The organism is Microcoleus sp. Pol12B5, from assembly GCF_036701335.1.
Taxonomy (GTDB): domain Bacteria; phylum Cyanobacteriota; class Cyanobacteriia; order Cyanobacteriales; family Microcoleaceae; genus Microcoleus.
This window is the reverse complement of sequence record NZ_JAUBQQ010000039.1, coordinates 1-52,015: the sequence shown is the minus strand read 5'-3', so window position 1 is coordinate 52,015 and position 52,015 is coordinate 1. Positions and strand designations below refer to the sequence as shown.

The following is a 52,015-nucleotide window of genomic DNA, read 5'->3' as shown; positions in this document are numbered from 1 at the left end:
AAGTTAGAGCGGCGGATTGAATTTTCTAAAGTTATGTCATTTTCTTCTTAACAAAAATAGTTTTCTGCACCACTAAGGTGACCTACTTATCTTTAGCGACTCCTGCTACTGCTAGCAAATCAGAAAGGTCTTGGAATTCTGGTTTGACTAAGCCTAATTGCTCCCGCAAATAGACAATTAATTGATTCGGAGGAATTTCTTTAAGATATTGTTCTAAAAGGTCAGCTAATTCTTTTGGTAGCTCAATAGTTTGTTTCATCAGTGAGCTTTGGCTGTCAACAGCAGACAAAATATCTTGATAACAAGCACGCGCAGACTCATCATTTAGGATGCGATCGTGGATAATTTTCGTCCATTCCGGTGCGGAAACGATTAATTGCGGAACCGCATTAATAAATGCTTGAAGTTGCTTTTTTACGTCAAAAGACTCTAGAAAATGGATGAGACTAAACATGACTTCCGGGTGCTGACATTTGTCATCTAAGACTAGATGCAGTTCTCGCAGATTTTCTATTGGTGAGTTTTTGGCAAGTTCGGCTAGAGCATTCTCAAATGCAGCGACTTCTTCATCGGAACGCATCAATCTATTAGTTTCTAAAACGTTAATTAATGAATTATGGCTCATTCTCAAACCCTCCATTTCTCGAAAACACCTTGCCACGCTAACTTGTTTTGCTGAATGACTTGCTGTAAACCCCGCTTAATTTCTGGGGTGTAAAGTCCTTGACAGCGATAAATCGATCGCACATCCCAAACTTCACGAGCGAGAGAGTGTCTTGGTAATATATTTAAGTTAGGGGATTGTCCATAGGATAGCGTTTCTCTGTGGCGACCGCCCATTCCTGGTGACAAATGCTCCATCATCATTGCTATCCCTTTGTTTCTGGTGTAAGCAGGCACTTTTGCTTCCATAAACGCATTTGATGGTATGTGATGTGGCGTCAGGTTATCGCCTCTACATCCTGTTTTGAGTAATTCACTATAAGTACCGACAGCACCCTCACCCGAAAGTAATGAATTTGGCATAATTGGGGTTAATTCTGTAATAAGTTCGTAGTAAGGACTTTAGTCCTTAAATCCGAGTTTGAAAAGACTGAAGTCCTTACTACAAACCAATGCGTCAAGCCGATTGCTTTAAGGCAAATCAGTGCTCCCCATCAGATAAAGGTCGCACTCCCGGGCCACGCCGCGCCCTTCATTAATCGCCCAAACCACCAAACTTTGTCCCCGGCGACAGTCCCCAGCCGCGAAAACTCCCGGAATGCTGGTTGTATATTTTTCGTGCTCGGCTTTCACATTGCTGCGCGCGTCCCGTTCCAATCCCAGCGCATCCAGCAAGGGCTGTTCCGGGCCGAGGAAGCCCATCGCTAGCAACACAAGCTGTGTCGGCAACACTTTTTCGGTGCCGGGGATGTGGTTCGGAATAAACTGCCCTTTCTCGTTTTTCGCCCACTCCACCTCAACGGTGTGCACGGCTTTGACATTGCCGTTTTCGTCGCCCTCGAACTTTGTCGCCGTGGTGAGATAGCCACGGGGGTCGTCGCCGAATTTGGCTGCTGCTTCTTCTTGGCCGTAGTCGAGGCGGTAGACTTTCGGCCATTCGGGCCACGGATTGTTGGCGGCGCGTTCCGAGGGCGGTTTGGGCAGGATTTCTAGCTGTACGAGGCTTTTGCAGCCGTGGCGAATGGAGGTGCCCACGCAGTCGGTGCCGGTGTCGCCACCGCCGATAATCACAATATCTTTGCCTTCGGCGGAGATGAAGTTATCGTTGGTGCTCTTGTCTAAAACTGCTTTGGTGTTCGCCGTCAGGAAGTCCATTGCGAAGTGGATGCCTTTTAATTCGCGGCCGGGGATGCCCAAGTCGCGGGGTTTGGTGGCGCCGGTACAGAGCACAACGGAGTCGTATTCTTTTAGCAGTTGTTCTGCTGGTAAGTCTTTGCCGACTTCGGTGTTGCAGACGAATGTCACGCCTTCGTCTTCGAGGACTTTCAGGCGGCGCATGACGACTTGTTCTTTGTCTAGCTTCATGTTGGGGATGCCATACATTAGCAGGCCGCCTGGTCGATCGGCTCTTTCGTATACTGTTACCCAATGACCGGCTTTATTTAGTTGCGCGGCGGCGGACAAACCTGCGGGCCCGGAACCGATGACGGCGATTTTTTTGCCGGTGCGTTTGGCGGGTGGTTCGGCAGTAATCCAGCCTTCATCCCAGCCTTTGTCGATAATCGAGGCTTCGATGTTTTTAATCGTGACTGGCGGGTTGTTGATGCCGAGTACGCAAGCGCCTTCGCAGGGTGCGGGACAGACGCGGCCGGTGAATTCAGGGAAGTTGTTGGTTTTGTGGAGTCTGTCTAGGGCTTCTTTCCACAGTCCACGATATACGAGGTCGTTCCATTCGGGGATGAGGTTATTAATCGGGCAGCCGCTTGCCATGCCGCTGATGAGGGTACCCGTGTGGCAAAACGGAATGCCGCAATCCATGCAGCGCGCGCCTTGGGTGCGGAGTTTGTCCTCATCCATCGGCAGGTGAAATTCGTCCCAGTTGTGGACTCTCTCGACGGGTGAGAGTTCGGAGGGCAATTCGCGCAAGAATTCGATAAAGCCTGTTGGTTTTCCCATAGTGGTGTTCTGGTTAGAATTTACTATTCTGTCAGTTTTTCAAAGGTGAAGCTGGCTGGCTTCTGAATTAACTATTGTGATCTAAATTGTGTGCGATCGCACCTCAGATTGAGCAATTCCTACGTGAAATCTTCAATATCGCCGGGAGTCGGGGAATTGTCGGCAGCCGTAAAATATACAGCCACAGCAAAGAAACCGGGTTTTTTACGGGGGTTAAAGGTTTTAAAGGTTTTGATGCAGTATTTTCGTCCATCAAACCCGGTTTCTGCGTAATTTCAGCATTGCTTACTCTGGGACGATCGCATTTACCGCTACAGCCACATCTCGAAACGCTGACGGCTTAACTCGGACGGCCCGCCAGCCTCAACTTTGAAACGCAGTCCCCATCTGGAGAGCATCGAGATCCTATACAAAAAGTTACAGACCTTGCAAAATAATATTTTCAGGATATACTACTGTAAATCTGTCAGATAAGCGGAGTTTACTTTTTTAACTCCTAAAATAGGTAAATAAACTCATGAGCATTACAGTTCAGAACGTATCGAAACACTTCGGCTCCTTCCACGCAATTGACAACGTGAATTTGGAAATTAAAAGGGGTTCTTTAGTCGCGCTGTTGGGGCCTTCTGGTTCCGGGAAATCGACTCTGCTGAGGATGATCGCGGGGCTAGAACCGCCGGACAGCGGTCATATTTACCTGATCGGTGAAGATGCTACTCATCAGTCGGTGCAAGAACGGCATATCGGTTTTGTGTTTCAGCACTACGCTTTGTTCAAACACATGAGTATTCGGAAAAATATTGCTTTTGCGATGGAAATTCGCAAAGTTCCTAAAGGCTCAATTAGTAGGCGGGTTGATGAACTTTTGGATTTAGTGCAGTTGACAGGTTTGGGCGATCGCTATCCTTCACAACTTTCCGGGGGCCAGCGACAGCGGGTTGCTTTGGCCAGAGCTCTCGCAGTTCAACCGAAAGTGCTGCTGCTAGACGAACCTTTTGGAGCATTAGATGCTAAAGTCCGCAAAGAATTGCGATCGTGGCTGCACAACCTTCACAAAGAAGTTAACATCACCACAGTTTTTGTGACTCACGACCAAGAAGAAGCTATGGAAGTAGCCGATGAAATTGTGGTGATGAACAAAGGTAGAGTCGAACAAGTTGGCACTCCTGCTGAAATTTATGACAAACCTGCGTCAGCTTTTGTGATGAGTTTTATTGGGCCTGTCAATGTGCTGCCGAATGCTGCGGGTTTGTTCGCCAGCAACGGCACAACGGCTCACAATAACGGAGCAGCCCATTCTGATTTAGTGTTTTTGCGCCCCCACGATGTGGAAATTCAAACTAAGCCGCAGTCTGGTTTTGCATTAGCAACAGTCAGTCGCATCATTCATTTAGGGCGGGAAATTCAAACCGAGTTACTATTAGAATCGGAGCAGGTAGTAACAGCTTACGTGAGTCGCGAGCGTTTCGATTCTCTACAGTTAACGCGAGATCAGCAGGTTTACGTCAAACCCAAACACGCCATGACATTCCCCGCTTATTCAATTTAAATCAGCGACTGCATCTTACTCAAAATACTATCCGGGATCTTCTACAAAACACTGCTCCCACATCGTTACCAGGCTCGTGCCTGGTAATGCTGTCTCGTGGCTCTAAATCGGAGGCAGATCCTCCTGAAATTCATTCCCAGGCAGAGCCTGGGAACGAGAACTAGAAAAAAGATAGGTGAAGAATATGACTGCTAACAAATTCTTGAATTTAGCAACTAGCACTTTACTTAATTATCGCCGTTACATCCAGGCAGGATTAACACTTTGTGCAGGATTGGGACTGTCTGCGATCGCCTCTTCAGTTGCGTACAATTGGGAATACAAATCCATGCAAGCCGAACTGCAAGACCGGCTGGACAAAATAGCTACAGACATTCAGAGAGATGTTAGCGGAAATTTAGAAATAATTCGTGCTGCTGGAGCCTTTTACAGCGTATTTGACGGCGTTAAACAACCAGAAATGAAGACATTTGTTGGTCCTGCCCTCTACCGCCATCCGAGCCTGAAGGCGATCGCTTGGCTGCCTCGTGTTTCTGACTCTCCGCAATTCCTGACAGAGGAAATAGATTTAAGTTTAGATTTAACTGCCAATCTGGTAGCGTTAGAAAACGCCACAAAAAGACAAGAAATTATCGCGACTGACCGCCAAAAAATACCCTCACAAAATTCCCCAAGCTTCTTCGTTTTTCTGCCAATTTTTAGTCAAACGTCTCCTGGCGATACCGCAGCCTTGCCGCAAAATTTACCTGCAAGCAAACCAGAAAATTTGAAAGGCTTTACTATGGGAATTTTGCTCATTGATGCTATTGTTAAATCGGCGTTACAGGAAACTCAACTTAACTTTGTTAACGTGTATCTTCAAGATCCTATGGCTCCTGAATCCGAAAGATTTCTCGCTTTTTACGAAGCGAAGACTAAAAGAATAGTTACTGACGAAAACATTAAAAATAAACTCTATATTGGGGAAAGAGCTTACTGCCCGGACGGCAGCAGTTGCACCCGCATTCTCAATATTGAAAATCGCAGGTGGCTGCTGCAACTGCGACTAACGCCAGAGTACATTAATCCTCTAAGATTTTGGCGTTCTTTGACTGTTTTAATATTAGGGATTATCTTAAGCTTGGCTGTGACACTTTATCTAATGAGCTTGTTGAATTATACAGATAAACTTGAACAAGTAGCAGCAGAACGCACGGCTAAATCTCAACAGCTAGAGCAAACGTTGCAAGAGTTGCAGCAAACTCAAACTCAACTGATTCAGCAGGAAAAAATGTCTAGTTTGGGTTTATTAGTTGCTGGTGTTGCCCACGAAGTTAACAATCCTATTAGTTTTATTTACGGCAATATTCAACACGCCAGCGCATATAGCAGCGATTTGTTGGAGTTAGTAAAACTCTACCAAAAACACTATTTATACCCTTCCTCGGAAATTACCGAGCATTTACAAAATATTGACTTTGACTTTCTCAGCAAAGATTTGCCGCAACTGCTATCTTCGATGAAAATAGGAGCCGATCGCATTGTTCAAATTGTTCAATCTTTGCGGAATTTCTCTCGCTTAGACGAAAGCGAAATGAAACCTGTCAATATCCATGAAGGCATTGACAGCACTCTGCTAATTCTGCAAAGTCGCCTGAAAGCTACAGCCGATCGCCCGGCGATCGAGATTGTTAAAAATTACAGCCATTTACCTTTAGTAGAGTGCTATGCCGGACAATTAAATCAGGTGTTTATGAATATTCTGGCTAATGCGATCGACGCCCTTGAGAGTTACAACCTCGATCGCGGGCCCACAGCAGCGAAAGCCAATCCGATCGCGATCGCCATAACCACAGAATATTCAAGTCCCGATAAAATAATTGTGCGGATATCCGACAACGGCCCCGGTATGGCAGAAAATGTCAAAAAAAGGCTGTTTGACCCGTTCTTTACGACTAAACCTGTGGGAAAAGGGACAGGATTGGGACTGTCCATCAGCTATAAAATTATCGTAGAAAAGCACAAAGGTACGCTGCGCTGCGATTCGACACCGGGATTGGGGACGGAATTCTCGATCGAGATTCCGCTGCGACAAGAAGTCAGACAACCTGTACCGTTTGTTTCGCGGAAAATATCGGAGGCAGCATAGAAGGGGCTGGGAAAGGAAAATTTTTTTCTCATCAACTACTGTAATTTGGTCGGATTACAGTATTATGTGTAATAATGCCAAAACCAATACTGCTTTAAGCAGCTTAAACCGTCGGCATTGCCGATACTGTATAACCAAAACACGGCGAGAGTAAATATGTTCAGTGACTTGCAAATTATTTACGAACGCGACCCTGCGGCGCGTAACTGGCTGGAAGTATTATTTTGCTATCCCGGACTGCAAGCACTCTTTTTGCACCGGATAGCAAACTGGCTTTATTCCGCTGGCCTGCCGTTTGTACCCCGCTTGATTTCCCAACTGAGTCGCTTTTTAACAGGTATTGAGATTCACCCAGGAGCAAAAATTGGTAGGGGGGTGTTTATCGACCACGGTATGGGGGTGGTCATTGGCGAAACGGCGATCGTTGGAGATTATGCTGTAATTTATCAAGGAGCGACCATTGGCGGCACGGGTAAAGAAATAGGAAAACGGCATCCAACGCTGGGAGAAAATGTAGTGGTAGGAGCAGGTGCTAAAGTTTTAGGCAATATTCAAATTGGCAATAATGTTCGGATTGGTGCGGGTTCGGTAGTGCTGCGGGATGTCCCTAGCGATTGCACAGTTGTGGGAATCCCCGGCCGCATCATCTCTCGGAAAAAGCAGGTGGAAGATGCTCAAAATTCTCAAGGTCTACCGGATTTGGAAGCTCAAGCGATTCGAGCTTTGTTCGATAGAATTAAGAATTTAGAAGAGCAGGTTGCTTTTTTGAAATCTCAATTATCTCCGCTAACAACAACTGGATTAGAGCAAAAAGAGGCAGAAAAACATGAATTATTTATGTATTATAATTTGTTTATTACAGATTTTTTAGACGGTGCAGGAATCTAGTTAAATTTTAATTTATATAGATTTTTGCCGACAAGACTATCCTGCTACCCTGGTACAAACTAACTTTAATTTATTCAGTAACTGGCTATGACTATTGCTTCTCTTTCCACTAAAACATTTGATGAAACGAGCAGACATATATTCTCTCGCCGCTCGCAATTGCCGAACAGAAGCAATGCTTTGTGGCGAATTGAAACTGGAGTAGTGCGAACTGTAACGTGGCTTGAAGATGGCACAATTATCACCTTGGGATTGTGGGGGCCTGGTGATACGATCGGCAAACCGATATCAAAATGCGATCCTTTTCAAATTGAATGCCTCACTAAAGTCGAGGCAATTCTATTATCTGGTGATCGCTGGCTAAATAGAGATATTTTGCTCACTCACATTCAGCAGGCTGAAGCTTTTATGGTAATGCGAGGTTACAAAAGAGTTGATTTTATGCTCTATCAACTATTAACTTGGCTGGCTAAGAGGTTTGGTTCTGAGGTAGAGCAAGGACATCTGATAGATATGATTTTAACGCATCAGGACATTGCAGAAATCATCGGCACAAGTCGCGTAACAGTCACTCGCACCCTCGGTCATTTTGAGCAGCAAGGCTTGATAGATCGTCTGCCGCTCCACCGGATTATTCTGCAACCTTCCGAGGTGTGGCACTACGAAATCTAAGGGTAGAATCAATGTCTCGCCGCGTGCTCGCGAGCCCGTTGCTGACACGGGCAAATTCGCACGCGCGTGCGAAGCTATTCCGGAGGGAATCGCCCCAAAATTCCTGTATCCTTCGCTACTAAAAAAACTATTGACTTTCTGAGACTGTCTGTGCAACAATCAACAGCTATACCTATAATATACGGTAAATCAATCAATTTTAAGGTGATTACTGGAGGGAGTGATCGGCTCTCTAGCAGCGAGGAGCTTTTTGTGCTTTTCGACAGAGACAATACAAGAGGAAAGAAAATGAAAACTAAATCCCTGAAAGCTCGATTTAAAAGAAACAAAATAGGGGCATTAATTGCCGTCCTAGTGGTGCTGGCGATCGCAATTCCTCTGTTCCCATTTTTCCCAACCCAAGCAGCGGAATCAAAAAGTAAAATTCAATTCGTTTCCCCCGCGTGGGTTGCCCAAAACGCCAGCGACAAAAACCTGCGAATTCTCGATGTCCGTACCAATCCAATGGACTACTTTATCGGGCATCTTCCCAACGCAGTCAACATCGCCGACAACACCTTGCGCGGGCCGGACAGTGGTTTGCCAGTACAGTATCTAACGCCGGATAAACTGGGGCAATTACTGTCGCGGGCAGGAGTAACAGACAACAGCCGCGTCTTAGTTTATTCCGACGGCAGAGACATTCTCGGCGCGACAATGGTTGCTTACGTATTGGAGCGATTGGGACACTCGGACATCGCAGTTATCGACGGAGGTTATGCGGGTTACAAAGCAGCTCAAACTGTGACGAAAGAGTTTCCAACATACGCGGCTGGTACACTGACTGTGCGCGACAACAAATCAATTCGTGTTACCCTAGATGAAGTCAAAAATTTAATTGGCAAAGCAGGCGTCACATTCATCGATCCCAGACCGGAAAAACTATTTCAAGGGGAAGAAAAAATCTGGACGCGCAACGGACACATTCCCGGCGCTCGCAACCTTCCATGGCCGACTTTTACCGATGCTGAAAACCCGCACAAGTTGAAGTCTCTCGACGAAATCAAGCAGATTTTGGCAGCTAAAAAGATCGATCGCAACAGCGACATCATCGTTACTTGCAGTACGGGGCGGGAAGCAACGCTGCAATATGTAGTTTTGAAACACTTGCTGAACTATCCGAAAGTCAGAATCTACGAAGGTTCTTGGACTGAATACAGTCAGACTAATTTACCTGTAGAAACTGGTCCGGAACAAGCAGTGTAGGAAACAAATCTGTAGTTAACAGGAATTTTGGCTAAAAATTGACCGAATAGGTAGAATGAAAACAGCAATTATCTCGATATCAATGCTCGGAATAATCAGCGCGATTGGCTTTGGTTTATCAACAATAGCTGAGCACCGACAAGCAGATAATTCCGTTGCTTGCACTCCTAGTGAACAACCCGATGAAAAATCGGAGACTTCGCCGCGAAACACTTAGCGCTAAAATGGAGGCTCTGCCTCGCTTTACAGTTGTTTCTGGAGTCAAGTATTTTATTGTGAATAACACCGCAGAAATTGCTTTTTCACCGCTGGCAAAAACTTCGCCGCCCCGATCGCAGCGTCCGATTTTAGCTCTGATACTGACGCTATTTGCTGCTGGTGCGGCCGGTTTGAGCGCCTACGGCTGGCGGCAGAGCGTTTTATTTCTGATTGGAGGCTTGCTGGGCGCGAGTTTGTATCATGCAAGTTTTGGCTTTGCTTCTGCTTACCGCAAATTATTTGCCGATCGCGATATTACAGGTGTTTTAGCGCACTTGTTGATGTTAGGAATTGCTACTGTACTTTTTGCTCCCGTACTTGCATCAGGAGAGGTATTCGGACACAAAATAGCCGGGGCTGTTGCGCCTGTTGGCTGGCAAAATGCGATCGGCGCTTTTCTATTCGGAATTGGAATGCAATTGGGCAGTGGCTGCGCTTGCGGCACGCTTTGGACAATTGGCGGCGGCAGCACGTCAATGCTGTTAACGCTGCTGACTTTTTGCATCGGTTCTTTTGCAGGAAGTTTGACCAGACACCTGTGGAATTTACCATCGCTGCCACCGATATCTTTAGGAAAAACTTTGGGATGGATGCCCGCAGTCATCTTGCAGCTAAGCGTATTTCTGTTAATTGCGATCGCCCTCTGGCAGTGGAATCGCACCAATGGCAAGCAACCCTTAACAGCAGATTTTATCATTAAAACTCCTCAATCTCAAATCAAGAATCAATGGCTTTACGGGCCTTGGTCTCTCGCTGCCGGAGCCTTTTCCCTTGCCTTTCTCAACTGGGTAAAACTGTTAATTGACGGCAGGCCTTGGGGAGTGACTTGGGGGTTTACTTTGTGGGCCGCAGAACTTGCTACTGCTTTCGGCTGGAATCCCGCAAATAACCCGTTTTGGAATACTCCCGACAAGTTAGAATCCTTGCAAAAAGGCATTTTTGCTGATGTTACTTCCGTGATGAATTTTGGCATTGTTTTGGGAGCAGTTTTAGCGGCGGCTTTGGCTGGCAAATTCACCGTCAAAACAAACCTTTCGTTACCCAAAGTTACAGCCGTTTTGAGCGGCGGTTTCATGATGGGTTATGGATCGCTGCTGGCTTTTGGCTGCAATGTCGGCGCTTTTTTTAGCGGTATTGCTTCTACCAGTTTGCACGGTTGGCTGTGGATTGCGACTGCTTTGTTGGGCAGCGTTGCGGGAATTAAATTGCGATCGCTCTTGCGACTTGAGAATTAATTTCCAACATGAATAGGCGATCGACCTGCGGGTAGGGACAAAGGATTTGCCTTTGTCCCTATCAGATGTCGCGTTTTCCCGCCAAGCGCGCCTAAAACAATAAACTACTGTTTACGCATAAACATTTAGTATTTAATAGTGTAATGTATTAGATTAAGTAGAGAGAGGTGGCGAGCGCACTCAAATATCTATCGCCAAACTTCTAGCAAAACAGTCTCTCAATCTTGCCACTGTTGCCATTAATAAGAATTAGAATTGCCACATCAGCTAAATATTATAGATTATCCGGGCAAATCTCATCAGGCTGCATTTGCTCTATATCAAGCGCATTAAACTTAATTATGCGCTCAATCGACCTGAGAAAAACAAGAGGAACTAAGAAGCATTAATGCGGAATCATCATCTCGCAGATAGTGTCTTGCAGCCATTTAAGAAAAAAACTGGTTGGCCAGTATTTTCTCTTAAATCAGCCGCTCTGTTAAAATCGTCCCTATTCAAAGGTGACGGTGCAATCTTCGCTCAAATTCAGAATAATCTGGGCAACAGATAATTTGTATCGAATGTGCGTTTATTAAATTTTCTCATCGACTCGTCAATAAGTTCAAAAGCAAGGGCAACAATCCCACCTGCTTTTTTCTTTCTGTTGATTTCTTTATTCTCACTGCCAACAGATGCGATATATCGCACCTGTTGACGGCAGCTAAGTAGGTCAGCATCAATAAACTTAACGATGACACAGCATATATCCGCCTACCTACTTAGCCCTTACTTCAAGGCGGCGGTATTGCCTCTAAAATACTCGCTCCCTGCAACATTTGAGACTTTCGGGATCTACCCGCTTCTGGGTGTTCCCAAGACGGTGCAAAGGGCGGAACTAAAAACGGACAAGCTTTCCACCCACCCTGTACCCCCACGCCTAGCATTAGGCAGTTTCCGCCCCTGTGCCCATGCTGCTCGTAATACCGACAGTGCCGACAGCTTAAACCTACATTTACGTTGCTCACGGGATTTCTCCAACCGTTTTTGTAATAAAAATATACTAACACCTGTATGCCTACCGGAATTATGTACTATTATATAATGTACAATTTAAACTCGATCGCCAGTGGGGAATGTGGAACTATCTTCTAGAGTAGAATACGCCCTGTTAGCCCTCTTGGAACTGGCGAGCCACCATCCGAAGGATTCGCCCCTAACAGTAAACGAACTTACTGCTTCTCAAGAGATACCGGAACGTTATTTAGACCAAATTCTTGCCGTGCTGCGGCGTGCAAGTATTGTCCAGAGTTTGCGGGGTGCTAAAGGCGGTTATTTGCTGGCGAAAGATCCTTGGGAAATTACTTTGCTAGATGTGTTTTCGACACTAGAAGGCGACGGCAGCGGCCAGACCCAAAAAGTTTCGGAATCTGTAACAATAGAAAAAACTGCGGTGCTAGAAATATGGCAGGAAGCTCAACAGGCATCTTGGGCTGTTTTGGGGAAATACACATTACAAGATTTGTGCGAACAGCGGGATGTTCGCAAACAAGCACATCCCATGTACTACATTTAAATGGAGAGAAATTAAGCCATGAGAATTGCTAAGGATGTTACAGGAATAATTGGCAGAACTCCTTTAGTTCAGCTCAATAAAATTCCCCAATCCGAAGGAGTAGTTGCTCGAATTGTGGCCAAATTGGAAGGGATGAATCCGGCTGCTTCGGTGAAAGATCGGATTGCCGCGAGCATGATTCAGGCTGCAGAAGATGCGGGGTTAATTCAACCGGGGAAAACTATTTTAGTTGAACCGACTTCAGGCAATACTGGAATTGCTTTGGCAATGATCGCGGCGGCGAAAGGGTACAGTCTGATTTTAACGATGCCGGATACGATGAGTTTAGAGCGCCGATCGATGCTGAAAGCTTACGGAGCTCAGTTGGAATTAACTCCGGGACATGAAGGGATGTTAAGCGCGATCGCCCGTGCGGAAGAAATTGTAGAAGAAACCCCCGACGCTTTCATGCTGCAACAGTTTCGCAACCCCGCTAATCCGAAAATTCACCGGGAAACCACGGCTGAGGAAATTTGGGAAGATACAGAGGGTAAAGTAGATTTTTTAGTGGCTGGAGTTGGCACCGGCGGTACGATTACGGGAGTGGCTGAGGTAATTAAACAGCGGAAACCGAGTTTTAGGGCGATCGCAGTTGAGCCCGCCACCAGCCCCGTGCTTTCTGGAGGTAAATCTGGTGCTCACAAAATTCAAGGGATTGGCGCAGGATTCATCCCAGAAGTCTTGAAACCAGAGTTAATTGATGAGGTTATCGCAGTTAGCGACGCAGATGCGATCGCCTACAGTCGCCGACTTGCCAGAGAAGAAGGATTGTTGTCAGGAATTTCTGCCGGCGCCGCTTTGTGTGCTGCAATTCAAGTCGGCAAGCGTCCCGAAAATGCTGGAAAATTGATAGTTTTTGTGCAGCCTTCTTATGGCGAACGCTACCTCAGCACAGTCTTGTTCAAAGATTTAGAATTGCCTTCAGTCCGCGAACTCGAAGCATTAGTCAGCAATTATTAATACGTAGTAGGAGCAATCCCCGTGGTTGCCCTTGCAAATTAGGGGTAGGTATTCTTGGCACTACCCCTACTTTTCAGACTTGATACAACTTCCAACTCGCCATTGCCAACATTCCGTAAATCACAAACTTTAGCGGGCGTTGAGGCATAATTTGGCAGAATTTAGCCCCTACCAAAACTCCCGGCACCGAACCCAACCAAATTGGCAATACTAAACTCCAGTCTACTGTTCCGAGGCTGAGGTGTCCCAGAGATGTAAACATCAACAAAATTGCCGCCTGCGAAATATCTGTACCCACCAATTTAGAAGTATCCAGGCGGAAAAAAGCAATCAGCAACAATGCAAACATCGAACCGGAAGAAACGCTAGTGATTCCCACTATGCAGCCTAAAATTGCTGCTGCACCCACAGTACAAAAACGACCATAATTAGTATTTAAGTCCCATTTAGGAGGCGAAGGCAATTTAAACTTAGGGAAAAATGTTTTGACCACTAATTGGGTCAGGGATAAAGCGACAATTAGTGCGATAGCTACTCCGAGAAGGCGCAGCAATATGCTGTCTAAGTCCTGACTTCCGCTGGATTTGATGTAGTGTAAAACCCACACGCCAGTCAGGGAACCGGGTACGCTACCCAATGCCAGCCACTTAACTACTTGCAAGTCGAGGGTTTTTTGCTGCCAGTGTTTGAAGCCACCAACAACTTTCATCAGTGTAGCAGCTACGACATCCGAACTAATAGCAATTGAGGCTGGAATTTGGAAAACAAAAATTAACATTGGGGTGATGAGCGACGCTCCGCCAACTCCAGTCAAACCAACGATAATGCCAACAAAAAAGCTGAGAAATGATAGTAATAAGTAGTTCACTGTTATGCCCAAAAACTGTGTAATTAAGCGCTGCCAACCAACAAATAGATAACTGGCGCGGCTCCGGCAACACAGCTACACAGGCAAAATCTTACTCGCATTCCAATCTTTATAGCCAGGAATTTTGCTATTCAACGCTTGAGACTTACCGCGCGTTCAGCTACAAAATTTTTGGTAAAAGTAAGTAAATGCCAATAAACAAAACTACATAACTTGTAGTGTAAAAGCTCCCTGATTTTCTGATATCTACCTGTGTAACTGATTAAAAACCCTCGATTTATTTATGGGGTTTATATTCGACTTTCTACCTGGAAGTGACGAGCGTCACAGGTAAAGCAGAACTGAGGTTAACCGACTGTTGGCTGGAAAAGAAATCTGGAGTATCGAGAACATTAAAATGAATCAATGCCACAATGACAACTGTGAAGGCGGTTGATGATATTAAACCAGTCAATAACTCTTTTTTGAGGTTTTTTTCCTTGGGTTTGTCTGTAACAACATCTAAAGTTCCTAGCTGCATCAACAGAATTCCCACAATATTGGAAAGCCAGTAGCCGACAATTGTGCAAGGAAACAGTAAATCTGGGGAAAGCCAACTAAAGATATACCCAAAGGCGTAGGCAATTGGCAGATTGAAAAATATGTCGTTCCACCAACACAGCGGTGATAGCAAATATCCAATTGCCAGAAGCAACCCCCCTCTGATCTTTTTAAACCAGACTTCGTTAAAGCCCTTAGCTTGTGGCAACTGTTGGCTTAGTTGTCCTGCAAGCTGGTACTCTTCAATGACTTTTTTAGCGTTTTCCACGTTAATAGCTCATTACTCGATCGACTTACCGTAGTTTAACAGCAAAGCTGAGTTATGTCTAGTAAGTCAATCGAGTTACCGTATTTTCTTGGTGATCGGCTGAATATACTTTGTTTTCGGTAGAAAAATATCTATCCGGGAGAGGTTGTTGAGAATGCTGCCTGGTGCCGGTTTAGGCTGCGATCGAGAAATTGAAAGCTTCAGGCAAATGCTTGACAGTTTGCCAAAGATATGCAATATCGATACCCCAGTAAAATTGCAGGTAAACGAGCAAAAGCCCGATCACAACTGTCACGCCTAGCAATTTAGGGACTATTTTCGCGACAGTCTCCAGCACTACGAATGCGGCCCAGATAGCAGCACCTAAGATGAGAATGGAAGCACTCGTGGCAACTATATCGCTATTCATGATTAACTCCTGTTGACAATCAATCGGGTATTACAAAACTACTTGGGCTCAGGGCAGTTGCCAAAATTGAATAAATTACTCCAATTCCCAATAAGCCCACAGCGGAACTGAAAAATAAAACCATGGCGTCTGGGGGATTGTAGGTATCGTGGTCAATTTGGTGGCGAACGGTGAAGTAGTGCTTAGTTGAGATTAAGACTGTCACCCAACCTATTAGAGAGAAGATTAAACCCAACTTCCACCCCATCGCCTGACGGTAATGTACGGGCATTTGCACGACGCGAAGTCGGATGATGACGACGCCAAAAGCCATAAGGGCGATCGCGGCCCGCATCCATGCTAAGAAGGTGCGCTCATTTGCCGATCGATCGATCACCCGCGACAGATTGGGCTGCTTTGGTTTCTCATCATCTACTTGCATCGGTTGGAACGATAATTGCACGCGATCGAACTCTTTAATATTCATATTAAACGGCCACCATTATTCAGGTGCCATCAAACCTTCTAAGCTAGAAGGAATGGTGAACATATAATAAATTACCCCAGCGCCTAAAATGGCGATCGCCAGACTGAAAAGAATTACCCAGCGATCCGTAGGTTCATAAGTATCGTAATCGATATCGTGGCGGACGCCGAAGTAGTGCTTAGTTGAGAATAACACCGTCAGCAAACCCACTGCTGAAAAAAGCAAACCCAACTTCCAACCATTGCCGGGAGTTGGCAGCAGAGGGGCATGGAAGGTGCGAAGGCGGACGATAACTACGCCAAAACCCATCAGCGATATTGCTGTCCGCATCCATGCTAAATAGGTGCGCTCGTTTGCCAAGTGATCCCGCACCCGCGACGGATTTGGTCGCCTAATCTTTTCTGTATTTACTTTCGTGGATTTCCAATTTAATAGCATAGATTAGCCTTTTAATATTAACTCCAAATATGAAGGTAAACTGATAGATTTTCGCTGGGACGATTATCCGCCGGGGAGCTATCCCCGGCGGGTTGTTGCGTTGGAACAGGCTTTACACAGTCGATCGCATTACAACTTCACCAAAACTAATCATTTTCCTCAGTTGGTGCGTTGGGAACTTGCGTATCTATGTAAGCCTGAGTCACATCAGGAACAAACCAATTCGCATCCCCAGGCTGGAAAACCTTAGCAGTAGGAACGTTGAATTCTACAGCCCCCGTATCGGGATTAGCTCTGGCTAAAACTTGAGTTCCGTCAACTATCTTAACAGCTATACCGCCCGTCAATTCTTCTGAAGGTTGATCGGTAGTTCTTAAATCGGTTGCTTTGATATCGCTGGGTAGATAAATTCCATCGCAATCCCATTTATGTTCAGTTGTTTGGCCGTCAGCTAGAAAATAAAGGGCATTCTCGTAAGTAGAAGAAGCGGCTTTTTTGCCTTTCGGGCCGTAGACAGCCAGGGTTTTTCCTGTCTCGTTGCGGCACTGACCCCAAGGCTTTCCCGTTTCTAAAGTGTATTTTTGAAACTCCAATTGAGCGATTTTTTGCTGAAGTTGCTCAGGGGTATAAGTTTGGGCGGTATCGGGTGCATCTTTCGCTGTCCTGAGAGTGTTCAGAGCTTGAGTCACCTCTATGTAGTCGGGATTGCTCGCATATTTCGGCGTTTTTGGAGCGTCGGCCCAGGAGGGGGGAACGAATACTAAATTGGCGGTCATTACCAAGAGCACTAAAACAAATTTGAAGATTTTCACAATTTTTGTCCTTTTCTAGATTGTCAGGTTTTTTTCAACTTTCTGTTTGCTTGCTATCTTAAGACTTAGGCAAAAACGAACTATCTTTAACTGGTTGGCCTGAAAAACCAAATTTGGCAGAATCCAAAATTCGGATTTTTTAGGATTAGACCTATTGTCAAAGTCGAGCGGTGTGGGGTAGTGGCAAAGTGTTCGGGCGATATTTTAATGATTCCTCCTCAAGTTTTTAGCTGATGAGTTGGATTCACCACTACAGGATTTAGTGAAATGACAGGTATATTCTTGCCTAAGTCTGGCAACTTGCTAGCTCACAAAATGGCTTGAACTTTCGTAAATATTCGAGGCTAAATTAGTTTGAAGCTGCTTTTAGCTCGGTTAATTAGTTCATTATTAACTTAGCATATTTGGTGATATATGGCAAGTAATTTAGACACCATTTTAAGAAAACAATTGGTAAGGTAAAAATGATGAGTTATAAATTATAAACATCGAAAAAATTATCTACCTAGAGAGGGATGTAAGTAGCGGAAGCGAAGCTAATTTTTAGTTAAATTGAAATGCCGGGAGCAGGCGATAAGTACCGCTTTCAATCAGAATGAATATTCCCAAGCCAATCAATACAAAAGGGACAACAGCCTTGGTATAGCGAGTCAAAATAGGGGCGATCGCCCTGTGACGAGTTAACCAGTAAGCGGCATAAGACCAAACACCTACCATCACCGAGAAAACCGCCAAAATCACCATCAAGCTCGGCAAATCGCTGCTAGCAAACAGTGGCAAATAAATGCCGATGTTGTCTCCCCCGTTCGCCACTGTTACCGCAGCCACATTCAAAGTTTGGGGATTGAAAAGATTGGCGAGTTTTGACAGCACAGATGAGTTAGATTGACGGTTAAATTCGCCAGATACGGCTTGTACGTCATTTTCCTCATTATCTCTCCTGACTAAGTGACTGATGCCGATCGCGATCGGAACCAAACCCAGCAAACCAATCCAAGCTTTCGGCACAATTAAACCACCAAAAAAACCGGGCAAACTAGCAGCGATGAGTGCTGCAAATCCGAGGTACTTACCGACAAAGATATGCCGGGGACGGAAAGTATCATTTACCTGGGCGAAGAACAGCATCGAAATCACCATATCGTCGATATTGGTTGCGGCAAAAGATGTCATCCCGGCAATAATCGCTGCTGCAATCCAATTCATGTGCTGTCCCTGCAATTTTTCTAAACTTCAGTTTCGCTGGTGTTACTTCTGCTCATAGTTATCAAACAGAAACAGCAACCAACTAAAGATATTATACTTAAAGTTGGACTAGCCAGAGTGCCACTTTTTACCAGAATCGCCATTCCCAATCCAATCAAAACAAAAGGCACAAGCTGATTGCCGTAGCGAGTCAAATTATCCGCAATCGCCCGCATCTGAATTAACCGATAAGCAGCGTAGCACCAAACGCCCACCATCCCGAAGAATACAGTGAGAACCACCGCCAAACCTTCTAGAGTATTGCTAGCAAAAAGCGGCATATATATCCCGATATTGTCGCCCCCATTTGCCACCGTCACCGCTGCTACGCTGTAAGTTTGAGGAGACAAAAAACTTCTAAAAAAAGATTTCTCAGATTGCTCTACTTCTGCCTCAACTTCGGAATCGTCGGTTTCTGGATTCAGCAAGCGGCTAAGCCCGATCGCAATTGGCAGCAAACCCAGCATTCCGATCCAATCTGGCGGAAATATTAAGCTGCCAAAAAAGCCGGGAAGGCTAACAAAAACCAGTGCAGTAAAGCCCAGAAACTGACCGAAGACGATATGCCTGCGCCGAAATACTGCATTCACCTGCGAGAAAAACAGCAGCAGAATCAGAATATCGTCTAGATTCGTAGCCGTAAAAGCTGTTATTGCCGTAGAAATTGCTGTTAGTAATTCATTCATTTCTGTGTCTCCTCAGATTTTTTATTGGTTGTACTTGCTGGGTTCGTATCTTCGGAACGGGCAAGATTCCCGTTCCACAAAAATTAAATTTTATTGTGAGCTGTTGATCGAAGCAACGCCTTTGAAATGCTGATTGACAATGCTGCAATATCTCAGTAAAAACCCAGTTGCTTAAAAACTATTTCTCCGAACAGCGCACTGGTAACTGCTAATCAAAAACGCTCACTGTCAAAGGGGACGGCTTTCAATCGAACACCGCCGTAAATTGCATTTTCTTCCTCGAACTTGGCATGAATTGCGTCAATACCCTGCTGCATCGATCCCGCGAGTTCAGGAGAACGCAGCCGTTGCCAGAAAAACCATCCGCAAGTAGCCGCCAAGTACATCAAGAACAAGTAAGGAAAGGCATTGTAAGGAGCTTCTGGAGGTGGGAACGTAGTGCTGCCGGGAATGCCAACGCTGCCCGCAATCGGAATCATCATAAATGCGATCGCCACCACGGAGAACAGCACATCTCGCAGGCGCAACTTACCAATTTTGTGCAGGTAAACCGGAGCCGCGATCGAAATTAAGACGTACACGGTTAAAAATCCGTAGCTGCAAATTGCCCCCAAATAACCCATACAATCGAACAGTTTGATGTTAAACATAGACATCACAGCAGGCACCAAAAATGTCATAAATGTACACAGGGTTACTGCAACGTGGGGAGTTTTATTAGACGAATGCGCTACACCTAATGAAGAGTGAAACAAACCGTGGCGCGCCATCATAAAAAACACTCTCGCCGCTGGATTGATGCTGCCGAGCACGCAAGCAAAAAAGCTAAATAAAGCGCCGAAAGCCACTAACTCTCCCAACCAACCCATGCCCACTTGTTGCGCCAGAAAAGTCAGAGGTTCTTCACTATTAGTAATAGAAACTCCAGTACCGCTAAAACCCAAAACCTCAATATAGGTCATCAGAATGAAGAATAAGCCTGCCATCACAGCGCTGCCCATGACAGCCCTGGGGATATTTTTTAAGGGTTTTTTCGCTTCGTCGCCCAGAGATGTCGCACTTTCAAAGCCAGAGAAACCAAACATTACTAAGACAAGTCCTGTCGCTATGTTCCCCGGAGTTACGCCTTCCAAAGTCAGTTGGGACATATCCAGGGCAAAACCTTTGTGCGCCCAGATGATCATTCCTAAAAGTGCGATGGCGGCCACTGATGCCCCCTCTAGCCACAGCATCGCCATAGCTGAGAGTTGGATATCTTTATAACCTGCATACCAAGCAACCCCGGCCCCGATCGCTAACAGCGTAATCGGCGAGGGATGGATGCCTAAATGACCGATGAAAGTACCCGTAAAGTTGGCAAAACCACACAAAACTGACATTGCAGTAAATAGATAAGCCAGTACCAAACTCCAGCCGCAAATTACGCCGGCAGTCGGGCCTAGTCCTTTAACAATATAAGAATAAAGAGAACCGGCAGAAGCCGATCGACTCGCAAATTGGTTGATATTGATGCTGACAAATACTAGGCCTATCAAGCCGATGAGAAAGCTCAGCCAAGCCCCGTTACCCGAAAGAGCGACAATTAACCCTAGATTAGATGCGGGTATAGTTGTAGGTGCAATGACAGCAAAGGATTGAGCTAAAACCTCCCCAAACGAGAGGCAGTCCGGCTTTAAGCCGTGGGGACTGTGATTTTTTGGCGTTTTCTTAGTCATTTATCTTCTCTCTTGTTGTCGATCGACTTTTGGCGATCGGCTTAAACTTGTGGGTGCTGCTTCAGCATCGGGCCCTGCGTTAGAAGCTTAAGTATCACCTTAAGGCTCTTGACAGGTAGAATCAAATGGTCTTGTTTATCGAATTAATAAATACAAGTGATGCAGTGCCGTGGCAAAAGAACTGTTGGAAGACGAGACCTATCTGTCGCCACCAGCCCAAACCCTTGATGTTAAAAGGAAAATTTAAATAGCGGCTAACAACCGTGCTTTTCTGGGAATTCCAGTCTGTACCAGATACTCGAAAAGTTCAGGTCAAAGTTTAGCCGCCAAAGATTTTTATTTCAAAAAAAAACTGTCTGTATTTAGTAAAAGGGTACTCAGCATGGCCGGAATGACGCTTGATCAACTGCGAGTTTTTCTAGCTGTCGCGGAACACCTGCACTTCAGCCGCGCAGCGGAAGAACTTTACATCACGCAACCCGCTGTCAGCGCGACAATCCAAAGCTTAGAGGCGCAATACGGAGTAAAACTATTTCACCGCATCGGCCGCCGCATCGAAATCACAGATGCGGGGAAGTTGCTGCAAGTTGAAACTCAGAAAATTCTCGACCAAGTTGCTTTGACTGAGAGAGGTTTGCGGGAGTTGAATGACTTGCAGCGAGGCGAATTAAACTTGGGTTGTAGTCTGACCATTGGCAATTATTGGTTGCCTGATAAACTTAGCAAGTTTAAACAGCAATATCCTGGTATTTCCGTGAATTGTACTCTGGCAAATGCCGAAGAAATTTGTGCAGGGACGGCGACGGGAACATTTGATTTAGGTTTAGTGACGGGAGACATCAAAGCTTCGCTTAAGAACACTCTGGAGGAAGAAGTTGTAGGCAGCGAACGCTTGCTGATTGTAGTTGGCCAATCTCACCCTTGGTTTGAACGTGCAGAAGTGAGTTTAACGGAAATTGCGAAAACGGATTGGGTGATGCGAGAAGCTGGTTCTGGAGTTCAGCAAATGTTGGAACAAGCTTTGCAAAGTTGGGGCGTTAATCCCGATGAATTGAATGTAACTTTAGTTTTGAACAGCAGTGAAATGGTAAAAGCAGTGGTGGAAAGTGGCACAGGTGCAGCGGCTATTCCTGAATTGATGGTAAAAAAAGAATTGCAGCTATCTACACTACGAGCGATTAAAATTATAGATAGCCAACCAAGTTCTAATGTATGTTTGGAAATAATTAAACCCGTTTTAAAACTGAAGCACCGACAGCGTTTTCAAACTGGAATTACTAAAGCTTTTGAACAGATATTAACTTAAGGTGCTGGTAATTGGTAATTCAGGACTTACGCACCAATACTCAAGAAAGCGGGTTTTTTACCCACATAAAAAGCTAAACCCCGTGTATTTTCGTAAAGAAACCCGGTTTCTGGCTACCCCTGCGTGCAGGATTATAATTATCTCTCAACCAATTTCCTCAAGTCCAATATATTTTTACCCCCATCACCAACAATCAGCGGCAATTTCCCATCCCATTTTTCTATAGCCTGCCTTTCCAAAAGTTCCGGAGTCAAATTGTCCCGCAGCAACCTTTGCACTTCGGCTTCTCCCTTGGCTAAATTCACCTTAGCGTCCGCCTGTTTTGCTGCTTTTAGCGCTAAAAACTCCCCTCTTTTTGCCTCCTGTTCGGCAATTTGTTTCGCCTCCACCGCCTCGCTAAACCGCTCAGAAAAGTGAACGTGTACTAAAGAAATATCGTCAACGGCAATGTGATATGTAACTAGCCTCAAGGTCAAAGAATCATCAACTGCGGCTTTAACTTCTCCCCGCTTAGTAATAATTTCTTCAGCCGTGTATTTAGCCATAACTGCTTTTAATACTTCTTCAACAGCCGGCTCGATAATGCGAGCCACGACTTCTTTCTCGTCACCTATTTGTTGAAAAATAGCATTGGCTTCTTCTGGGATAATATGCCAGTTGAGCGCTACATCCGTGAAAACATCTTGCAAATCTTTTGAGGAAGCTTCAGCGGAACTTTCCTGTTTTTGTACCCTGACGCTCAACTTTTTTACACTATAAACTGTGGGGACTATTACGTGAAGTCCTTCTCCGAGTACCTGTTCTTGCACTTTACCAAACTGCATCAGCACGCCCCGTTCTCCAGCGTTGACAATGATAAAAAATCTGGATAAAATAGCTAAAAACACTATCAATAGAGCTAGTTGAATAGCTAGGTAAAAATCCTTATTTTTTTTATTGCTTGATTTGAGTGAGTCAACGTTTTTGCTGGATTCTACAACCATATTCCACCCCGATCGCACTTAATTCTCTGCTCAATATTAACTTAATAGATATTCTATTTTCCTGCTATCAACAATTGTTCAAAATCCGCTGATGCCAAAGGAGGACTAAACAAATATCCTTGCATTATATCGCACTTATAGCGCCATAGAAAATCTTTTTCGGCTTCCGTTTCAACTCCTTCGGCAATTACCTCAAGACAGAGACTGTGCGCCATTTCAATAATAGCTTTCACAATCGCTGCATTTGTGCAACCATCGGTTATATTGCTGATAAAACAGCGGTCTATTTTTAAAGTATCGAAGGGGTATTGCGTCAGATAGCTTAAAGAAGAATACCCCGTTCCGAAATCGTCAAGAGATATACAAACTCCCAAATTTTTCAAGTGTTGCAAAGTGGCGATCGCACTTTCGGCATCTTCTACCATCAAACTTTCTGTCAGCTCTAATTCCAAACTGCTCGCTTGCAAACCAGTTTCTGCTAAAATTTGGGCAACTCTGCTGCTGAGATCCGGTTGGTGAAATTGGCGCGGCGACAGATTCACCGCTATCCGAAGCGAAAAACCAGCATTTTGCCAAACTTGCATTTGCTTGCAAGCTGTGTGCAAAACCCACTCCCCTAACTGTACAATAAAGCCAGTTTCTTCGGCATGGGGAATAAATTCTGCAGGCGAAATCAGCCCTTTTTCTGGATGTACCCAGCGCACTAAAGCTTCGGCGCTCATAATCTTACCTGTCTGGACATTGACTTGTGGCTGATAGTAAACTTGGAATTCTTCTCGTTCCAGTGCGTCGCGCAAACTTGTTTTTATCTGCTCTAATTTGTCGGTGGCATCTTGGTTGAATTCGCTGCTTGGCGATCGCAAAGTATTGTACTGTTCGGCGACAGCTTCTTGTTTTTTCAAGCGGCTCGATATCGCGCCCACAAGTTCAGCTTTACTAAAAGGTTTAGTCAGGTAATCATCTGCTCCCAATTCCATACCTTGCCGCATTTCAGAGCGATCGGCTTTACCGGTCAGAAAAACAAAAGGTACTGTAGCAGTAACCGGATTAGATCGCAAGGCCACCAGCACCCCATACCCGTCAAGTTCTGGCATCATCACGTCGCAAATAATCACGTCGGGAACATTTGACACCGCCGCATCTAAACCTTTTGCTCCATTTTCTGCACCCGTCACGTCGAAACCTTCAGCTTTGAGGAGTTTGAGAATATTTTCCCGAATTACTTGCTCGTCCTCAATCACTAGAATCTTTTTCATACGTCATTCCCTGAAAGCGGTATAATTGATAGGCGTTATTGAACGCGATAAGCGTGGCAATAACTGAGAACGCACAGCTCGATCGGCCCAACAGCCGAATATTTTCCGACACAAATAGCAAACACCTGAAAAACGCTAATTTTTCAAGCACAACTAGATTAATGTTTCTCTGCTTACTCAGTGCCGTCCGTATTATTATGAGGTTAATTAATAATCTCTCAACTAATTCTAGGCGATCGATAGTTAGCAGCGCCTTAAATAACTGCTAAACTAATTGTGCCACCTGAACGATTGTCTGCAAACAATCTCAGTCTATTTATACCAGTTGTCAAAAATAATGCAACTGCAAGCAAGTTCCAAACCCTTGCGGAGTCAGTATTCCCCCATTTTTCAATGTAAAATCTCAACTTTTAAATCTCAAATGGTATTACCTACTGGATTCCCTGAACCCGCACAGATTGGGGTCATAGAAGTTAAGCAATATCCTCACTACCGCGCTGTCACCTACACCCACGCGGGCGATTTGCGACAAGCAACTGGCATCGCCTTCAATCCCTTATTTCAACACATCAGCAACAACCAAATTGCGATGACAACGCCAGTAGAAGCGCGCTACACGAAAACTTCCGGGCAAATCGATGCAGTTCCTCAAGCTGAAGTTTCGTTCCTCTATCCCGCACCAAATATCGCCCCCAGCAGCGTTAACTCCGCTGTAGAAGTTACGGATACTTCGCCCATGATGGTTGTCAGCATCGGCGTGGGCGGGGCCTACACTTGGGAAAGCTACGAAAATAACCTCCAGAAACTCAAAGATTGGCTTCAAGAACATCCTGAATACGAAATAGTCGGGCCGCCGCGCCGCTTTTTTTACAATTCCCCGATGACGCCGGAAGCAACTAAAATCAGCGAGGTACAAATTCCGATCAAGTGCCGCTGACGTGAACAACTAATTCGCGAATATGACCCCGCTGACGATGTTCCCACAGGTAAATTCCCTGCCAAGTTCCTAACAGCAACCTGCCGCGGTCGATCGGGATTTGTTCAGAAGTATGAGTCAGCGCAGTGCGAATATGCGCCGGCATATCGTCTGGGCCTTCCGCATCGTGAATGTAGCGATCGTCCTCCGGTACCAGTTTAGCCAAAAAGTTAGCCAAATCCTTAAGTACATCCGGGTCAGCATTTTCTTGAATCACCAAACTAGCAGAAGTATGGCGCAAAAATAAACTACAAAGTCCCGTTTTAATACCTGAATTCGCCACCACATCTTCTATCTTAGGAGTGATTTTGGACAGAGATTTTCCTGTAGTTTGAATCTTGAGTATCTGTTGATAGTGATTCATTCGATTTTAGATTTTAGATTTTGGATGAGACTGATGCAAAAGTCTTCTGTCGGCGGAGGTAGACTTTGTTTGTGTAAGATCGATTTCTAATCGCACTTATGAAAAATAGTCTACAACAGCTTGGGCGAGATCCTCCGTACCATTTTTATCCAATTTACCCGACAAACGGGGCGGATGCAGCGGTTGCCGCAAAAACTCCCAATCCCCCTCAAAAAACTCCGTCGCCGTCAAGATTTGATGTTCCGCATAATTTTGAATCCCTTCCAGCAACACCCCAGCTTCTGCAAAACCTTCTCTCATTATAGAAACGACAGGTATTTCCAAGCGCAAAGCTTCCGCAAAAGTGCTGTATCCCGGTTTAGAAACTAAGCGCCCGCAGACAGGCATAATATCAACCGGACGGGGTAAAATCGGGAGAGATTTTGCAAACTCCTGATTTTTGACTTTAATCAAATTCGGCAAATCGGGAGCTCCCGCATCAAAAGTAATAAATTGCCAGTCGCTAAATAGCTGTAAATTTTGATAAGGAATTTCCTCTAAACCCAATCCGCCGAAAGTCAACAAAACAGTTTTTTCCAGGGGTGTTTCAATTCCGAATACTTCCCGAATTTTCTCGTTACTGTAGCGAGGATTGCCGCCAGTCAAGCCAACATCTTGAATATTGGGGAAAGCTGTCATCGGTTCGTGCAAAGGAAGACGAAAAAGCCGATCGCACATTCCGAAACATTCACCAATCCAATCTGCCATTTCTACAAATTCCCCGCCCCACTCGCGATAGATAAAATCCCACCCGAAATTGCTCATCATCCAGCAGGGAACCCCCGCCGCTGCCGCCATTCGCGTTGCCAAAGGAGGAATATCTGCCAGCACCAAACCCACCCGATTTTGCTTGATAAAATTAACTTCGCTGGCAATTAGGGAATTTTGCTTTTTCCGGATTTCCCGCAATTTTTCCAGCGTCGCGTCTTTATCCATATTCAAACTGTCAGCTTGCACCACACCCACATCAAAAGCGCGGGGACGGTGGATAAAGTCGCCACCAATATAACATTCTAGCAGCCAGCGAGGTGCTGTTGTTGTGATAATTAGTAAGATATCTGGATTTAATTCTTGAATTTTTGCAGCTACGGACGCAACTCGGACAGCATGACCGAATCCGTGATTTGTGATGGCAATATATAATGTTGGTCGAGACATTTATAATAGGGAATGGGGAATGGGGAATTGGGCATCGGGCATCGGGAATTGGAGGTAGAGACTGAAAGGCAACAAGGCCAAGCTTCAAGCGACGCACAACCAACAATGACACAATGAATAACTAATGACTATCGAATATGCAAGAACTCATCAATCGTGCGCGCCCTCAGACCAAACAGGCAATTGATTAATTTTGTCCAGCGTTATATCTACATACTTTTTACCATCCGCTGCTAGATTTTCCCCAAAATATCCCTCATCGCCGTCGTGCTTGTGAGGGCCGCTCACAGCTTCTGCATAGCGGCCTTGCAAACGAGCTTGATTGAAAGGAGAAGTAGCGTACCAGTACCAGCGAGTCGGAAAAACTATGCCGCCGATATCCTCAATAGAATCGCGAGTGCCGCGAAAGTGGAAAATGCGATCGGCTTCTGCAAAACCATTTTCTCCCGAAAACACCCCCCCAACCGAAACAACCGTAATTTCTGCCTTCAGCCATTCTTTAAGATAACGAGTAGCACCTAAAGCAACTTGTGCGCCGCCGCTAGTGCCAATTAAAATAACTTTTAAAGGTTGTGGAGAATTAACTGAAATGGGGGATTTAGCATTCATCCGCTCGATAATTGCATTAGCTATTCCCTGATTGTATGCAAAGCCGTAGCGATAATCTAGAGAAATTGCAAACCTCCAGAGATTGCGAATTTTAATGAATATATTCCCCGCAATCGGCCCTTTTTTTGCCTGTTCTGCAAACCGCCAAAAAGGAGCTAGCCACCGCTCTCCTCCTAAACTTTTGTTAGAAACTGAGTAAGGAAAAACATCGCCCACTGCTACGCATTGCGGGTGACTTTTAACTAAGCGCTTGAGAAACAACTCTTCGCCCGGCGTTAATTCGTCCCCCGAAAAATCGCCAACTCCCGGTAAAAAGATGATATAGCAATTAAGTGGCGAAGACTTACGCGCTTCTAGATTGCCCTTCTTAGATGGCAATATCTCCGGTGGAGTTTTCTTGATACCAAAAGTTTCGGCACTTTGATTCAGCCACCATATAACAGTCCCCACCGGCGAAAGAATGCCCCAAATTATCAAAATTACACCTGCGATAAGCAACAAATTTAAGCTTCCCCCACGCAGCCATGCAAGTATCCGTAAAATCAATCTTAGCATTTAATAAAATCTGGTAGAATGCCAATTAATTACCTAATTATCTAGAAATACTTCGGTGATTCTGCTGTATTAGAGCTTATTTTGTAAAAGTTGTCAACTATCTTGAGGAGCAGGAGTTCAACGTGAAGGGAGAAGATTCAATTGCAGGCTTGGGGGCAACGCTTTGGAACGCACTTTCTTTGAACGGCAATTTTTACGAAAAAACTCCCTACACTCGCAGAACTAAGCGGATAGCTTTAACAATTGTAATTTTAGCTGCGGTGTCCCGCGTTTTGGGCAGTGCTGTCATTTTGTTAATCAATCGAACTGAGCTATCAGTATTATTTTTAGCACTTTGGATAGATGGTTTGGCAGTCGCGGGGGGTTATTATTTTTGGACTTTTACTATCTTTAAAATCGGCGAGTGGCTGAAACCGGGTCACGTAGCTTATAGGGAGTTGTTGGTTCCGATCGGGTTTGCCTACGCCCCCCAAGTGCTGAATTTTTTAACGTTAATTCCCTTGCTGGGAGAAGGAATTGAGCGGATATTAGTTGTGTGGAGTTTGCTAGCTGTAATTGTGGCGGTTCGCCAAGGTTTGGATATTCAAACTCGCTGGGCGGTGTTAATTTGTTTTGTGGGTTGGCCATTGATCCAAATTGCGATCGGCTTTGTGAAAGTAGTTGAACAGTTGCTTTCACGATGGCTTTAATTCATCAATACGGAAGCAGTATAGTAAACTCGCTGCCCTGTCCCGGTTCCGACTTGCAAATTAGCTTTCCTCTATGTTGTTCTACCACAATTTGATAACTGATAGACAATCCCAAACCAGTCCCCTTACCTACCTCTTTAGTAGTATAAAACGGGTCGAATATTTTACCGCACACCTCCGAACTCATACCCACACCATTATCAACAATGTGAATCGCTACTTGATTGCCTTCCGCGACTTCAGTCCCAATCTGAATTGTTGGAGTATGTGTCGAGTCAACTTTACTCCCTCTTTCGCGAGATAAAGCATCAATAGCATTCGTCAGTACATTCATAAATACCTGATTAATTTCTCCAGGATAGCAGTTAACTAAAGGCAAATTATCGTACTCTTTAATCACTTGAATATCAATTAATTTGCGATCTAAAATCATCAACGTGCTGTCGATACCTTCGTGGATATTAACCCATTTTCTATCTGATTCATCTAGTCGAGCAAAGTTTCGCAGCGACAGCACAATATCGCGAACCCTTGCAGCACCAACTCTCATGGAATCAATCATTTTAGTGAAATCATTCATCAAGAAATCTAAATCTATTTCTTCACTTTTATTTACTATTTCGGACTCGTAATGTGGGTATTTGTTTTGGTATAAACATATTAAATCTAGTAAGTTTTGAGCGTATTCATTGGTGTAATGTAAATTTCCATAAATAAAGTTAATCGGGTTATTAATTTCGTGAGCAATTCCCCCAACCACTTGCCCTAAACTGGACATTTTTTCACTTTGAATTAGCTGCAATTGAGTGTGGCGAAGTTCTTCCAGTGCAGTTTGCAATTTCTCAGTTCTTTGCGCTACTCGCGTTTCCAGAACAGTATAAAAACGAGCATTTTCTAGAGAAATAGCTGCTTGTGCAGACAGGATTCCCAAAATTTCTACCCTGTCGCTAGTAAAAGCACCCTTTGTTAAATTATTTTCTAAGTAAAAAATTCCCGTAAGGCTGCCTTGATGGATAATTGGCAATACTAGGATAGATAGGGGTTGATTGGCCGCAATATAAGGGTCAAATTGGAATTGCTCCGATCGGGTAGCATCATCTAAAACTAAGTATTTTTGGGTTCTTTCTACATAGTTAATCAATGAAATAGGGAGCATCTCGGATTCGGCAATCGGGAGAGACTGTAACAGGGTTACATCATTAAATTGATCTGTAATTCCAGCTTCTATAAATAATTGATTACCTGTTTTGGCAAGAAATAATACTTTTTGAGCGCCTGCATTTTCCTTTACAAGCTGTACAAGTTTCTCTAGCAAACGGCTGAGGATAATTTCGCTCGAAACAGCTTGAGATGCTTTAACAACAGTTGGTAAATCCAGCATCAAGCTATTGTCAACAGTAGTGGTAGCAGTCATGAGATCAACATTCTTAGATATTGCTCCTTGATTGCGATCGACTAAATAATGATAACGGGATTCTAAGTATTTAACTTTTGCTATAGCTCCCCAGCGGATGTAGGCATAATAAGCTTTTGTCAGATAAGATCGAGCAATTATTTCTTTATCCAAAGATTGATAAAACTCTCCAGCTAATTCATAAGCTAATGCTTCTTCTTGGATGTAACCGTTAGCAGCCGCTCCTTTAATAGCTAAGTCATAATAATCCATTGCTGCAAGTTTATCGCTGAAAAGTCGAGCTTTCTCAGCTTCAACTAACTCGTACTTGTGCTGATAATTCATGGGTGCATGGTAAGCCCACTTTTTCATAATTTGCTGATTAGAGTTAACAATAGCTAGGTATGCTTCTTGATTGTCACTGTCAGGATAGTGAGCGAGGAGGGCCAGCGAATAGTAGAAATCGTGTACACCAACAGTGATTAAGCCGATCGCCCCATCTGCGTATTCTGCCGCTAATTTACCGCGGGCAACAGCCGCAGCATAATCTTTAAATAAATAAAGCAGCATCAATTTACCAACATACGCTGCAAACAGCGACATTCGATTATTTTCTTCCTGCCAACGGGACATCACAGCAGGTTGATCCAACCTGTCGCTAACTAATCGTACCTGCTCTAATGTTTGGCTTCTTAAGCTTGAAGCAGTTACTTGCCAAATTTGAGCATAACCCATGGCAAATTCGTGTTTATTTTTTTGCAAAAACTCCATAGCAACGCTTTGTTTTTCTTCGACATATTCTAACTGTTCTCCCACTAACACTAAATTAGTAATATAGTGCATAAAATTATAAACCGCCCATTCTAAATCACCATTTTCTACACCAAATTTCATCCCTTCTAGAAATGAATTAAGTGTGTTTTTAGTAGACTCTTTCCAGATTCTTATATGAGCATTAAACATTACATAAACCTTAGCTTTCTGTTGGCTAGCATTAAATTGTTCTAGCAGCTTTAAAGCTATTAATCCAGCGTAGTAGCCAGCTTCGATGTCGCCTTCGGTGCCGCACAGCATCATTCCATAAAGAGTATAGGGAAAACTAGCTAATGCTGAATGACCGCGATCAATACAAAGATTGACCATAGTCAAGACGAGGGAGGACACAATTTCAGGTTTGGCAATATAAGCAGGAGGATAGAGGGCTGTCAGGATTTCCATAGCTGCCAGTTGATAAGGATCTGTCATAACTGGCAGATTGGCTAATTCCTCAATTCGCGGCAATTTTGGGACTGCAATGGTTTTGTTATCTAATAGGTTTACTCCCAGCATTTCCAGCACTTCTAGACCTGTTTCAACAGCTTTTAGCATCTGGCTTTGAGCCTGATAAAATAGGATCTTTAGCTGATACACTTTCACTATCTCAAGCTGGTTTTTAGCCGAGCGCAAAACCACTTCCGCCAAAACTTCTGCTTGCTGGAAGTTCGTGTTTAAATATTCGGCTTCCAGCGTCTCTACATACAAGCGCAGCGTCATGCTATAGTTGCGATCCCAGCTATCAGGTGCTAATAACGACATTCCCGCATTCAAATACTTAACAGCGGGTTCGTAAGCATTAGCTGCTTTTGCCTTATGTCCAGCAATTAAATTTAATCCGGCTAATTCATCTTTTTCTGATTGCAGGCTCAGACAATCCATTCCTACATTCAACTGGTTGATAATATCAAAAATTTTCTCTTCTACTTGATCGGCGGGCGTATTTTCAAGTAGCAATTTACCTATCTTAAGATGAGTGGCTTTCTTTTCATAATCAGGAATCAGCGAATATGCAGCTTGCTGGACTCGATCGTGCAAAAATTTATAGCTGATTCGCGAAGAATCGAAAGTTAAATTAGCTCCTCCTTCTCCATCTAAAAATAGAGGAATGAGGTAACTCTCATTCAAAGGAAGTATTAACCCTGCTTGCAAAGCATCCCAGAGTTCAGTCGCAGTGACTGATGGAGATTTTGCGTTGACAGTAGAGAGAACATCTAAAGTGAATTGGTCCCCTACACAAGCCGCCAATTTCAAAACTTGTTGTGTAGTCTCTGGCAATTGTTTAATCCGACTGGCTACCAGTTCAACTACACTCTTATCTGTGATGCCAATAGCGTGAATCTCCTCAATGTTCCACTGCCACTCCCCTCTTCTTCCGGGAGACAGCAGCCGGGAAAAGTCAAATCTCAAAAGTTTTTCTTGATAAAGAGTGTTGAGCAATTGCGTCAAGAAAAAAGGATTCCCACCAGTTTTATTCCAAATTAATTCCACTAAAGGTTGAATTATGTCTGAGTCATTCAATGTCTCAGAAATTAACTCAGTAACCTGGGCTAAAGAAAGAGGTTTCAGCACTAAACTATTGATAATAATACCCGTTTTTTGAAGGTACTCTACTGTCTGCATTAAAGGATGTGTAGAGCTAACTTCATGGTCTCGATAGGCTCCAATTAATAGTAAAGATTTGCTATCGGGGTCAGTCGCCAGCAATTCCATTAATTTCAAGGTTGCTGAATCTGACCACTGCAAGTCATCGATAAATATGACTAAGGGATGCTCTTTTTGCGCGAATACGTGGATAAATTCTTTGAATAGCCTGTTAAAGCGGTTTTGTGCTTCTGTGGGGGCAAGTTCCGCAACGGCAGGCTGTTTGCCAATTACCAATTCTAGTTCGGGAATCACGTCAATAATTACTTGTCCGGCATCGCCTAGTGCGGCTAAAAGTTTATGTTGCCAATCTTGTAATTTTTTGCTATTTTCGGAAAGTAACTGCTGGATCAAAGATTGAAAAGCTTGAATTAAAGATGCGTAAGGTATATTCCGCTTGAATTGGTCAAATTTACCTGAAATAAAATAACCCCGCTGTCTGGTGATGGGTTTTTGAATTTCGCTAACTACGGCAGATTTGCCTATACCTGCATAACCAGACACTAGGATCAGTTCAATTTGGGAAGGGGAAGAATTTTCCTCGCAAGGATTAGCTACCCGTTCAAATGCTGCCAATAGTTCGCTGACTTGTGTTTCCCGACCGTACAATTTTTGAGGAATCAACAACTGACTCAATATATCTAAGTTTCCGGGCGTAAAATCGACTATCTTGCCTGTAGTTTCTAACTGAGCTAAACAAATCTCTAAATCTGCCAACAATCCGCCTGCTGTTTGATATCTATCTTCGGCATTTTTTGCCATCAATTTCATCACAATTTGTGAGATAGCTGGTGGAATGTCTGAATTAATTTGATGGGGTACAATTGCTTGAGATGCTATGTGACTGTAAACTATCTCTAACGGGTCGTTACTCATAAATGGTAATTGACCTGTCAGCATTTCATATAAGGTAATACCGAGAGAATAAAAGTCTGTGCGGTAGTCAAGAGTGCGGTTCATTCTCCCGGTTTGTTCGGGAGACATATAAGCAAAAGTACCGACGATCGAGTTAATATTATTAATTTGGGGAGTTTCTTTGGACAATCGTGAAGCAATCCCGAAATCTGTCAGTTTAATAATTCCTGTTTGGCTGTTGAGGATGATATTGCTAGGCTTAATATCTTTATGAATGATTTTTTGAAGATGCAGATATTCTAAAGTTTTTATGAGTTGAATACCAAACCTCAAACAGGTGATAACTTCGAGCTTTTGTCGAGACATCAGGCGATCGATAGATTCGCCATTAAAGTCTTCTAAAAGCAAGCCGATACGGTTATCAAAGGTTTCTAGGCTAATGACTTTAACTAGGCCCGGATGATCTAAATGTTGGCGAATGCGATACTCGTGCTTGATCCTGGTAATTGCATCAAGGGTGGGATATTCAGCTTTCAGGATTTTGAGTACGGTTGTATCCTGGTGGGTGGGGATTTTTCCTCGATAAATAATTGTTTCGATACCTTCGTGGAGAGTGAAGTGGATTTGGTATTGCAAGAGAAATTGCATGGAGTTCTCCTCAGAGTTGAAAATATATCTGAATTCTAGTCGCTGTTCGCTGTTGACAGTTGGCTGTTGGCTGACGGCACGACCACTCTCAACCGTCAAAAGTCTTGACAGGGCAACTGTTATATGCTTAATTCAACCATGTACTTAGGGCAACAAAAATCAAGCTTTATTTACTCGTACAAGAATATAATTTATACATAAAAGGATAGTATTCAGGCAATAAAGCCATTTTGCTACTATTATTCTCAATTAATATCCGATCGACAGCGGACGGCAACCACACCCCTACTATTCGGCTCTCCCCACTGTCTCTACCCCTTTAGCAAGATACATTGTTATAGAAGGAAATACACAAAAATTTACATCTATAATTTGTGTAGTGTTCCAAATCGCTCCTCACCAGCAGCGATACAGCCCTCGCCAAGACAGTAGGATAGAAAAAATATGTTTGAACGCTTTACAGAACAAGCCATTAAAGCAATCATGCTAGCCCAAGAGGAAGCGCGACGCCTCGGTCACAATTTTGTAGGCACTGAGCAAATTCTTCTGGGGCTCGTCGGCGAAGGCACTGGCATCGCTGCAAAAGTATTACTGGATATGGGTCTCAACTTGAAAGAGGCGCGCAATGAAATCGAAAATATCATCGGTAGAGGTTCCGGGTTCCTCCCGCCTGAAATTCCTTTTACGCCCCGCGTCAAGCGCATTTTTGAGACGGCGCTGAATGAAGCGCGGCAGTTAGGCCACAATTACATCGGCACCGAGCACATCCTGCTGGGGCTGATTCAGGATGATGAAGGGGTGGCGGCGAAGGTGCTGCAAAACTTGGGGATCGATCGCCAGAGAGTCCGCACTCAGGTAATTCGTGCCGTGGGAGAAGTCGCGGCAGTACCCGGAGGTAGGGGAGATAGCGGCGATCGCAAAACCCCGACTTTAGAAGAATTCGGCACAAACCTGACCAAGTTAGCCGCAGCCGGCAAACTCGATCCCGTGGTAGGCCGCGAAAATGAAATTGAGCGCGTAATCCAAGTGCTCGGCCGCCGCACTAAGAACAATCCAGTGTTAGTAGGCGAACCGGGAGTCGGCAAAACAGCCCTCGCCGAAGGCCTAGCCCAGCGGATTGTTAATAGAAACGTCCCGGAAATTTTAGAAGACAAACAAGTAATCAGCCTCGATATGGGTTCGCTGATTGCTGGTACAAAGTTCCGCGGCGAATTTGAAGAACGGCTGACGAAAATCATGGCCGAAATTCGCGCTGCCGGCAACATCATTCTGGTAATTGATGAAATTCACACCTTAGTCGGTGCAGGCGCAATTCAAGGCAGCATGGATGCCTCCAATATGCTCAAACCAGCCCTTGCTAGAGGCGAATTGCAGTGTGTCGGCGCAACTACCTTGGACGAATATCGCAAACACATCGAGCGCGACGCTGCCTTAGAACGCCGCTTCCAACCGATAAAAGTCGGTGAACCGAGCGTGGCTGAAACAATAGAAATATTGTACGGCTTGCGATCGGCTTACGAACAGCATCACAGACTGACAATTTCCGACGCAGCTTTAGAAGCAGCGGCTACACTGTCAGACAGATACATTAACGATCGGTTTTTGCCAGACAAGGCGATCGACTTAATTGACGAAGCAGGTTCCCGCGTCCGCGTGATGAATTCACAAACCCCGCCCGAAGTTAAAGAGCTCAAAAAACAACTGCCTGCAGTAACAAAAGAAAAAGATGCAGCAGTGCGCGAGCAAGACTTCGACAAAGCTGGAAAATTGCGCGATCGCGAATTAGAAATTGAAGCCGAAATCGCCGAAGCTACGATCAATAAAAGCCAACTCAAAACCTCTCCCATCGTCACCGAAGAAGACATCGCCCACATCGTGGCTAATTGGACGGGAGTACCGGTCAGCAAGCTGACAGAATCCGAATCGGAATTGCTGCTGCACATGGAAGATACTTTGCACCAGCGTTTGATCGGTCAAGAAGAAGCTGTCAGCGCAGTTTCTAGGGCTATCCGTCGCGCGCGGGTAGGCTTGAAAAATCCCAATCGCCCGATCGCCAGTTTCATCTTTTCCGGCCCCACAGGCGTCGGCAAAACCGAACTTACAAAAGCCCTGGCCACTTATTTCTTCGGTTCAGAAGAAGCCATGATTCGGTTAGATATGTCCGAATTCATGGAACGCCACACGGTTTCCAAACTCATCGGTTCGCCTCCGGGTTACGTTGGCTACGATGAAGGCGGCCAACTAACAGAAGCAGTCCGGCGCCGTCCTTACACCGTCGTCCTGTTCGACGAAATCGAAAAAGCTCACCCGGATGTCTTCAACATGATGCTGCAAATCTTGGAAGACGGCCGCTTGACGGATGCTAAAGGTCGGACAGTTGACTTTAAGAATACACTGCTGATCATGACCTCAAACATCGGTTCGCGAGTGATTGAAAAAGGCGGTGGCGGTCTCGGTTTCGAGTTTGCTGAAAGTGCTGCAGACGGTCAGTATAACCGCGTTCGCAGCTTGGTAAACGAAGAACTGAAACAGTTTTTCCGTCCCGAATTTATCAACCGCTTGGATGAGATTATCGTCTTCCGCCAGTTGAACAGGGAAGAAGTCAAGCAGATTGCGGACATTATGTTGCAGCAAGTCTTCAGCCGCTTAACCGAACAGGGTATTACTTTGTCGGTGACAGACCGGTTCAAGGACTTGTTAGTTACAGAAGGCTACAATCCCAGCTACGGTGCTCGACCTTTGCGCCGCGCAATCATGCGGTTGTTGGAAGATGTACTGGCTGAGGAAATGTTGTCTGGGAAGCTGAAAGACGGCCAAAAGGCGATCGTTGATGTGGATGAAAACGGTCAGGTTAAGGTAGTGCCCGATGGTTCATCTGAGCCAAAATTGCCCGAATTTGCATTGAGCCATTAATGCGATCTACAAACGGATAAATACTGGTGATTAAAAACCCGGTTTCTCAGAGAAACCGGGTTTTTAATTAAAAAATACCAGTAAAAAAAAGCAACTTATCTATGAATCTAATCCCACGATTGCAATTGCCCAACCCAATGCTGCACAAAAGCAGAAATGCGATCGCGCCGAGTTTCAAAAGTAGCAGCAATCCAGATAAACACAATCCCAAACGCCAGACCAATCGCCCATTTAATCAACGGATAATCAAATATCAGAACCACCAACTGATAGAAAACATTGATTAAAAATACAGCCGTTCCCACAAACAAAAACGCCCGAACTCGCAGCGCCAAACCCGCTGCAATAGCTGCCAAACTAAAAGCTGCGGCAACTAAACCGTGGCTTTGCTGAGTCAAAAGAGGTATCCCGCAAATCAGCGCAGTTGCGAGCATTCGCAGAGTGTGGCGCAGCGGTTTTTCTGCTGGTAATTTGAGAGTGCGATCGAACTGAGTAATGTAAAGTAAAGAAAGTCCTAAAGGAGTAACATAAAACTCTGGTTGAGTCAATCCTATTTGCCAGAACCACCGCAGCATTATCCAGTCTATTATCGCCACACTCACATAGGTAAAACGCACTTCCTCCCTTTCCCAAGCCAGGAAAAAATAGAAGGTAACAGCTATCAGCAAGCTATTCGGATAAAACTTAGCCGGACTTTCCAAAATAGTAACTATTGGAATCAGCGAACCAATTACCTGCCAAGGTTTTTTTGACCAACCCCAGTTGTCCCAAGGCAAAATGTAAATGAAATAGGCTAATAGAGAAGCGAGGGCAACTTTCCAAGGCCCCAGCGGCCCGGAAATATACTTAACTAAAGGTGTATTGATCCAGTAAAGCCGGATGCCAAAGGCTTCTAGCCAGCCCAAGTAAATCCAATTTTCTGCCCATTGGCGATCAAGATTATTTCGCCCTTGCAAGAAAGCGTATTGAACTAATAAAGCACCAGTGACTAATCCTAAACTTAGGCCGGACTTAATATCATCGACAGAAGCCCAAATCAGCAGCAAACTGCTCAAAACCCAGTGCAGGTGAGCAAAGGTTTTTAACTCTGCATTAGTTAAATGTAAATAATTGCTGAGCCAAGGAGATAAAATGCGATAGATATATGTTAATGTTGTGCCGAGAGTTGCCAGGACAATTAAGCCGTCGCCAAAAGCTCCTCCTGCTGCTTGAAAAAGTTGATATAGTAGCGATTCGTAAGCAGCAACGGAAACGCCAATTAATCCTAAATAAACCAAAGGTTTGAATTCTGGCTCCCGCCTACCAATGCCGATCGCAATTAAAGACGCCCCCAACACAGTTAAACCAGTCCAATTCGTCAAAGTGTGCGATCGGAAAGTTAAACCCAATACCCCGTAAACCAAAGGTATAAAATGAATGCTAGGTAAATTTGTTTGATCGCGGTGGCGGCGCCGCCACCAATCCCCCAACAATTGCGTAAACAATCCGAGAGCAATATTAGCAACTGCCAAATTAATCGTAGTGCGATCGACAAAACTCAAACCCACTGCTGTCAACAACTCCAAACTCCAAGCCAAAGCATAAATTGCCAGAGGGTAAAGTTGGCGTAAATTTCGGAAAATAATCGCAGCCATTATCACCAAAATAGCAGCCAAAACTTCAGTAGAGGGCAGGAAACTTAAGCTACTACCTGCGTAGAGTTCAGAGGAATAAAAAGTAATAGTTGTTAACAGCAAGCTTGCCAGTAAGATTGCCCACCCATCTAAAGCTCGATCGTAAATTGCAGCTAATTGAGAAGACTCAGGTAAACGGCTGGAAAAACGAACAACGATGCTGCTAAGCAACCACAGAGACAAAAGAGCGATCGCCCCAGCAATTGCCCAATCCCAACCCGACACAAAACCTAATCGATCGATCGCCGCAGCTACGAAACTCAAGCCAAACCCGACTCCAATCACAGCCGCTGGTAGCTCTACTAAATAGTAAGTATTGACCAACATTAAGACGGCTGCAAAGCCAAAACCAATTAACCGATATCCCGGAAAAGTAAAAATTAGAAATTGTGCGAATATTAAGGCGATCGCACTAAAGGTACTGGCAACTTGTTTGTGAGGAACCTCAGTATATTTAGCAACAGCAGTCAAAGCCAAAGGAGTCGCCAGCCAGAGCAACCTCCACTGAGGGCGATAAGTGGCAGTACCCACAAGCACATAATTTTGTAACAATATAAAGCTGAACCCTGCTAATACTAAGCCCAGATACCAGGAACTTTGAAACCATGCAGGATGCCAGCGAAAAAATGCAGAGTTTTCTCGGAAACTTGCCGCTTTCATCCAGACAAAAAATCCCCATTCACTCGCCATGAATATTAATAATATTCCTGACCAAATATAGAGTGTCAGGTTTGGAAAAAATAGGTCAATTGCCGAAGCGATCGCGCCTAAACCCACAATGTGAGTTATGGAAACCAAAATTGCCGGATTTCCCTGTTGTTCAGCCGCAGAAGCCGGCCTCGACACTCGCCGGGAATTATCGGGAATTACGTATTTCCAAGTGATCCAACCTAAAATTAAAGTAGAGACTAATAAATTGAGCGATCGCCAAAACGGATTGACAAAACTAATAACAGTTAAAACACTCCCCAAACCGAGAGCAACCTTTTCGCCAAAACTGGCAAGTTGAAACTTTCGCTTACGGTAGAGCCACTCAGCCGCACTTACCATTAAAATTAAATAAGGCAACAGTAAAACACCCCAAAAAGCCCAAGGAGTTTCCTGAGAGTTTGTAAGCTGAGTTAAAAATGCCACAACTTGTGTCTTAATCCCTAAAGGAAGCACTCGCCAAAACAGCCAAATACTCTGAAGTCCCACCACTTCAAGCATTAGCAAATCAAACTCTTGCCAAAACCGCACTAAACGGTTATAAAAAAACCAAACAGCCAATCCGCTAACTGCGATCGCCTGTAGCGGAATGTCGCGGAAACAAGCCAGGTATCCCAAACCCAACAAACCCCCTCCCGCTAATTGCCAGTAAAAAAAATTGCTGGGATTTGGGTGGTCGGATATATTGTTTTCAATAGTCCTAGATGCGAGGGGGTGCTGCCAATCCAGCCATGCTAAAAGCACGCCACAAATCGCCAAAGCTAAACCCATTTCAGCGATATTTACATCCTTGACAAATATCGCTCGACCCAGTAAAATTCCTAACGAATAAGCTACTAAAGCTGCTTTTTTGTAAGTCAAAAAATCTCTGCTCAAACTGAAAGCAGCGGGGAATGTTTCAGTATTTCCCCCAAGTTGGATAGATTGCAATCGTTGTTGCTGAACTTGATAAACTGTAATAGCAGCAGTTCCCACTGTACCCACATAAACCGCAGTAAGGGCAAAGCCTGCCAATGCCCACCAAGAGTGCAAATAACTCAATCCCAAGTGATTTAGGGCGATCGATCGAGTGATGTTTTTTCCTGAACAGCTTTGATATTGAGAGTTGATAATCCGGGCAGTTATCCAAGTCAAAATAAGTGCCGCTGCGATTGCTACCGCCCAATCCCAAGGATACCGCCACAATCCAAAAGTATCCATCGCCCAAAAATTGATCGGCACTAGCAACAGCGTCACTTCTTGCAAAGTTTGAGCAGTCAAGTGCAAATTCTGCTGTCTGTTTGCCCAACTGCTAATTGCCCAAAAGGTTAAAGTATAAGCTAATAAAACTCCATATTGTCCGGCGGCAGGAAATCTTTCCCACTGGCTGGCAGCTAAGACTCCAGAGGAGACAACTACCATGAACACTCCTAAAAACAACAGCCACACCACGCTAATTTCTGCCATTAGCGAGTGCAAAATTTGAGCGATAAAATTAGGGGCTTGAGTAGTTTCTGTGGGTCTAGCAACGCTTTCTCTGCTGCTAGGTACTGCTTTTTGCGTTGATAAGGCAGGTACTTTTGGCTCGGCAATAGGATCTCGCGGGTTTTCAATTTCAGAAAAATCTACAGCGGGCTCTCTGATTGGGCAGACTAAATACTGTCGGCACAATTCCTCAACCTCAGCGGGCGAAAGTAAACCTAGCTGCAGCCACGCATCTAAACCTGTCAACAACTCAGGATGCGACGCTAAGATGCTCAATTCAATTTTGCTCGATCGATCTTTGGGAGACGACATTGGCTTAAACTTGTACTAAGTACCTTCAAGCTATAGCCTAGATTAATGTCGAGCCAACATGGCAACATTCCGCCATCGAAATTGGCACAATAAGTATTTATGACTAAATGGCTGTCGCAGCCAGTGTCAACCGGTGAAAAAATCCCGCTGATGGGCCTAAACCAGCGTACATCAGCGGTGAAAAACTCCTAATTAGGACACAGCAGCGGTGTCGTTACTGATCGACATATTTCAATAAACTGTCCACACTAGCATTGTGGTCTATGAAAGAAAACAAATGTTTAAAGAGGAGTTTTCCATCTGCATCCAAAACAAACTGAGCAGGCAAAGGAGCACCTAAAGCCTGACCGACTTGATAAGCCCGAAAAACTTGACAGCCTGGATCAGAAAGCAGAGGCATTTTCAAGCCTAAATCTCTAACCACAATTTGGCTTTGGCGATCGTCGGTACTGGCAACCATCAATAATTCTATATTGCGATCGGCAAATTTTTCCCAGTTTTCATTCAAAGCTTTAATGTGAGGAAAACAGAAAGGGCAATATTGCTTTTCTGTAAAAATCCGCGTAAAAGCCAGAATTACAGGCTTATCGCCCCGATAATTCGACAGCCGCACCAATTTGCCATTATTAATATCCGGCAATTCAAAATCTGGCGTCCTCTGTCCCAGCTTCAGAATATTACTCGCGGGAACAGGCAATAAATTTTGGAAAAACCGCTCATTTAATAAGCCGCTAAAATTAGTAGAAGTCAGCATATTTCCTAATTGGGTAATTGCTAATTGCTAATTGGTAATTAAAAATCCGCTTAAATAAATGCCCCTGCGGTTACGGACACGGCGCTGCCGTGTCCGTACAAATATAATCTGCTTAAACCGCAGCAAAGAATACCTTAGACTTGACAGGATCGGGAGTCATTGTCTTGTCACCGGGCTGCCAGCCGGCGGGACAAACTTCATCGGGGTGAGACTGGACGTGTTGGATAGCTTGCAGAGTTCGGAGAGTTTCGTCCACGTTGCGGCCGAAGGCAAGATTGTTAATAGTAGAGTGTTGGATGATGCCTTCTTTGTCGATGATGAACAGACCTCGGAGGGCAATACCTGCTTCTGGGTCGAGGACGTTGTAGGCCGAACTAATTGTTTTTTTGAGGTCAGCAACTAAGGGATAGTTGAGGTCGCCAACACCGCCAGATTTGCGGTCTGTTTGTATCCAAGCGAGGTGAGAGAATTCACTGTCAACGGATACGCCGAGGATTTCGGTATCGATTTTCTTGAAGTCCTCGAAGCGATCGCTAAATGCTGTAATCTCAGTCGGGCACACAAAGGTGAAGTCCAAGGGGTAGAAGAACAGGACTACATACTTTTTACCTTTATAGTCGGACAGTTTAACTGTCTTGAATTCCTGATCCACTACGGCTGTTGCTGCGAAATCGGGTGCAGCTTGACCAACCCGGAGGCATTCACTGGTCATAGATTTTGTTTCCTTTTTTACGAACTGTTACAAATATATCATACTCATAACGACTACAAGTATCTTCTAGAGAAACCAAAAAAAAACGCTCTCAAATTTGAGAGCGCAATTTTTTGGATTAAATAATGGCTCAGGCGGGATTTGAACCTGCGACCTTGGGCTTATGAGTCCCCTGCGCTAACCACTGCGCCACTGAGCCAAATCTACTTCACGATTTACTATCGTAGCACGGTAGGGCTAGCTATGTTCTCTTTTCAAGCAACACAATTTATAATGACTTACAGTAAAAGTTATGAGTTTTGCTAATCATTCAAAACCCATAACTTCCGACCAGTAGTTACCGAGAAGCGCTGGAGGCATCGTCGGGCAGTAAAGCCATTGGGTTGATAGCACCCTGTCCGGCGGGATGAATTTCAAAGTGCAAGTGCGGCCCGGTACTGAAGCCAGTGCTGCCCATTTCAGAAATCTGTTCCCCTTGAGCGACTCTCTGACCCTTTTGAACCAAAATACGGCTGTTGTGGGCATAGACAGTCTCAGTGCCGTCAGGATGGGTAATTTCCACCAGATACCCGTAGCCGCCGTCGTTCCACTGAGCATAGGTAACCACCCCGTCTGATGCTGCCACAATTGGCGTGCCGATCGGCCCTGCAATATCAATTCCTTTGTGCATCCGTCCCCACCGCCAGCCGTAGCCAGAAGTCAGAACGCCCTTAGACGGCCAAATAAACCGGTTAGCCGACTGTTGTTTGCCGTTAGGCAGATAAGTATCAGGGCTCGAAAGCGGAGGCAGTTCTGGAGAAACCATGCGTCCCAAAGACGGGTTGCTTAGGGGATCGTAACCGTCGGCTCCCAAAGGAGCAGTTGCTACCACAGGCCGCTGCCCAGCAGAGTTCGGCGTCAGGTTGATCGGTTGCAGTTCCGCTGCGCGAGTGGGGTCTAAACGCTCTTGCTGCTGCTTCTGAACCTGCTCAGACCAGGCTCTCGATGGCGGTCTGCTGATTTCATTCTGCACCGCCTCAGTATAGTCGGGGGTGTAGAGATAGGGATTGGCACTTGGCATATCCTCAGACGGGTTGACCGAGGACCCGTCATTTGGAGCCAAGGACACCGCATTGGCGCCGATCGAATTGCGCGAGGCACGATATTCCTCTCGCAGCCTAACAACTTCTGCCCTCAATCGTTCGGAATAAGGGTTGAGAGCTTCTGCGGTAGGGAGAGGCTCCGATTTCGACTCTGGTACAGCGCTAGTTGGCTCCGCATTTGAACCCTGGGCGCTAGTATTTGCCACGAAGCTGATCGGCTGCGGGTATTCTCCCGTAGCGATGGCGGTAGCAGTTGCGCTGGCTGGCGAGGGCAGGGCACTGGTGTCAACTGCACCTGTAAATGTTGGTTCGCCTTGAAGATCCAGCTTCCGTGGATCGCTAATGGTTTGGGAAACTTGAGTCAGCGGAATGCTGTTAATTTGGGGAACCATCGGCGCTGAAATATTGTTCAGGCCTTCCAGGTTCTCCAGCGGAGAGACAACAGGCACTTTGGGCGCGGGTGATGCAACGCCAGCACCGGCTATTTCCGAGGTAGACGAGCTGGGGTTCAAAGATGCGGGAACCGAACTCGCCGCCCAGACAGATGTAGAGTTGGAGGCAGAATAAGAGGCTGCCGCCTGCACCCCTGGATTTTTAAACCTAACTTGGGGAATTTTCAGCCGTTGATTGACATTCAGCAAGTTGGGGTTGCCGAGCTTGTTGACGGAGATCAGATCTGTGGGCGATACGCCGTGACCTTTGGCGATCGCATCTAGCGTATCTCCCGGACGCACGCTGTAGAGAACCTCAGCCGGCGCGACGGTACTTCCCGCAGGGGGGACTAGCACAGTGGGTGTTGCCAAAGACTGTTCAATTGACTCGAATGCTTGATCGGGCGATGCTACTTGACCTCCCCCGGAATTGGGAATTACAGGTGTGGCATCGAGGTCAGGAATAGTTGTCCCAGTTGCATATCCGGGGAAGGTCAGCGTCGGTGCTGACTCCGGCAAAAATGCCGCAGGTGTAGATAAATTTGCTCCCCCCTCCGACCCGAACATAGTTCGACCCGATTCTGTGGTGCGGTTTTCCTGTTTTTTCAAACTGTCGATCGCCCCGTCTGCATTCGGGATCTCGATCAAACTTTGTTCCGGTACCGTCGTGACCAGCGGGGTCGCTGCGGGTGATGGCAGCGCTGTCATGGCTGCACTATCCAATGGCTCGGAGCCAGTCAGATTAAACTCTTGTTCGGGATTGACCGTCGCTGCGCGATCTAGCGAAGCCGATGTGCTATAGCCGGCGTTCTGTTGTGGTGTGGCTTCCGTCGCAGTCGGAATTCTGAGCTGTTGGCCAACTTGGAGTATGGTATCGGGTTGGATGTCGTTGGCAGTTGCTAGTGCCAACGGTTCAACTTCATAATCCCGAGAAAGATCCCAAAGGCTTTGCCCCTCCTGCACCTTAACCGTCGCGGGTTCATAAGGTGACCCGGGCTGTTCGGCCCTGGAACCGTCAACTTGTGCCGACGTAGCGGGCCCGTTGGCCGATACTGGCTGTACTTCAGCGGTGGATTCTGATGTCGGTGCGAGCTCAGACGCGCGAGCGCTGTCTCCATTTCTCGGTAGCAGGATGCCAGAAGCACCTACCGATATTGCCAGCCCGATCGTGGCGAGAGAGCGAACTCTGCCTGTGCTGAGCGTTGTCTGTTTGGATGGTTCCGCAGAACCGTCTCTGTCGATTTCACTAGCCTGAACAGGCTTAATTTGGGGATATGTTCGTTTCAAAAAAACGACCTCCTACTGAGAAGCGCTAACTGTCCTTGGAAACACTCAAGGGGATCGCATGACGCTGAGTTTAAATCAACAAGCAAAAATATTCTGATTGTTGACAGCTATCATGCTTAGGCCAGATTACCTTGCTTTTTTAATTTAGACAAGCTCAAACCGTCAGAAATTTTAAAATTCTCGGTCAAACCTGCTGCAATTAACCCCACAAGCCTTACACCGTAATAGCTGGAACGAATACATAAAATCTTCGTTCCGGTAAGGCTCTGAACTCTCACCTATTATCAAACTTTAGGTTAATTTCCGGACAACCTACAACCGTATATTTACTAGATATAGTGTTCAGACCCAAGCTGGTACTCGCTCACGCCCTAAATCCCTAAAATCCTCTGTTTTTGTTGCTGAATTATCTTGGGAGTAATTTTGTGTTGCTGATAACAATCTGTTTTGGAATGAATAAAATATATTAATGTCGGCTATCTAGATTTTCACCCCTTTGATACAAATTTCTTATATTTAAATGCAGCTTTGGCAGCCTCCGGCAGCTATTAAATATCTATATATTTATGTGTTGATAATGATTTATCCCCCCAGCTCCCCCAACTGTCGTTTAGCCTCAAATAAACCAACAGCGGCGCTGACGGAGAGGTTCAAACTCCTGACTCCAGGCTGGCTCATCGGAATAAAAACTGTGGCGTCGCAGGCATCCAAGACGAATTGGGGAATGCCTACAGTTTCCGAGCCAAACATCAGCCAGTCGCTGGGCTTAAATTGGAATTGCGCGTAATTGCATCGCCCGCCAGTGCTGAATCCGATCGCTCGTCCCCCGCGCTGCTCCCGATAGGCCTGAAAAGCCGCTAAGTCTTCGTGGCACTGGAGATTGACGTAGGGCCAGTAATCTAAGCCGGCCCGTTTCAGGTAGCGATCACTAATTTCAAACCCCAGCGGGCCAACTAAATGTAGTTCCGTGCCTGTGGCAGCGCAAGTGCGGGCGATATTGCCAGTATTCGGGGGGATTTGCGGGTGAATCAAGACAAGTTGGGGCATGAAGCTAATTAAAAGCGAAAAATACAGCTCTTGGGAAATTTATAAAACTACCCACAGGTAGATATACCTTATAGCTTTTATTTATAACCTTTGTCGAACTCCATTGATTAAATATTCTGATTTGTTTTAAGGGTGGTGATCTGCAACTTTGGACAATCAAGCATCCAGGATATAAGCCCCCGGATTCATCCGTCCAGAAATAAAAAACCTGTATCCGATAAAGGAGTCCCCGAATTTATCCGTGGGGTCAATCTAAAATCTAAAATCTAAAATCGATTGACCGATAGGTTCGGGCTATTTCTATTGGCTGAGTACGCATAGTCAGGGGGCTAGTGAAAGCCCCCGTTATAATAACGGCGGGTACTTCAGGCAACTAACTGGGCGCACAAGTTGTCTTCTAGCTCCCATTCTTGGTGAGCCATGCCATCAATCCCTTGCAGAATAATACTGCGGGTGTCCGAACCGCCCTCGTGTAGCTTCAACCACTGCTGGGCCGTGTTGCCTTCCCGGAGAATCTTTTTGAGTGGCGAGAGAAAGCAACTAAAGCCGCGTTTTTTGGCTATAGGCCACACTTCGCGGTAAATTTCCTCAATCCAATCTCGTGCCAGAATAGTTCTGCCGTCTTGCCAGTGGGTGAGTTCGGCATCCAAACTTTGCCGGGATGCAGCAATTTCGTTGGCGTCTGTGAGGGCAACTAAGTCTTCGTTGCGGGTGGCCGCAGGCAAGGTGCTGAGATCTAAAGGGTCTAAGCTGGGGTCTTCCATCATCTGCCAGATGCGAGCTTCTAGTAAGGCAGTAATGGCCAACAAAGCCAGAGGATTGACTTCGAGGTCGCAAATTCTCAGTTCGAGGCGATTGAGACAGTAGGGGCGACGATCGCCATTTGGTCGCACTGCAGACCACAAATGGCGGACGTTTTGCATAGTACCGAGTTCTAGCTGTTCTTCAGTCCACTGAATGTAATGCTTGTGACTTTCAAACAGGGGAACGATGGCGGGAGTTTTGGGAAACAAACCCCACCGAGTCGAATGATAGCCCGTCACTTCGCCGTCTAGGAAGGGGGAAGAGGCGCTCAAGGCAAGGTATAGGGGTGCTTCGACGCGGGCGAGGCGGATGGCGCGCATCAGCATTTCTGGTTGGGAGATGCCGATGTTGATGTGAATGCTGGCGGTGACGACTTTGGTGCCGTAGGTTTGCTCGATGTAGGTGTGGTAGGGGTTGTTAGGATCGGATCGGTAAAATCGATCGCTTCCTCCAAGAGACAAGGTACTTCCCGGCAGCAAGGTATAGTCACCCAATTGTTTTAAATACTCGCGCAGCCGAACTCGTGGCTTGACTAAGGCACACAACAGGCGATCGTAGCTGCACAGCGGGGCGGTCGTGTACTCCACATTGCGGCTATCAGGCTCCCGGACAAATCCCTCTAGATCAGCAACTATGCGATCGGATAGACCGACAACCTCACCTTCGGGAGTGCCGGTATACATTTCTACTTCAAAGCCTTTTGATAGCAGCACGTTTGTTCCTCAGCTAAGTTGAGTGCTACTTTCTAGTATCCCAAAAATTGACCTGTTCATACTATCTTCCACGGGGCAGAGTAGAAATTTTTCGCCACTGGCACTGAAACCGGATTTTTCGGCGCCGGCTAGTTTGAGCGTTTGTGTGTTAGTTGCGAGCCCGCCACGACAAATACTCCCCTCGCAAAGAGTTTCCGAGGCGGTTTTAGACTCAGAAAGGCTGTTTGTTCGATCGCGGGCGTGTTTCATTGGGAATTCGTGACGATCGAACTTATGGTGAATAGAACCCACTCCTGCCTCAGTTCGTCATCTGTTTTCAGCCTTGAGGGGGATAGCCGCAGATATATCTTAGGTGCGATGCTAAAAGATCACTCTGCAATAGTTTTGAGCTATTATTAAGCCCTAAAAATCCCAGTGAAAGAGCAAGAAAGAACCCCTCCCAATTTTTGGAATATGCTCAGCAATTTAGCCTTAGTCCGGTTTTTGCTTTTATTTGCTTCTGGTTGGGCTGGACTGCAACTTTTAGCTTACTTTGAAACTGCAGTCGCGGTTTTCACCATTGCTGCACTCGTGGCTTTTTTGCTCAACTATCCGGTGCGAACTCTCCAGAAATTTTTACCGCGAAGTTTAGCTGTCGCCTTCGTTGTCTTGCTCACCATTTTAGTTTTTGGCGGTCTCACCGTCACCGTAGGCGTCACTCTTTTATCTCAAGGGCAGCAATTAATTGACAGCATGACTGAATTTGTGAATGCTCTAGCGCCTCTGTCCGAGCGCATCGAAGCATTCCTGCGGGCGAGAAACCTGCAAGTTAACCTGCGAGTTATTGAGGAACAACTGCGAAATCAAGCTTTGGCTGGAGTTGTATCGAGTATTGCTTTTTTACAAGTATTTTTAACCAACTTATTGAATTTAATATTAATTATGGTAGTGGCTTCTTTCATGTTACTTGATGGAGAGAGGCTGTGGCTGTTAGTTCTCAAGTTTATACCTCGACACCTGCATAGGCGTTTAAGTGTAACAATAGAAAAAAACTTTTTAGGATTTTTTCAGGCACAAATCCTTTTGATGTTATTTTTGACAACAGCAAGTTTTTTGATTTTTCTGCTGTTAGATGTCAAATTTCCCTTGATTTTAGCCTTTATTATCGGATTGTTTGATTTAGTTCCAGGAATCGGAGCGACGCTGGGGATTAGCTTAGTTTGTTTTATTGTATTGTCTCAAAATGTGTGGCTAGCTTTAAAAGTATTGGCAGCTTGCATTGTTTTGCAGCAAGTTCAAGACAACTTTATTCATCCGAGACTCATGCAAAATTCTCTTAACCTCAATCCGGTAGTGGTATTTTTTGCACTGTTAGTTGGGGCAAGATCAGCAGGACTTTTAGGTATATTTCTGGCGATTCCGCTAGCGGGAGTGATAGTTAGCTGGTTTGACATTGAAGAAATGCAAGCGGAAAGTTAATTGATACAGCCCTCCTATTTTATATAAAATCAGGCTGAAAAATTCAATTTTAACTTGCCGACTAGAAGTCCCATGCTTCAAAAACTCTCCTGGACCCAAAGCGCAACTAAAAGTAAAGAGAAAAAAGCAACTTAGGGTACACCTTACTGGGTCAAGTTAATGAATAAATTGCAAGTCAGTAGGAAATCTTTCTTCTTCTGGTTCTGGATCATAAATATAATCGCAGTCAAAACGCAGAGCTTGAGAGTGGCGACTGATAGAAAATCCGCAATTACTCACCATTTCTGTAGTAAAAGTTGCCATGACTAACTCAATTAGCCTTCTGTAGGAAATGTTAGGTAGTTGAACGTAATAGGTGCGTCTGGCAAAAAAGATTCTCTCATCTTTCGGGAGAATTATGCCATTAATTCTGTGTGCGTGTTGAATCGGCTTGATATAGGTTTCAATAAACTGCGACTGATTTTTTTGCAGTCTCGCTAATCTTTCGTGTTGCAACCAGCTCATTTGAAACACAATTTTAATAAATTCAAAGCCCAAAATGTAGTTAAAAACATTATTACGTTCTTCTGTACTCAAGACGAAGCGGAGTGCTGATTCTAAATATTGGTCAGTTTCTCGGAGCGATTGTTGAGCTGAGTGGATATAAAATTGTTTGATGTAGCTTCTTAAATCTGATTCGTTTAATTGTTTTTTGACCCGAAATCTGATTAAATACTCTTTGACTCGGTGTAGAGTATCTACATCTTCAAACATTTTTGAGACTAAACCGTCGGCTGTATAATTATCTAAAAATTCTGCTTGCAAGTCGGGAGTAGATGCACACAATATGTAGCAGAGGGACAAGACATAGCGCCGTTGGTTCCAAGGCAAGCTTTGGGCCCATTCTTTAACTTCTACAGGGAGTTTTTGGAGCACGGTATCTGTGTGGGGGAGTTGAGCAAGGTCGGCATATTTATGTTTTTGTTTAATCATTGCCTGAAACCTTATATTAGTAAGTATATAGAGTCGTAGATCGCAGATGATGGGAGAGGGGAGCTGCGAGGGAGGGCTGCCAGTTATTCTGTCTTATTTTCTTGCCATCTATCTAAATATACATTCTGGAGGGAACATAGGCCGTGATCTGTCTCACACTTTAGCGAGTTTTAAATCACAAATGCTAGCTCTTTGCATCACTTTTTGCGACTATGAGTGTCACTCATAAAACTTATTCACGTCACCGGATCAACAGTGGGTTTCGTTGAGGATTAAGTCTGGTGATTCATAAGTTTTGGTTAGTAATGATTACTGAGATCAATCATGAACTTGACTACAAGTATTTTGCCGGAAAATCAGTGCCAAGACTTAACTTTTTGCGATCGCCTCGTGCAACAAGTGCGACAGTGGCTTGATAGCATTGCCGTGGGAGAGCCACAAGTAACTCAGTGGTGTGCCAACTTATACCCGCACGGTGTCCTTTTGAGAGAGATATTCCGTTATAGGGACACCATATTTTCCACATACCGCCTATGTGCAAGCTTAATCCTGTGTATGAGGAATTAGTGCGGTTGCGTTTTCTATCGCCCTCGTTTTTTTCCTAACCTATACGGGGAAGATGTAACGCCGTAGCTAATTGAGGGGTGTCATACCTCGATCGCCCATTGATATCAATTATTTATGGGGTCTGTCGCTTTGGTAGTTGCGAGAGCCATAATTTAAGCCATAATTGTTGATAATATCAATGGATGCCTGTCGATAGGAGTGGATATTCATCGTGGCGCTTAAGCCAAAAATAACATCTAACTGTAACAGCAAAAATAATAACTATAAAAATAATTTAATAATCTACATGGGCTCAGGGAAGTGAATATGTTTAACGCAACTGAACTGCTGATTAAGGCTTTTGTCAATCGCCTGATTGAAGGCTACCACCACACTTATGGCGGGTTTAAATCTGACTATGGCGAAATTATTGCTTGGGTGGCGAGTATGGCTTTAGAAAATATTGCTAATAGCGATGCTCTTTACCATAATGTCGAACACACTATTTTAGTTACCTTGGTGGGACAAGCAATTCTGGGTGGGAAGCACATCCGCGAAGGGGGTGTTTCCTGCGAAGATTGGCTGCACTTCCACATTGCTTTGCTATGTCATGATATCGGGTATGTTAAAGGTGTTTGCCGACAAGATAGAAGAGATTTGGGACTGTATGCGACGGGAATAGGCGACCTGAAATTAACGCTGCCTCCGGGGGCGACGGATGCTAGTTTGATGCCTTATCATGTCGATCGCGGAAAAATGTTTATTGACGAGCGTTTTGGCGGTCACAAACTGATTGATGCTGAGCTGGTTAAGCATAATATTGAGCTGACTCGTTTTCCAGTTCCTGCAAATGAAGATTATCAAGATACTGTAAATTATCCTGGTTTAGTTCGGGCTGCTGATTTAATTGGTCAGTTGAGTGATCCGCGATATTTGCAAAAGATTGCGGCGCTGTTTTACGAGTTTGAGGAAATTGGGCAAAATCGGGTTTTGGGCTATCAAAATCCGGGGGAGTTGCGGGATGGTTATCCCAAGTTTTATTGGAATGTGGTTTATCGGTATGTGAAGGATGCGATCGGCTATTTGGAACTGACGCAGCAGGGGAAACAAATTGTTGCTAATTTGAGCGCGAATGTTTTTCGGGTGGAGCATTCTCAGATTCCAGAGTCTGCGGTGGCTGTAGTTAAGTAGTTAGACAGAATTAATTACACAAATACATAGTAGAATGATATTCCAGGCAAAATTATGAGTTAATTAGA

General features: G+C 45.0%; 43 protein-coding genes and 1 tRNA gene. 17 read left to right on the top strand and 27 right to left on the bottom strand.

Features of this window, described 5'->3' with window-relative positions; all coding sequences use genetic code 11:
- Positions 1-82: 82 nt before the first annotated feature.
- The 3 genes from QUA24_RS17125 to gltD all read right to left on the bottom strand — a co-directional run bounded on the left by QUA24_RS17125 (position 83) and on the right by gltD (position 2,619).
- Entirely contained in the window at positions 83-625 is a 543-nt protein-coding gene (locus tag QUA24_RS17125) for an Imm30 family immunity protein (protein WP_333172018.1), read from the bottom strand.
- Between the two features lie 2 nt (positions 626-627).
- Complete coding sequence (locus QUA24_RS17120; RefSeq protein WP_333230886.1) at positions 628-1,026, bottom strand: hypothetical protein; 399 nt, start codon at positions 1,024-1,026, stop codon at positions 628-630.
- Between the two features lie 108 nt (positions 1,027-1,134).
- Positions 1,135-2,619 carry a glutamate synthase small subunit gene (gltD, locus tag QUA24_RS17115; RefSeq protein ID WP_333230885.1) on the bottom strand — a complete coding sequence of 495 codons (1,485 nt, stop codon included), beginning with the start codon at positions 2,617-2,619 and terminating at the stop codon, positions 1,135-1,137.
- A gap of 86 nt (positions 2,620-2,705) precedes the next feature.
- Here gltD and QUA24_RS17110 point away from each other — a divergent pair, with 86 nt between their 5' ends.
- The 7 genes from QUA24_RS17110 (at position 2,706) to QUA24_RS17080 (ending at position 10,594) form a co-directional block, all read left to right on the top strand.
- Entirely contained in the window at positions 2,706-2,963 is a 258-nt protein-coding gene (locus tag QUA24_RS17110) for a hypothetical protein (protein WP_333230884.1), read from the top strand.
- Positions 2,964-3,136: 173 nt separating this feature from the next.
- Positions 3,137-4,168 carry a sulfate/molybdate ABC transporter ATP-binding protein gene (locus tag QUA24_RS17105; protein ID WP_333230883.1) on the top strand — a complete coding sequence of 344 codons (1,032 nt, stop codon included), beginning with the start codon at positions 3,137-3,139 and terminating at the stop codon, positions 4,166-4,168.
- A 184-nt stretch (positions 4,169-4,352) separates the two neighbouring features.
- Positions 4,353-6,296 carry an ATP-binding protein gene (locus QUA24_RS17100; protein ID WP_333230882.1) on the top strand — a complete coding sequence of 648 codons (1,944 nt, stop codon included), beginning with the start codon at positions 4,353-4,355 and terminating at the stop codon, positions 6,294-6,296.
- Positions 6,297-6,452: 156 nt separating this feature from the next.
- On the top strand, positions 6,453-7,184 hold the full coding sequence (cysE, locus tag QUA24_RS17095) for a serine O-acetyltransferase (RefSeq protein ID WP_333230881.1): 732 nt from the start codon (positions 6,453-6,455) through the stop codon (positions 7,182-7,184).
- A gap of 87 nt (positions 7,185-7,271) precedes the next feature.
- Positions 7,272-7,856, top strand: a complete 585-nt coding sequence (locus QUA24_RS17090; RefSeq protein ID WP_333230880.1) for a Crp/Fnr family transcriptional regulator — start codon at positions 7,272-7,274, stop codon at positions 7,854-7,856.
- Positions 7,857-8,144: 288 nt separating this feature from the next.
- Positions 8,145-9,101 (top strand): sulfurtransferase, encoded by a 957-nt coding sequence (locus QUA24_RS17085; protein WP_333230879.1) that lies wholly within the window; start codon positions 8,145-8,147, stop codon positions 9,099-9,101.
- A gap of 182 nt (positions 9,102-9,283) precedes the next feature.
- The gene (locus QUA24_RS17080) at positions 9,284-10,594 is read left to right on the top strand and encodes a YeeE/YedE family protein (RefSeq protein ID WP_333230878.1); all 1,311 of its coding nucleotides are present in this window, start codon (positions 9,284-9,286) and stop codon (positions 10,592-10,594) included.
- 770 nt (positions 10,595-11,364) lie between these two features.
- On the opposite strand, the gene QUA24_RS17075 is transcribed toward QUA24_RS17080, so the two are convergent.
- Positions 11,365-11,598, bottom strand: a complete 234-nt coding sequence (locus tag QUA24_RS17075; protein ID WP_333230877.1) for a hypothetical protein — start codon at positions 11,596-11,598, stop codon at positions 11,365-11,367.
- 110 nt (positions 11,599-11,708) lie between these two features.
- On the opposite strand from QUA24_RS17075, the gene QUA24_RS17070 reads away from it, so the two are divergent.
- Entirely contained in the window at positions 11,709-12,146 is a 438-nt protein-coding gene (locus QUA24_RS17070; protein WP_333230876.1) for an Rrf2 family transcriptional regulator, read from the top strand.
- Positions 12,147-12,164: 18 nt separating this feature from the next.
- Positions 12,165-13,145 (top strand): cysteine synthase A, encoded by a 981-nt coding sequence (gene cysK / locus QUA24_RS17065; protein WP_333230875.1) that lies wholly within the window; start codon positions 12,165-12,167, stop codon positions 13,143-13,145.
- A gap of 73 nt (positions 13,146-13,218) precedes the next feature.
- On the opposite strand, the gene QUA24_RS17060 is transcribed toward cysK, so the two are convergent.
- The 9 genes from QUA24_RS17060 to QUA24_RS17020 form a co-directional block, all read right to left on the bottom strand.
- Positions 13,219-14,013, bottom strand: a complete 795-nt coding sequence (locus tag QUA24_RS17060; RefSeq protein WP_333210128.1) for a sulfite exporter TauE/SafE family protein — start codon at positions 14,011-14,013, stop codon at positions 13,219-13,221.
- 304 nt (positions 14,014-14,317) lie between these two features.
- On the bottom strand, positions 14,318-14,821 hold the full coding sequence (locus QUA24_RS17055; protein WP_333230874.1) for a hypothetical protein: 504 nt from the start codon (positions 14,819-14,821) through the stop codon (positions 14,318-14,320).
- 172 nt (positions 14,822-14,993) lie between these two features.
- Positions 14,994-15,230, bottom strand: a complete 237-nt coding sequence (locus QUA24_RS17050) for a hypothetical protein (protein ID WP_333230873.1) — start codon at positions 15,228-15,230, stop codon at positions 14,994-14,996.
- 19 nt (positions 15,231-15,249) lie between these two features.
- Complete coding sequence (locus QUA24_RS17045; protein ID WP_333083966.1) at positions 15,250-15,696, bottom strand: DUF202 domain-containing protein; 447 nt, start codon at positions 15,694-15,696, stop codon at positions 15,250-15,252.
- A gap of 15 nt (positions 15,697-15,711) precedes the next feature.
- On the bottom strand, positions 15,712-16,134 hold the full coding sequence (locus tag QUA24_RS17040) for a DUF202 domain-containing protein (protein WP_333230872.1): 423 nt from the start codon (positions 16,132-16,134) through the stop codon (positions 15,712-15,714).
- A gap of 146 nt (positions 16,135-16,280) precedes the next feature.
- On the bottom strand, positions 16,281-16,946 hold the full coding sequence (locus tag QUA24_RS17035) for a hypothetical protein (protein ID WP_333230871.1): 666 nt from the start codon (positions 16,944-16,946) through the stop codon (positions 16,281-16,283).
- 543 nt (positions 16,947-17,489) lie between these two features.
- A complete protein-coding gene (locus QUA24_RS17030; RefSeq protein WP_333230870.1) occupies positions 17,490-18,152 on the bottom strand; it encodes a cadmium resistance transporter in 663 nt (220 codons plus the stop codon).
- A gap of 20 nt (positions 18,153-18,172) precedes the next feature.
- Positions 18,173-18,877, bottom strand: coding sequence for a cadmium resistance transporter (locus QUA24_RS17025; protein ID WP_333230869.1), 705 nt, complete (start codon positions 18,875-18,877; stop codon positions 18,173-18,175).
- A gap of 212 nt (positions 18,878-19,089) precedes the next feature.
- On the bottom strand, positions 19,090-20,592 hold the full coding sequence (locus QUA24_RS17020) for an APC family permease (protein WP_333210139.1): 1,503 nt from the start codon (positions 20,590-20,592) through the stop codon (positions 19,090-19,092).
- 391 nt (positions 20,593-20,983) lie between these two features.
- On the opposite strand from QUA24_RS17020, the gene QUA24_RS17015 reads away from it, so the two are divergent.
- Positions 20,984-21,898, top strand: a complete 915-nt coding sequence (locus QUA24_RS17015; RefSeq protein WP_333210141.1) for a LysR family transcriptional regulator — start codon at positions 20,984-20,986, stop codon at positions 21,896-21,898.
- 137 nt (positions 21,899-22,035) lie between these two features.
- Here QUA24_RS17015 and QUA24_RS17010 read toward each other — a convergent pair whose 3' ends face one another.
- Both QUA24_RS17010 and QUA24_RS17005 read right to left on the bottom strand, forming a co-directional pair.
- A complete protein-coding gene (locus tag QUA24_RS17010) occupies positions 22,036-22,881 on the bottom strand; it encodes a prohibitin family protein (protein WP_333210143.1) in 846 nt (281 codons plus the stop codon).
- Between the two features lie 53 nt (positions 22,882-22,934).
- The gene (locus tag QUA24_RS17005; protein ID WP_333230868.1) at positions 22,935-24,137 is read right to left on the bottom strand and encodes an EAL domain-containing response regulator; all 1,203 of its coding nucleotides are present in this window, start codon (positions 24,135-24,137) and stop codon (positions 22,935-22,937) included.
- A gap of 421 nt (positions 24,138-24,558) precedes the next feature.
- On the opposite strand from QUA24_RS17005, the gene QUA24_RS17000 reads away from it, so the two are divergent.
- Positions 24,559-25,074: a heme-binding protein gene (locus QUA24_RS17000; protein WP_333210147.1), complete on the top strand. Its 516-nt coding sequence runs from the start codon at positions 24,559-24,561 to the stop codon at positions 25,072-25,074.
- Here the strand turns inward: QUA24_RS17000 and QUA24_RS16995 are convergent.
- The 3 genes from QUA24_RS16995 to QUA24_RS16985 form a co-directional block, all read right to left on the bottom strand.
- On the bottom strand, positions 25,061-25,477 hold the full coding sequence (locus QUA24_RS16995) for a secondary thiamine-phosphate synthase enzyme YjbQ (RefSeq protein ID WP_333210149.1): 417 nt from the start codon (positions 25,475-25,477) through the stop codon (positions 25,061-25,063). The genes QUA24_RS17000 and QUA24_RS16995 overlap by 14 nt on opposite strands.
- A gap of 96 nt (positions 25,478-25,573) precedes the next feature.
- Positions 25,574-26,674 (bottom strand): glycosyl transferase, encoded by a 1,101-nt coding sequence (locus tag QUA24_RS16990; protein ID WP_333210151.1) that lies wholly within the window; start codon positions 26,672-26,674, stop codon positions 25,574-25,576.
- A 150-nt stretch (positions 26,675-26,824) separates the two neighbouring features.
- The gene (locus tag QUA24_RS16985) at positions 26,825-27,784 is read right to left on the bottom strand and encodes a hypothetical protein (RefSeq protein ID WP_333230867.1); all 960 of its coding nucleotides are present in this window, start codon (positions 27,782-27,784) and stop codon (positions 26,825-26,827) included.
- A 176-nt stretch (positions 27,785-27,960) separates the two neighbouring features.
- Between QUA24_RS16985 and QUA24_RS16980 the strand changes: the two genes are divergently transcribed.
- Positions 27,961-28,527, top strand: a complete 567-nt coding sequence (locus QUA24_RS16980; protein ID WP_333230866.1) for a hypothetical protein — start codon at positions 27,961-27,963, stop codon at positions 28,525-28,527.
- 4 nt (positions 28,528-28,531) lie between these two features.
- On the opposite strand, the gene QUA24_RS16975 is transcribed toward QUA24_RS16980, so the two are convergent.
- Positions 28,532-33,880 carry an AAA family ATPase gene (locus QUA24_RS16975; protein ID WP_333230865.1) on the bottom strand — a complete coding sequence of 1,783 codons (5,349 nt, stop codon included), beginning with the start codon at positions 33,878-33,880 and terminating at the stop codon, positions 28,532-28,534.
- A gap of 444 nt (positions 33,881-34,324) precedes the next feature.
- On the opposite strand from QUA24_RS16975, the gene QUA24_RS16970 reads away from it, so the two are divergent.
- Positions 34,325-36,793, top strand: coding sequence for an ATP-dependent Clp protease ATP-binding subunit (locus QUA24_RS16970; RefSeq protein ID WP_333230864.1), 2,469 nt, complete (start codon positions 34,325-34,327; stop codon positions 36,791-36,793).
- 107 nt (positions 36,794-36,900) lie between these two features.
- Here the strand turns inward: QUA24_RS16970 and QUA24_RS16965 are convergent, their stop codons facing one another.
- From QUA24_RS16965 to gshA, 7 genes are all read right to left on the bottom strand, one after another.
- The gene (locus QUA24_RS16965; RefSeq protein ID WP_333230863.1) at positions 36,901-40,950 is read right to left on the bottom strand and encodes a hypothetical protein; all 4,050 of its coding nucleotides are present in this window, start codon (positions 40,948-40,950) and stop codon (positions 36,901-36,903) included.
- A 214-nt stretch (positions 40,951-41,164) separates the two neighbouring features.
- Positions 41,165-41,704 (bottom strand): redoxin domain-containing protein, encoded by a 540-nt coding sequence (locus QUA24_RS16960; protein WP_333230862.1) that lies wholly within the window; start codon positions 41,702-41,704, stop codon positions 41,165-41,167.
- A 112-nt stretch (positions 41,705-41,816) separates the two neighbouring features.
- Positions 41,817-42,416, bottom strand: coding sequence for a peroxiredoxin (locus QUA24_RS16955; RefSeq protein WP_015178160.1), 600 nt, complete (start codon positions 42,414-42,416; stop codon positions 41,817-41,819).
- Between the two features lie 126 nt (positions 42,417-42,542).
- Positions 42,543-42,615: transfer RNA gene (locus QUA24_RS16950), tRNA-Met, on the bottom strand.
- A gap of 138 nt (positions 42,616-42,753) precedes the next feature.
- Entirely contained in the window at positions 42,754-45,216 is a 2,463-nt protein-coding gene (locus tag QUA24_RS16945; RefSeq protein ID WP_333230861.1) for a peptidoglycan DD-metalloendopeptidase family protein, read from the bottom strand.
- A 582-nt stretch (positions 45,217-45,798) separates the two neighbouring features.
- Positions 45,799-46,263 (bottom strand): tRNA (cytidine(34)-2'-O)-methyltransferase, encoded by a 465-nt coding sequence (locus tag QUA24_RS16940; protein WP_333230860.1) that lies wholly within the window; start codon positions 46,261-46,263, stop codon positions 45,799-45,801.
- Positions 46,264-46,628: 365 nt separating this feature from the next.
- Positions 46,629-47,780 carry a glutamate--cysteine ligase gene (gshA, locus tag QUA24_RS16935; RefSeq protein WP_333230859.1) on the bottom strand — a complete coding sequence of 384 codons (1,152 nt, stop codon included), beginning with the start codon at positions 47,778-47,780 and terminating at the stop codon, positions 46,629-46,631.
- A 414-nt stretch (positions 47,781-48,194) separates the two neighbouring features.
- Here gshA and QUA24_RS16930 point away from each other — a divergent pair, with 414 nt between their 5' ends.
- The gene (locus QUA24_RS16930) at positions 48,195-49,238 is read left to right on the top strand and encodes an AI-2E family transporter (protein WP_333230858.1); all 1,044 of its coding nucleotides are present in this window, start codon (positions 48,195-48,197) and stop codon (positions 49,236-49,238) included.
- A gap of 156 nt (positions 49,239-49,394) precedes the next feature.
- On the opposite strand, the gene QUA24_RS16925 is transcribed toward QUA24_RS16930, so the two are convergent.
- On the bottom strand, positions 49,395-50,210 hold the full coding sequence (locus tag QUA24_RS16925) for a cobyrinic acid a,c-diamide synthase (RefSeq protein ID WP_333210173.1): 816 nt from the start codon (positions 50,208-50,210) through the stop codon (positions 49,395-49,397).
- Positions 50,211-50,534: 324 nt separating this feature from the next.
- Here QUA24_RS16925 and QUA24_RS27355 point away from each other — a divergent pair, with 324 nt between their 5' ends.
- The 3 genes from QUA24_RS27355 (at position 50,535) to QUA24_RS16915 (ending at position 51,947) form a co-directional block, all read left to right on the top strand.
- On the top strand, positions 50,535-50,777 hold the full coding sequence (locus QUA24_RS27355; RefSeq protein ID WP_445242623.1) for a hypothetical protein: 243 nt from the start codon (positions 50,535-50,537) through the stop codon (positions 50,775-50,777).
- Positions 50,744-50,815 (top strand): Mo-dependent nitrogenase C-terminal domain-containing protein, encoded by a 72-nt coding sequence (locus QUA24_RS16920; RefSeq protein ID WP_445242624.1) that lies wholly within the window; start codon positions 50,744-50,746, stop codon positions 50,813-50,815. Before QUA24_RS27355 ends, QUA24_RS16920 begins: the two co-directional genes overlap by 34 nt.
- Before the next feature lie 268 nt (positions 50,816-51,083).
- Positions 51,084-51,947, top strand: coding sequence for an Npun_R2479 family HD domain-containing metalloprotein (locus QUA24_RS16915; protein WP_333230857.1), 864 nt, complete (start codon positions 51,084-51,086; stop codon positions 51,945-51,947).
- Positions 51,948-52,015: the final 68 nt, after the last annotated feature.

What these genes read in the sequence shown, in the direction of transcription:
- QUA24_RS17125 (WP_333172018.1), bottom strand. Translation starts at nt 625, where the DNA reads ATGAGCCATAATTCATTAATTAACGTTTTAGAAACTAATAGATTGATG.
- QUA24_RS17120 (WP_333230886.1), bottom strand. Translation starts at nt 1,026, where the DNA reads ATGCCAAATTCATTACTTTCGGGTGAGGGTGCTGTCGGTACTTATAGT.
- gltD (WP_333230885.1), bottom strand. Translation starts at nt 2,619, where the DNA reads ATGGGAAAACCAACAGGCTTTATCGAATTCTTGCGCGAATTGCCCTCC.
- QUA24_RS17105 (WP_333230883.1), top strand. Translation starts at nt 3,137, where the DNA reads ATGAGCATTACAGTTCAGAACGTATCGAAACACTTCGGCTCCTTCCAC.
- QUA24_RS17100 (WP_333230882.1), top strand. Translation starts at nt 4,353, where the DNA reads ATGACTGCTAACAAATTCTTGAATTTAGCAACTAGCACTTTACTTAAT.
- cysE (WP_333230881.1), top strand. Translation starts at nt 6,453, where the DNA reads ATGTTCAGTGACTTGCAAATTATTTACGAACGCGACCCTGCGGCGCGT.
- QUA24_RS17090 (WP_333230880.1), top strand. Translation starts at nt 7,272, where the DNA reads ATGACTATTGCTTCTCTTTCCACTAAAACATTTGATGAAACGAGCAGA.
- QUA24_RS17085 (WP_333230879.1), top strand. Translation starts at nt 8,145, where the DNA reads ATGAAAACTAAATCCCTGAAAGCTCGATTTAAAAGAAACAAAATAGGG.
- QUA24_RS17080 (WP_333230878.1), top strand. Translation starts at nt 9,284, where the DNA reads ATGAAAAATCGGAGACTTCGCCGCGAAACACTTAGCGCTAAAATGGAG.
- cysK (WP_333230875.1), top strand. Translation starts at nt 12,165, where the DNA reads ATGAGAATTGCTAAGGATGTTACAGGAATAATTGGCAGAACTCCTTTA.
- QUA24_RS17050 (WP_333230873.1), bottom strand. Translation starts at nt 15,230, where the DNA reads ATGAATAGCGATATAGTTGCCACGAGTGCTTCCATTCTCATCTTAGGT.
- QUA24_RS17045 (WP_333083966.1), bottom strand. Translation starts at nt 15,696, where the DNA reads ATGAATATTAAAGAGTTCGATCGCGTGCAATTATCGTTCCAACCGATG.
- QUA24_RS17040 (WP_333230872.1), bottom strand. Translation starts at nt 16,134, where the DNA reads ATGCTATTAAATTGGAAATCCACGAAAGTAAATACAGAAAAGATTAGG.
- QUA24_RS17030 (WP_333230870.1), bottom strand. Translation starts at nt 18,152, where the DNA reads ATGAATTGGATTGCAGCAGCGATTATTGCCGGGATGACATCTTTTGCC.
- QUA24_RS17025 (WP_333230869.1), bottom strand. Translation starts at nt 18,877, where the DNA reads ATGAATGAATTACTAACAGCAATTTCTACGGCAATAACAGCTTTTACG.
- QUA24_RS17020 (WP_333210139.1), bottom strand. Translation starts at nt 20,592, where the DNA reads ATGACTAAGAAAACGCCAAAAAATCACAGTCCCCACGGCTTAAAGCCG.
- QUA24_RS17015 (WP_333210141.1), top strand. Translation starts at nt 20,984, where the DNA reads ATGACGCTTGATCAACTGCGAGTTTTTCTAGCTGTCGCGGAACACCTG.
- QUA24_RS17010 (WP_333210143.1), bottom strand. Translation starts at nt 22,881, where the DNA reads ATGGTTGTAGAATCCAGCAAAAACGTTGACTCACTCAAATCAAGCAAT.
- QUA24_RS17005 (WP_333230868.1), bottom strand. Translation starts at nt 24,137, where the DNA reads ATGAAAAAGATTCTAGTGATTGAGGACGAGCAAGTAATTCGGGAAAAT.
- QUA24_RS17000 (WP_333210147.1), top strand. Translation starts at nt 24,559, where the DNA reads ATGGTATTACCTACTGGATTCCCTGAACCCGCACAGATTGGGGTCATA.
- QUA24_RS16995 (WP_333210149.1), bottom strand. Translation starts at nt 25,477, where the DNA reads ATGAATCACTATCAACAGATACTCAAGATTCAAACTACAGGAAAATCT.
- QUA24_RS16990 (WP_333210151.1), bottom strand. Translation starts at nt 26,674, where the DNA reads ATGTCTCGACCAACATTATATATTGCCATCACAAATCACGGATTCGGT.
- QUA24_RS16975 (WP_333230865.1), bottom strand. Translation starts at nt 33,880, where the DNA reads ATGCAATTTCTCTTGCAATACCAAATCCACTTCACTCTCCACGAAGGT.
- QUA24_RS16970 (WP_333230864.1), top strand. Translation starts at nt 34,325, where the DNA reads ATGTTTGAACGCTTTACAGAACAAGCCATTAAAGCAATCATGCTAGCC.
- QUA24_RS16965 (WP_333230863.1), bottom strand. Translation starts at nt 40,950, where the DNA reads ATGTCGTCTCCCAAAGATCGATCGAGCAAAATTGAATTGAGCATCTTA.
- QUA24_RS16960 (WP_333230862.1), bottom strand. Translation starts at nt 41,704, where the DNA reads ATGCTGACTTCTACTAATTTTAGCGGCTTATTAAATGAGCGGTTTTTC.
- QUA24_RS16955 (WP_015178160.1), bottom strand. Translation starts at nt 42,416, where the DNA reads ATGACCAGTGAATGCCTCCGGGTTGGTCAAGCTGCACCCGATTTCGCA.
- QUA24_RS16940 (WP_333230860.1), bottom strand. Translation starts at nt 46,263, where the DNA reads ATGCCCCAACTTGTCTTGATTCACCCGCAAATCCCCCCGAATACTGGC.
- QUA24_RS16925 (WP_333210173.1), bottom strand. Translation starts at nt 50,210, where the DNA reads ATGATTAAACAAAAACATAAATATGCCGACCTTGCTCAACTCCCCCAC.
- QUA24_RS27355 (WP_445242623.1), top strand. Translation starts at nt 50,535, where the DNA reads ATGAACTTGACTACAAGTATTTTGCCGGAAAATCAGTGCCAAGACTTA.
- QUA24_RS16915 (WP_333230857.1), top strand. Translation starts at nt 51,084, where the DNA reads ATGTTTAACGCAACTGAACTGCTGATTAAGGCTTTTGTCAATCGCCTG.